This window comes from Granulicella sp. S190 (assembly GCF_009766095.1).
Classification (GTDB): domain Bacteria; phylum Acidobacteriota; class Terriglobia; order Terriglobales; family Acidobacteriaceae; genus Edaphobacter.
On record NZ_LMUD01000014.1, the window covers coordinates 428,296 to 481,940 of the forward strand.

Here is a 53,645-nt window from a genome sequence, read left to right on the forward strand (position 1 = left end):
GTTCCGTCCTTGCACATCCCCGTAGACCCTGCTGGCGGTGCTGCCTGGGCCACAGCCAACTGTGTTCCAACAAGCCCCGCCGCAACCGCCATCAAACAGATCGCAATCTTCATAAACGCTCCCGAATCATTGAATTTAGTAGGCCCGAATACCGCCAAATCCTACCCCATCCCGCTTGCACTGTCATCAAAATCCGCGATAAAACCCACCACTGCCAACAAAAAAAGCCTATATTTGTGACCCAAACGAGTTACAAACTACTGCATTCGAGGGATAGTAACTGGTTAATGCCCGCCATACTCTTGGCCGATAGGAGGTAGACCATGCAAACACCATCGTACGCAGACATCCACAACCGATACAGAGAACTAACCACCCGCACCGCTCGTCAAAACAATGCAGATGGCTTCCTCGAGACCCATCACATAGCCGATATTGCGCGCAGCCTGTTCCTCTCCTCCCTCCTGTGGATGGCGCTCGCAATCATCGTTTATACGGTCTATTCCATGGTCGCCGGCGCTCACTTATAGGGCCTCAGCTTCTCTGGATCCTGCAATCAGTTGCTCTGTCGAACCTCCCCCGACGAGTCTCCTGACCACTCCCACCCCCGCCCTGCAGAGCCCCAAATATCTATCCCATTCCACCCTGTAGCATCAAAGGGAGATGCTTGCCGCGACTCCCATCAGCCACTGGATAGGTTTTCACCTCTTCATCCTCATCCTGCTCGGGATCGAACTCCTCTACGTACGCCACCAGGGCCCCTCCAAGACAAGATCCACCTCCGTCGCCGCGACCATCCTCTGGGTCGCCGCCGCCCTCGCCTTTGCTCTCTTCCTCCTCCGCTCCATGGGCAGTCAGTCTGCCACCCAGTACCTCGCCGGCTACGCCATCGAAGAGTCGCTCTCCATCGACAATCTCTTCCTCTTTCTCCTTCTCTTCCGCGTCTTCAAAATCGAGCCTGCCCACCAGCCCAAAGCTCTCTTCTGGGGCGTGCTCGGCGCCATCCTTATGCGCGGAGCCTTCATCGCCGCTGGCCTCGGCCTCCTCGCCCGCTTTGAGTGGGTCAGTTACGTCTTCGCCGCCATCCTGCTCCTCGCTGCCATCCGCCTAGTACTTCCCAGCTCGAAGAAGGAGGAGATCCACACTCCTCGCTGGATTGCCTGGCTCTCTCGTCTACACCCCGTCAGCCTGCGCCAGGACAAGTTCTTCGTCATTGAAGAGGGCCAACGCATGATCACAGTCCTCTTCCTGGCTCTCATCGCCATCGAACTCACCGACGTCGTCTTCGCGCTCGACTCCATCCCCGCCGTCCTCTCCATCACCCGACAACCCTTCCTGGCCTATACCTCGAACATCATGGCCGTCATGGGCCTCCGTTCGCTCTACTTCCTTCTGGCTCACCTGCTGGCCAAGCTCCGCTTCCTCCACTACGGGCTCGCCGCGGTGCTCGCGTTCGCCGCCGTCAAGATGCTGGCCGCCCACTGGCTGGAGATTGGCCCATTACTCTCGCTTGGAACCATCATCGTTATCCTTGGCATCACCATCGCGCTCTCACTCCTGCTCAGTAACAAGGAAGCGACACCGGCGAACAGGTAACGATCCCCGCGAACAGCAGTAACCATCACCCTCTTTTGCAAAGACGCAGACGGAGAACATTTTCCGCCCGCTAGTGGAAAGTGTTTTCCTCTCTCTTCCTCCGCAAAAAAAACGTGCGCTCCCTCAGGCAAAAGTTGCAATCCAGTTTTGATATCACTTCGTCATGCGAAATCTTGAAGCTGACCGAAAACGTTACAGAAAACCTTATTTCTCGAAGAAATCCAACGAAAAGCGCTCTTTGGCCCGGCACTTGCATTACTCCTCGGCATAAGGAGTTCAACCTATGAAACTGCACGCTGCATTTCTCGCCCTGGTAACTCTCGCCCTTCTCCCATCTGCCTCACATGCCGACACTATCTCTGCCTCGATCGACACCGGATCCGGCGCTCAGATCATCACCCCGGTTCTCAAAGGAGGAGCAGAGGTCTTCAACTTCGACGCCTTCAGCACCGATCTCTTCAGCACCAGCCTCGAGACCTTCACCGCTACTTACACCAATCTCTCCGGCAGCCTCGGCGTCCTCAACGTCACCGAGTCCTGCGTCGCAGTCACCGTCGTATTCAAGATTGTCGCGCCCTGTAAAAGTCTCGCGTTCTCCTTTACCGATGCAAGCCTCGGCAATGTCAGCATCGAATCGATGCTTGGCCTCGGCGCAAGCGCGAAGGGCGATGTAGCTTCGATCAACTTTGACGGCAGCATTGGTGCGGGGTCCGCCTCCTTCGACTTCGCTCCCACCAACAGCCCAGTCCCAGAGCCAGGCACACTCAGCCTCATGGCCACCGGACTGCTTGGCGCAGCGGGTCTGCTCCGCCGCAGATTCGCCACAGCTTCCTAAGAAGGCTCAGACACGAAAGAGTCATCCTGTACTGCAAATTGTGGGTCGGCGCGAAGCCGCCGGCCCGCCCTTTTCCCCTTTGAATCAATCTACGACCAAACTTGTCCTAATTCGTTTTCTTCTGTAAAAAAGACCTAATGTCTTCTTCGCATACCTTTCTGAAGTACACCCGCCTGGTCCATCTCTATCTCGGCGTCTTCATCGCGCCAGCCTTGCTCTTCTTTGCCTTCACCGGAGCGCTCCAGACCTTCAGCCTGCACGAGACCACGCGAGGCAGCAGCTACAAGCCCCCTGCCTGGGCTGTCGTCCTCGGCCAGATCCACAAGAAACAGACCCCGATCGTCCCGGTCAGAAAAACCCCACCGCTCGACAAGCCAGCAGACAAATCTGGAAGATCTTCTGACAAGTCCGCTGACAAACCCCAGTCAGTCCCCTCGGACACGACACAAAATCCGTTGCCCAAACCAGCCGACGCCCAAGCGCCTAAACCTCACCACGCGCTGCCTCTGAAGATCTTCTTTCTGCTCGTCTCCATAGGGCTTTTCGTCTCGACCATCTCTGGCATCTACATGTCTTACAAATACATTCGCAACCGGATTCTCGTCACAGCGCTGCTTCTTGCCGGTGTCATTCTTCCCGTGGTGCTGACGATCGCGTAATCGGCGGTACGCAACTCATCGAGCCGAGCGCCGTCCTGTCACGGCTCTTGCTCGCGGCCGGTGTTGCTCTTTCCCCGTCGAAGAAGCAGCACCAGCAGCACCACCACTGCGACGATTCCGCCGCCAAACAGTCCCGCCATTGCGGCAGCCAGCGTTACAGGTCCGCCGTGGAAGGGACCATTCATCCTCACATCTGCGATCTTGTAGTAAATCCCTGTCGCCACAGCGAAGAAGCTGACAGCCGCTCCTGCCAGAGAGACAACGAAGCGCTGGGCGCCGCGATTAGAAGACACGACGAACCCCCTCAGGCCACAAACTCAAGCCTCCCGCGCTGCATCACCGAGTGCTTCGCAATCTCATTTCTGAGCGGAAAATCATTGCGAAAGTGTGCCCCCCGGCTCTCTTCCCGTCCCAGCGCCGAAGCCACGATCAGCTCTGCCACCACGTGCAGGTTGCGCGCCTCCACTGCTCTGCGGGTCAACCCCTTGGGCATCGCCGCTGCCAGAGCATCCAACCCCCGCTTCGCCAGGTTCAGGCCATCCGCATCCCGCAACAACCCGGCGTACTTCCACATCAGCTCCCGCAGCTCTTTGATCCACTTCTCTGTAGCCGCCTCCGAAGTTGGCCTCGCGCTCGCAACCGGAGCCACCACACACGCTCCAGCCTCATCCCTCCGAGCCTCTGCGATCATCGTCTCTGCCGCCATCGCCCCAAACACCAGCCCTTCCAGCAGCGAGTTGCTCGCCAGCCGGTTCGCGCCATGCACACCCGTACAGGCGGCCTCACCAGCCGCATATAGCCCCGGCAGCGAACTTCGCCCCTGCACGTCAGTCTTCACTCCACCCATCAGGTAGTGTGCCGCAGGACGAACCGGAATCAGATCCCGTCCCAGCTCCAGCCGGTACTTCGCGAGAAATCTCGAGATCCCCGGAAACCGCGCCTGCAGATCTTTCTTCACATGCCGCATATCGAGATACACCGGTCCATCCATCCCCTCGCGCGTAATCGCCCGCGCCACCACATCCCGAGGCGCCAACTCGAGCAGCGGATGATACCGCTCCATGAACCGCTCCCCCTTCTCATTTACCAGATATGCTCCCTCGCCGCGCAATGCCTCGCTCAACAAAAATCGCGGAGCCCCCACAGCAGAGAACGCCGTCGGATGAAACTGGTAGAACTCCATATCGCTCACCGCTGCGCCCGCTCGATAAGCCATCGCAATCCCATCCCCCGTAGCCACCGCCGGATTCGTCGTATCGCTGTAAACCTGCCCAGCCCCACCGCTGGCCAGCAGCACGGCTCCAGCCTGCACCACTCGCAGCCCGCCCTCGCCATCGAGCAGCGTAGCCCCCACGACGCGCCCATTCTCAACAATCAAATCCACACTCGTAGTCCACTCCATCAACTCGATTGCAGGAATCTCCCGCACATGACGCAGCAGCGACACAGCGATCTCCTTCCCCGTCGCATCTCCATTCGCATGCAGAATCCGCGACAGGCTATGCGCCCCTTCGCGCGTCCGCATCAGCCCGCCACCCTCGCCCGCAGGATACCGATCGAACGCCGTTCCCCACTCCAGCAACTCCGCCACGCGCCTCGGCCCTTCAGACACCAGCACCGCAGCCGCCTCACGGTTCACCAGCCCATCCCCGGCCGCTACCGTGTCCTCCAGATGTAGCGCCACGTCTTCGTCGCCACCCATCGCCACTGCGATCCCGCCCTGCGCGTAAGCCGTATTCGACTCCGCCAGCTCTTCCTTGGTCACTACCAATACCGTGCCTGTCTTCGCCAATCGAATCGCCGCACTCAGCCCTGCAATCCCTGCCCCAATCACCAGAAAATCAAACCGTTCCATACCTCGATGCTACTCCTCTGAAACCGTCGTAGAATGCCTGCGATACGATGGAGAGACCGTGCCTGTGATCCCTGTCAAAACGCCCTCGGCAAACTACGACGTCACCATCGCCTCAGGTCTCCTCCGTACCCTCTCGCCACGCCTTCGCAAGCTGAATCCCAACAGACCCTTTCGCCCCTTCGTAATCACCTCGCCCAACATCTGGGCGCTCTGGTCCAAGCCCTTCCTCGCGTCCTTCAAAGAGTCTCCAACCGTCCTCTTCCATCCCCCAGGCGAATCGCACAAACGTATGAGCAGCGTCGAAGCGCTCGCGCAGCAGCTCGCCACCGCCGGAGCCGACCGCGACTCGCTCCTCCTCGCCTTCGGCGGCGGTGTCATCGGCGACATCACCGGCTTCCTCGCCGCCATCTACATGCGTGGCATCCGCTACGTCCAGGTACCCACCACGCTCCTCGCCCAGGTCGACTCCTCCCTCGGCGGCAAGACCGGCGTCAACCTCGCCGCAGGCAAGAACCTCATCGGCAGCTTCTATCACCCGCAAGCCGTCTTCGCCGACACCGACCTCCTCCGCACCCTCCCCCCCGCCGAGCTCCGCGCCGGCCTCCAGGAGTCCATCAAGGCCGGCATCATCTACGACGCAAAACTCTTCCGCGCCATGGAGCAGAACGCCGAAGCCATCCTCAGCACCAAGCAAAACGCCGACCCGGCAGCCCTGACGCGCGCAGTAGCTGCCTCCGTCCACGTCAAAGCCGACGTCGTCAGCAAAGATGAAAAAGAGTCCGGCCTGCGCATGATCCTGAACTTCGGCCATACCATCGGCCACGCTATCGAGGCCGCCACCAACTACAAACAACTCCTCCACGGCGAAGCCGTTGCCTGGGGCTCCATCGCCGCCCTCAACGTAGCCATCGCACGCAAAACCATCAAGCCGAAGGAAGCCGAGCGCATCACAAAACTCATCCTCCGTTACGGCCCGCTGCCCGCCTTCAAAGCCACCGCCGAAAAACTTGTCGCCCTCACCGCCCGCGACAAGAAGAACCGCAGCGGCATCCGCTCCTTCGTCCTGCCCACAGCCATCGGCAAAGTAGAGATCGTCCGCAACGTCACCGAAGCCGAACTTCTCGCCGCCACCGAATCCATGCTCACCCTCATGCGCGAACACACGTCTACTCCGCTTGCAAAAAAGAGCAGTAAGCGGTGAACACACAGCCAACAAAACCCGAACACGAACGCTCCACCGGAGCCCGTCCCGCCGGCATCACCACCGAGCAGGCCGCCGCCGCGAACGTGCAGCAGATGTTCGACACCATCGCTCCCACCTACGACCGCGCCAACCACCTCCTCTCCGCCGGCATCGACCGCTACTGGTGGACCCGCACCGCGCGCCTCTTCCAGCCGATCCTGCAACACCCCGAAGCCGTCATCCTCGATCTCTGCTGCGGCACCGGCGACATGACCATGGCTCTCTACGAACACCGCCCTCACACGCCAGAAGCCGCACCCATCCTCGCCGTAGACTTCTCCCACCAGATGCTCTCCCGCGGCGCAGAAAAATTCGCCCCTTACAACATCACTCCCATCGAAGCTGACGCCCTTAACCTTCCCATCGCCGACGCCTCCGTCGATCTCGTCACCTCCGCGTTCGGCTTTCGCAACCTCGCCAACTACGAAGAAGGCCTTGCGGAGCTTTACCGCATCCTCCGCCCTGGCGGGCAGATCGGCATCCTCGACTGCAACCAGCCCGAGGGCTTCGTCGGCGCACTCTACAACCTCTACTTCAGAGCCATCCTCCCTAAACTCGGTGGCCTCATCTCCGGCAAGCCCGCAGCTTACAGCTACCTTCCCGCCTCGGTCGAACGCTTCCCTCGCTCTCCCCGCATGCTGCAACTCATCCGGGCCGCGGGCTTCACCAACGCCACCTGGACCAGCTACACCTTCGGCACCGCCGGCCTCTACCACGCCACCAAACCCTAGTGCCCTCTAGCGCGTAGCGACGCTCGAAGCAGGCGGAGCAGAAGGCACACGGGTACTATGCATAAACTCAACTCTCCAGACACCACCCCGCCTCTCAAGAAACCCCGACTCAAGCCACGTCTGGGCTACAGTCCCCGAAGCATCCGTCACACCGCCTTTATTCACATAGGCAATCCAAGCCGCGTCCCCAATAATGTGCACATCAGGCTCCGTCACATTCCACTCGTAGTTCCTCCCCTTCGCATGTTCCGCCTTGATCAACGTCATGATGGCGTCCCCATCAAATCGCGCCCCAGCGTCGTAGAGGTAAAACCCCGGCGCAACCACCGCATGAAACTTCGCAAGGTTGTCGTGAGCAGCCGCATCGAAGATGGCGCTCACTGCACTCACAACCTGAATCCCATCCGCACTTAGCACTTTCTGTTGACCCGTAGCAGGACGAACATTCGCAGCGATCAGAATCACCACCGCAGTCACTGCAATTGCAATACGAACTCTCCATGTCATAGAACACCTCCTCAAAAACGAGTTGCAGCGTCACAATCCGCCACTCCCTCACGAAGAATAACTCCTGCAAAGCAGGCGCTCAAAACTGCTGTTCCCCATCAAGCGTGAGTCTCTCAAAAAGATCGCACAAACACTAACGTTGCTCTTTGCCATCATCTCCTGACTCGCAGTCAAACCTCCTTCAATCCGAACCATGTACCATTCCTCAATGAGTACTACGGCCCAGCCCGAAGAAGCCGCGACCCAGCACAACGCCAAGCGTTCTGCCGCGCTCTTCTCCGTCCTCGCCGCATTCGCCGTCACTCTCCTCAAGCTCCTCACCGGCATCCTCACCGGCTCCCTCGGCATGCTCTCCGAAGCCGCGCACTCCGGCATCGATCTCATCGCCGCTGCTATCACCTTCTTCTCCGTCCAGGTCTCCGACCGCCCCGCCGACGACGACCACACCTACGGCCACGGCAAGATCGAAAGCCTCTCCGCAGGCATCGAGTCCGTCCTCATGCTCGGCTCCTGCATCTGGATCCTCACCGAGGCCATTCGCCGCATCGCTCATCGCGAACACCTCACCCTCAAATTCTCCATCTGGCCCTTCGCCGTTCTTCTCCTCTCCATCACGGTCGACTACACCCGCTCCCGCAAGCTCCGCCGCATCGCCTCCGAGACCAAGAGCGAAGCCCTTGAGGCCGACGCCATCCACTTCGGTACCGACATCTGGTCCTCCCTCGCAGTTCTATTCGGTCTCGCTGCAACCTACATAGGTCAGCGCTACAAAATACCGCAACTAGAGCTCGCCGACCCCATCGCCGCCATCATCGTCTCCGCCATCATCCTCAAGGTCACCTGGAGCCTGGCCCGCCGCACCATCGACGCCCTCACCGACGCCACTCCCATCGAAACCCGCGCCCAGGCCCGCAGCATGATGCGCGATGTCGCTGCGATCGATGGCGTCCTCTCCGTCGATCGCATCCGCACCCGCCGCGCCGGTCCCAACTACTTCGCCGATCTCACCCTCGGCCTTCCCCGCAACCTCACCTTCCAGCGCTCCGAGCAGATCACCATGGCCGCCACCGCCGCCATCCGCCGTCATCTCCCCGGTGCCGACGTCGTCGTTCACTCCATCCCCACTGCCTCCGTCGCCGAAAGCATTCACGACCGGATCCGCGCCGTCGCTGCCCGCTCCAACCTGGCCATCCACGACGTAGCCGTGCAGGAGTACAACCACACCCTCCACGTCGAACAGCACCTTGAGGTCGACGAGAAGATGTCCCTCAGCGCCGCCCACGCCCTCGTCACCCAGCTCGAGTCCGATATCTGCCGCGAGATTCCTGAGATCTCCACCATCCTCACCCACATCGAAAGCGAGCCCGCCACCATCGAGCGCCCCGCCTCCCTCGAACGAGACCGCCAACTCGAAGTCCGTCTGCGCCGCGCCGCCGCTGCCTTCCCCGAGATCCTCGACATCCACGAAGTCTTCGTCACCCGCGCCCACAACAACGGAGCCGATCGCATCCAGGTCAACTGCCACTGCACCCTGCCCGACGACCTGCCCATGTCGAAGGTTCACGAGATCATCACCGCGCTCGAAAACGCATTCAAGCTCGACTGCCCCGAGGTCTCACGTCTCCTCATCCACCCTGAGCCCGCGACCGACAACCGCCGCTGACCCACCTTCAACGACAGCTGTTACTTCTCCTCACTTATCGACAAGGGAAGCTCAGAGTTCCCCGCGTAGAAGACAACGAGCACCACTCCCGCCTCGCCCGTAACGCCTCGATGCGCACTGTCGACCATCTCCGCAACCGCCTCACCTGTTGCGAAGTGCTTTGATGTCCCGTCTCTCTTCTCAACCGTCAGGTCGCCGGAGAGAATATACGCGGCATTTGGAAAGGGATGCTCATGCCACTTCATCTTCGTCCGCGGAGGAATCGTAATCTTCAAAACGCTAAGCTTAGGTTGTCCCGCGGGATAGGCTTTGTAGGGTGTGCCGTCCCACGAAGACGTGGTTTGAAGCACCGTTTCAATCTGAATCTTCGAGGGCGAGTCTTGCGCGTGTGCAAAGCACGCAAGAACAAAGGGCAACAAAACAGTGGCAACTTTCAAATGTCTTCTCATCCTCTACAGGATAATCGTCCTTCGAAAGCCTGATCAAACTTCGACTCACGCTAAGAAGCCGATTGCAATCATGTCAGTTTGACAACCCTTCGATGCCACTCCGCTACAATAAAACCGTGCGACGCATAATCGGCATCACGCTACTGCTTCTCTTCAGCTCGCCGCTGATCTCGCCTCTGCTGGCTCTCACCGCCAGCGGCGCAGCGAATCTCCCGGCCTGTTGCAGACGGAACGGCGCACATCATTGCATGAGGAACATGCAGCAGGCAGAGTCCTCCAGCTCGGGTATCAACGTATCTACGATCCCGCAGACGTGCCCCTCGTATCCCGCGGCGGTCACCTCAATCCAGCATGGAGATCTGTCGCTCCACACTGCCTCGCTCATCTTTGCAGAGATCGTCAGCCATCCCTCCGTCAAGACCCAGACTCACGCCCGCGCCCGCGTGGCCCTCGATCGATCCCGCCAGAAGCGCGGCCCTCCCTCCTACTCCCTCTAAGCGACCCGACCAGCAACCGACGCCTCGACCCTGAAACCAGAGTCCGTCGATATGCCGTCCCGTACCGCAGCTCCAACTCCGTCAGCCCACTGACGAGGAAGATCCCATGCGCAAGCTTGCTCTACTCTGTCTCCTATCGTTCCTTTCTATCTTCGGCGCCATCACTGCCCGAGCCAGCATCTTCAGCCAGCTTCACGGCGTCGTCCACGACCCGCAGCATCGCCCCATCGCCAACGCGCATATCGAACTCCACGCAACAAACTCCGCCTTCAGCAAATCCACCACCACCGCACCTGATGGCTCCTTCACCATCCCCTCTCTGCCGCTGGGCGACTACATCCTCACCATCTCGCAGCCAGGCTTCGATACCGCAAAGCAATCCCTCACGCTAGCCTCCGACACCGCACCCGTCCTCCACATCGAGCTCCATCTCGGCACCGTCCAGCAGACCACCTCCGTCACCACCGACGCGAACACCTCCAACGTGAACACGGTCACCCCAACCACGCTCATCAGCCGCGAAGACATCGCGCAAACCCCAGGCGCCGACCGCACCAACTCCCTCGCCATGATCACCGACTACGTTCCCGGCGCCTACATCACCCACGACATGCTTCACATGCGCGGCGGCCACCAGGTCTCCTGGCTCCTCGACGGCGTTCAAATCCCCAACACCAACATCGCCAGCAACCTCGGCGCGCAGATCGACCCCAAGGACATCGACTACATCGAAACCCAGCGCGGCAGCTACACCTCCGACGTCGGCGACCGCACCTACGGCGTCTTCAACGTCGTCCCCCGCACCGGCTTCGAGCGCAACCGTCAGGCAGAGCTCATCCTCAGCGCAGGCAGCTTCCTCCAGACCAACTCGCAGATCAACTTCGGCGACCACACTGAAAAGTTCGCCTACTACGCCAGCCTCAACGGCAACCGCAGCGACTACGGCCTCTCCCCACCCACAGGAGTCGTCATCCACGACGCCAGCAACGGCTACGGCGGCTTCGCCTCCCTGCTCTACAACCGCACTCCTAAAGACCAGCTCCGTCTCATCACCCAGCTACGCGCCGACTACTTCCAAATCCCATTCGACCCTGATCCCAACAGCATCGGCAACCAGCAGTTTCAATCCAGCGGCCTTCGCGACGGTCAGCACGAACTCGATGGCACGGTCGCCTTCTCCTGGCTGCACACCTTCAACCCATCAACCGTCCTCCAGATCTCACCCTTCTTCCACTACAACCGCGCCGACTATGAATCCAACCCCAACGACACTCCCGTAGCCACCACCTCCGACCGCAGCTCCACCTACGCCGGCGCACAAGCCAACATTACCGCCGACCTCTTTCCGACTAAGCCCGGCCGCAACACCATCCAGGCCGGCTTCTACTCCTTCGGCCAGCACGACAACTACCTCTTCGGCGCAACATTCAACGACGGCAGCGGCACCGCCCCGTTCTCCACTCCAGATTCAGCCAGTGGCGGCGTCATCGAAGAGTACGTCTCCGACAACTACAAACCCACCTCCTGGCTCACTTTCATTGCAGGTCTGCGGCTCACGCACTTTCAAGGCTCGTTCACAGAAAACGAAGCCGATCCACGCTTTGGCACAGCCCTCCGCATTCCCAAACTCAACTGGGTCTTCCGCGGCTTCTACGGCCGTTTCTATCAACCGCCACCTCTGCTCACCTTCGGCTGTACCGCTGCAGCCATCGCCAACGGCACCTGCAGCATCCAGAACTTCGCCCTCAGCACCGGCACCAGCTTCGCCCCACTCCACGGCGAGCGCGATGAAGAGCATCAGTTCGGTGTTCAAATTCCCCTCCGCGGTTGGCTCCTAGACGCCGACACCTTCAAAACCCGCGTCAACAACTTCCTCGACCACTCCAACATCGGCGACTCCAGCATCTACTTCCCCGTCACCGTCGACGGCGCACTCATCCGCGCCTGGGAGCTGAGCCTCCGCAGCCCGCGCCTCTGGAACTTCGGCCAGGCTCATCTCGCCTACTCCAACCAGATCGCCGAGCAACGCGGAGCCATCACCGGCGGCCTCATCTGCTCTCCTCCCAACTCAGCCGAGTGCGACGTCGACCCTAACTACACCCCGGTCGATCACGATCAGCGCAACACCCTCAACATCGGCTTCAACGCAACCCTCCCCTGGCGCACCACCGCCTCCACAAACGTCTACTACGGCTCCGGCTTCACCAACGGCGGCTTCGATCCCGACGGGCCACCTGCCGACCCTCGCTATCCAAACCCCTACCTGCCGCAGCACACCACCTTCGATCTCTCCCTCGGCAAAACCTTCAGCGAAAAACTCACCGCATCCATCACCGCAACCAACGTAGCCAACCGCCGCGTCCTACTCGACAACAGCCTCACCTTCGGCGGCTTTCACTTCAACGACCCGCGCGAGATCTTCGGCGAACTGCGTTACCGCTTCAGGTACTGATGAACGACCCGCTAGGCGCGGAGCGGTCACTTCGTGACGTGTATACCTTGTGTCGACAGATCAGCAGCATGGGGCCTCGCGATGCTCGTCGCGAGCATCGCGAGCGCCAATGAATCACGATCCATTACGACCAGTACACAAGTCACGAAGTGACCGCACCACGCGGAGTGGGCCCGTCCGGCAGGACACCTCCGCTATACTCTGAAAACACATGAAGGTCCGCCTCTCAAGAAGCGTCTCTCGCGGCATCAACCGCATCAATCGCATCTTCAACATCGTCCTCGGTGCTCTTGCGATGCTTATCGTCGCGCTGGTCTCCGCCTTCATCACCATGCGCCTCGCCATCCACGGCCACGAGGTCAAAGTCCCCGACCTCACCAACCTCACGCTCTCCGAGGCCAGCAAAAAAACAACATCACTCGGCCTTAGCCTCAGCCTCGAAAACCGCTTCTACTCCCCCAACACGCAGCCCGGCCGCGTCCTCGCGCAATCACCCGCCCCCGGCCTCACCGTCCGTCGCGAGTGGCCCGTCCGCGTCACCGAAAGCCTCGGCGCACAACAAGTCGCCATCCCGGATCTCCTCGGCCAGACCGAGCGCACCGCCTCTATCAACATTCGCCGCCTCGGCCTCGAACTAGGCACCGTCTCCCACATCGCCTCTCCCGGCGAACCCGGCACCGTCATCGCGCAAACCCCCACCCCGAACGCCAGCGGAGTCGACCGCCCCCGCGTCAGCCTCCTGCTCAGCGATCCCGAAACCGGCAGCTCTCCCCAGGCCTTCGTCATGCCCTCGCTCGCCGGCCTTACCCTCACCGGAGCAGCAGCCCGCGCCGCATCCGCAGGCCTCCACATCGCCAGCGCTGAAGACCTCAACCTCAATGCAACATCAGCCACCGCTCCGCTCTCCGCACAATGGTCACCCGCTGCGACCACACCGTCCTACACCGAACCCATAGCGCGCACGGTCTCCTCCATCGGCACCGTCATCGCACAGACCCCACCCGCCGGCCACCGCGTCGTCAAAGGCGATGCCGTCCACATCACCCTCACTGATTGATCCTTCTGTATCAAACCTGCATCACATCTATGCCGTGCGACAAACCGGATGGAGCCGCCTGATGTCGAACTTCGCCACCTACCCCAGCCTGAAAGATCGCGTTGTACTCATCACCGGCGGCGGCTCTGGTATCGGCGCCTCTCTCGTCGAACACTTCGCGTCGCAACAAGCCAGGGTAGCCTTCCTCGACATCGCGGAGCAGCACTCCGTAGATCTTGTCGAGCGCATCGCACCCCTCAGCACGCATCGCCCACTCTTCCTGCGCTGCGACCTCACCGACATCGCCGCCCTGCAATCTGCAATCACGCAGATCTCCCGCGATCTCGGCACCCCTCAGGTCCTCGTCAACAATGCGGGAAGCGACGACCGGCACGACTTCGCCGACGTAACACCCGAGTATTGGGACCAGAGAATCGCGGTCAATCTTCGCCATCAGTTCTTCGCTTCACAAGCAGTGGCAGAAGGAATGAAGGCAACCGGAAGAGGCTCCATCATCAACATGAGTTCAATCTCGTGGATGATTCCTGCTCGCCGTCTTCCCGTCTACAACATGGCCAAGGCCGCTATCGTAGGCATGACGCGCTCTCTCGCGCACGAGCTGGGACCCGCGGGAATCCGCGTCAACTGCGTTCTTCCGGGAGCAATCTTAACCAAGCGCCAGCGCCGACTATGGCTGTCCAAAGAGTACGAGCAAGAAGTCCTCGGCTTGCAGTGCCTCAAGCGTCTTCTCCTTCCCGACGATGTGGCCCGGCTGGTCCTCTTCCTCGCAGCCGACGACAGCGAAGCGATCACCAATCAAAGTCACATCATCGACGGCGGCTGGATCTAGCTGGCATTTTTACGACACAGCTTCTACGCCCGCTCCAGAATCACAGCAAAAAAACCATCCCCATCATGCACCCCCGGCAGCGTTCTTAACGCCCCACCCCGCACTGCCGACCTCATCTCACCACTCAGAACCCCACTCTCCGCAAGCTCCGTCATCACTCCATCCACGGGCACACGCACGATACCGCCCCCGGCGACCACAGCATCCACCACGCCCTCACACTCTTCTGCCTCCAGCGAGCAAGTCGAATACACCAGCCTCCCGCCCGGAGTCAGCCGCTTCAACGCCCCCTTCAGAATCGCCCTCTGCCTCTCCGCCTGCCGCGCGAACTCCTCCACCTTCAGTCGATGCCGAATCTCCGGATTGCTCGCCATCGTGCCGGTCCCCGAGCAGGGCACATCGCACAAGATCAAATCGAACTCGCCCGCTACTCCTTTAGCATCCGCTGCATCAGCAACCGCAAACCCAACGCGCTCCGCATACGCGTATCGCCGCAGCCGCCCCTCGGTCTGCGCAAGCCGCTTCGCACTCACATCACTCGCAACTAACGATGCACCGCCCAGCCGCTTCGCCAACACCAAAGTCTTCCCCCCGGGAGCGGCACAACAATCCCAAACCCGTTTCGCCTCAGGCATCGCCGCAGCCGCAATCTCCGCCACCAGACGTGATCCATCATCCATCACCGGCCAATCGTCGCCGCGTTCCACAAACATCCCACCCTCAGCCGGCTCCTGCTGATCCGCCTCGCAGATCTTCAACGCCGCATCACGCCCATACGCCGCCACCCATCGCTCCACCAGCCATCGCGGATGGCCCAGCCGCTCCGCAAACGCAGCCACAGACTCATGAATCCGCACCCCCGGCTTCTGCGCCGCAGCCAGCTTCCGCAGCACCGCATTCACCATACCCGTAGCATGTGGCTCCCCCGCTGCTCGACACAACTCCACACTCTCACTCAACGCGGCATGCGCCGGAATCCTCTCCAGATGCAGCAACTGAAACGCCCCCATCCGCAGCGCAATCGCCACCGGCTCCGCCAGCCTCTGCTCCGGCCTCTGCAGCAACCCGCGAACCCGTGCATCCAGCGCAATCTGCCATCGCAGCACACCCATCACCAGAGCCGTCGTCAGGTTCCGGTCCTCCGGCGACAGAGCATCTACCCGCGCCGAGTGCAGCAGCTCATCGCTGTGCCCTTTGTTCTCTCCCACCAGCTTCAAAATCTCAAACGCAGCCAGCCGCGCCGAGGTTATCTTAGCTACCGCAGCCTCCACCGAAGCCGTAGGCCCGGCAGACACAGGCCTCTTTCGCGCCACTGTCCGCGTCCGCTCTACTCCCTGATCCCTGTTTCCTGCACCCTGCTTCTTCATATCCCCAACCGTTCGCCGCTCTTCACCTGGTACCCACGCAAAAACTCCGCCGCACTCATCCGCTTCTTCCCTTCCATCTGAACCTCAAGGAGCTCCGCCACCGTCCCACCCCCACAACCAACCAGCATCAACTCACCATCCACCAACAACTCGCCCGCAGCAATCGATGCACCTTTACAAATCTTCATCTTCGAAACAATCAACTTCTTTCCCCGCAACGTAGTATGTGCGCCCGGCCACGGCTGAAACCCTCTCCACCTGTCGTAGATCTGCTGAGCCGTCCGCGAAAAATCGACCAGCCCATCCTCGCGCTTCAAAATCGGAGCCAGCGTAGCCAGCGCATGATCCTGCACCTGCGCAAAGATCGTCCCTGCCTCCAAACCCTTCAGCGTATCCACCATCAAGTTCGCTCCCAACGGCGCCAGGCACCCGTATACATCCACCGCCGTCTCCTCCTGCCCCACCGGACACACCGCTGCCAGCAGCATGTCGCCCGTGTCCAGCCCGGCATCCAACCGCATCGTCGTCACGCCCGTCACCACCTCGCCGCAAGCCACCGCCCACTGAATCGGCGCGGCCCCGCGATACTTCGGCAGCAGCGACCCATGCAGATTGATATTCCCAAACCGCGGCAACTCCAGCATCCACTGCGGAATAATCCGCCCATACGCGACCACAAGAATCGCATCCGGCGCGATCGCTTCCAGCCTCTCCCGCAGCTCCAGATTGCTCTTGATCTTCTCCGGCTGCATCACCGGCAAGCCATGCTTCAGCGCCGCCTCCTTCACCGGAGGCACATGCACCTCCAGGCCGCGTCCCGCCGCACGATCCGGCTGCGTCACCACCAGCGCCACTTCATGCCCTGCCGCAATCACTGCTTCCAGCGTCGGCACAGCAAACTCCGGCGTCCCACAAAAAACCAGCTTCATCGTCTTACCTCATGTCCTGCCGGACGGGCTCCCTGCGCGGGAGGCGATCGCTTCGTGACCCGTATACCTTGTCTTGGGACGTGAACAACCAAGGCCCTCGCGATACTCGGGAAGAAAAATCTTACGCCGACCAACGGGAGGCCGCTACTCCACTCATCGCGCCGTAACAACACCGCGAGCGGTCGAGAACGGCACGAAGTGCCTACCACTCGCCGTTCTTAATCAGCTTCTTGATCTTCCGAATCACCAGGTCCCGCTTCAACCGGCTCAGCCGATCGATAAACAGAACCCCATCCAGATGATCGATCTCATGCTGCATCGCTCTTGCCAGCAGCTCATCACCTTCAATCTCAAACCACTCGCCCTTCACATCCTGCGCCCGCACCTTCACCCACTCCGCGCGCGAAACCTTCTCGCGAATCTCCGGTAGACTCAGGCACCCCTCCTCCTCCACCTGCTTGCCCTCGCGCTCAATGATCTCCGGATTGATCAACACAATCTTCTCCTCCGGATTCTTCTTGAAGCTCACATCGATCACCGTAATCCGCTGCGAGATCGCAATCTGCGGCGCCGCCAGCCCAATTCCCTGCGCCGCATACATGCTCTCGAACATCTCCTCGGTCAGCTTCTTCAGCTTCGCGTCAAACACCGTCACCGTCTCTCCGCGCTTTGCCAGCACCGGATCCGGCCACTTCACCACCTCATGAATCTTGCCCTTCACACTCGCCTTAATCGTCACTCAATACGCTCGTATCTGCTCACAATAGCCATTGAAATTTCGCTGCATCTCACGCAGCGAGTCACCGCCAAACTTCTCTATCACCAGCCGCGCCACCGTCAGCGCAACCATCGCCTCCGCCGCTACCCCAGCCGCCGGAACCACGCACACATCGCTCCGCTCATACGCAGCCTTCACCGGCTCCCGTGTCTCAAAGCTCACCGACCCCAGCGGCCTCCGCAACGTAGAGATCGGCTTCAGATACCCACGCACCACCACATCCTCGCCATTCGAGATGCCGCCCTCCACCCCACCGGCGTTATTCTGCTCGCGCGAGAACTTCGTGAAGTGACCATCCCCCTCATACCCAATCGCATCATGCACCGCCGACCCCACCGACTCAGCCGCCGTCACCCCGCGCCCCAGCTCCACCGCCTTCACCGCCTGCAGACTCATCACCGCCTGCGCCAACAGCCCATCCAACCGCTCATCCCAATTCGCATGCGTCCCCACACCCGGCGGCAGCCCATGCACCACCACCTCGAACACCCCGCCTACCGTATCGCCGGTCCGCAACACCGCATCCACCTCGGCCTTCATTGCAGCCTCAGCCTCTCCGTCCACACAGTTCAACAAAACCTCATCCTTCAACTGAAGCGCCGCAATCTCCTCCCACGTCGCCGCTCGTCCAAGCTGCGCCTTCCCCACGCGAATCACATGGCTCGCAACCTCCACGCCGACGGCCCTCAGCAGCAACTTCGCCACCGCACCAGCCGCCACCCGCGCCGCACTCTCACGCGCGCTCGCCCTCTCCAGCACATACCGCGCGTCCGGAAAGTCGTACTTCAAACTCCCCGCCAGATCCGCATGCCCCGGTCGCGGCGAAGCAACAGCCTTATGCTTCGTCGCATCGCCCGTCTCTACCGGAAGAATCTCCGTCCAGTTCTTCCAATCGTTATTCGCGATCACCATCGCAATCGGCGACCCGATCGTCTTCCCATGACGAACCCCGCTCAAAATATGCGCCGAGTCCCGCTCGATCCGCATCCGTCCGCCACGGCCATAGCCCTTCTGCCGCCGCCACATCTCGCGGTCGATAAACTCCTGCTCCACGGCCACACCTGCGGGCATCCCACTCACCATTGCCACCAGGCTCTCGCCATGGCTCTCTCCCGCCGTAGAAAATCGCAACATCGTGTATCAAGCCCTCAAGGAATCCGCGCCAAACCTAAATTGTAACAACCAGTTCCCGTCTGAACCACCGCAGCGAAAACGCTGCAACAAACCCAAGCCTGTACCTCATAAAGAGGACATAGACGAACCGCAAACATTAAGACTGCCGGCGAATGACATCACCGACGCGCGAATCGTTCAAGCTAAACGCACAAAAACCATGCGGAGCGACAACCCGCAAGCAACTTGGCTTTTGAGTCGCGAATCAAATAGATGCACTTCGGAGAACGACATGTCCCTATCCAAATCGCTTGTCTTCGCTGCTCTCGTCGCTGGTTCCGTGAGTAGTGTCTCAGTAGCTCCTGCCCAGATCTCAGTCAACATCGGGGCAGCTCCTGTATGCCCGTACGGATACTTCGACTACGCTCCCTACCCCTGCGCCCCCTATGGTTACTATGGGCCCGACTGGTTCACAGGCGGCCTCTTCATCGGAGCCGGTCCCTGGTATCACGGCCGCGGTGGCTTCTACGGTCACGTAGACAACCGTTACGATCCGCGTCATGGCTACGCCGGACCGATGCCCGAGCACGGTGAGCAGGCCTTCAACCACTTCCATGGCAACGAAGCACGTGACCCACAGGGCCACGTAGGCAACGCCGGCCACGGCCCCGAAGGCGAACACAGCGCCGGATTCCAGGGCGGCGGCCATCCCGGAGGCGGCGGTAGCCATGGCGGCGGCGGTCACCACTAGACCCACGATAAAAGGAAGACCAAGGGGCGTCACTCTTGCATTGAGAGTGGCGCCTTTCCTTTTGTAGCCGCAGAGCACATCAGGCAAATCAAAACACGTCAAACGAAAAGCGATTGCCGCAAAAAACGAGCAGGCTCACAAACTCTCATACAATCGATCTCAACCTCATGAGCCCCAGTCGACTCACTCTCCTCGCAACGCTGACTCTTCTCGTCTCCGCGCTACCTCCCGCCGCCCACGCCCAGTCAAGCAATACTTCGATCGATCCTTCGATTGCCGCGCAGATCGCGACCATCCCCGCCATCGACAATCACGCTCACCCCATGCTCTCGCCCCCGGCCTATGCTACCGACCGCAACTTCGACGCCCTTCCAGTCGACTCGATGGAACCATATACCGACCCCGTCGGCATGCGCCCCACGCTCTCAACCCTTCACGAGGCATGGCAGGCCCTCTTCAACTTCAACGGACAGCCTCCGCTCGACCCATCCGGCATCAGCCAGCTCGAAGCCGCGCGAGAAAAAGTCCGCCAGCAACAAGCAAGCAACTACTCCACCTACGTCCTCGACAAATCCAACATCGGCACCATGCTCGCCAACCGCGTTGCGATGGGCACTGGCGTCCAGCCGCCACGCTTCCGCTGGGTTCCCTACGTCGACGCTCTCCTCTTCCCGCTCGACAACTCCGCCCTCGCCGCCGCCACCCCCGACCGCAAACTGTTCTTCCCTCTCGAAGACAAGCTCCGCGCCCAATATCTGCAACAGGTAGGCCTGAAGGTTCTCCCACCCACGCTCGACGCCTACCTCAAGCAGCTCGTAACGCCCATCCTCGAGCAACAAAAAGCCAACGGAGCCGTAGCCGAAAAATTCGAGATTGCCTACCTTCGCTCCTTCGGCTTCGACGACGTCCCCCATGCCGAAGCAGCGCGCCTCTACGCCTCGCTCCTTCACACTCAGCACCCGAACGAGCTCCAGTACAAACGCCTTCAGGACTTCCTCTTTCGCTACATCGCCGCAGAGTGTGGTCGCCTCAACATGCCCGTTCACCTTCACACCATCTCAGGCGGAGGAGGCTACTTCTCCATAGCAGGCGACAACCCTCTCCTGCTCGAGCCTCTCTTCAACGATCTGCGCCTGCGCAAGACCAACTTCGTCCTCCTCCACGGTGGCTGGCCCTTCGTCCACGAGATCGGCGCGCTCCTGCAAAAACCAAACGTCTACCTCGACCTCTCGCAACAATCCCTCATGATCCCCCCGCGTACCATGTCCTCCTGGCTCCGCGAGTGGCTCGAGCTCTATCCCGAGAAGGTCCTCTACGCCACCGACGCCTACCCCTACTCCTCCTCGATGGGCTGGGAAGAGGCCGCCTACATCGCCAACCGGAACGTCCGCGAGTCTCTCGGCATAGCTCTCACCGGAATGCTCCGCGACAACGAGATCACGCCCACCCGCGCCACCGAACTAGCCAACATGGTCCTCCACAAAAACGCCCAGTCCCTCTACAAATTCTAAGACGACGAGCAATAGCGGCACCCTTGCCTTTGCTTGTTGCCGCTGCATTTGCGGTTGTTGTTGCACTTGCGGTTGTTGTTGCACTTGCCGTTGCCTGTCCCTTTGTTGTCATCCCGCAGGATCTGCTGTTGCATGCCCCTTGCTTGCACTTGTGCCACCCCGCAAGAATGCTTCACTTGCGAAGGCCATCCTCAAGCGAAAATAAATCCCAAAAACCATGTCACATTTTTCAACGCCGAAAAATCGACTGTTAAAACTCCACATCACACCAGCGAAAAACCACGATGCCACCACAGATTTACCATCACAAAAATGCCAAGACCCTGCAAAAACCCCATAAAAACGCTCTCCCACCACCCAAAATATTTAACGCCCAAAAAGCTACTCGTCCTTCAAATAACGCTCCGTATTAAGCAACGCCCGGTCCATGCTCCTCACCCACTCGGTCACCTCGTCGCCGCTCTTCCCGATCGCGACCGCCGCTGCAAACTCATTCCGCATCGCCTGCATCTTCGCCTCGAGATCATCCAACGCGCTCAAAAGAATAGCCTCCGGCGTCATCGGCAACTTCGGCGAACCGAACTCATACTTCCCGTGATGGCTCAAGATCATATGCTCCACCAGCACCCGCAGCTTCTCCGGAAACGGCGCCAACTCCCGCACTTTTTCCAGCAGCATCCCCTGCGCAATGCTGATATGCCCAATCATCTGGCCCTCCAGCGTGTAGCTGAAGCTCGAACCCCACGAAAGCTCCCGAATCTTCCCGATATCATGCAGAATCGCCCCTGTAACCAGTAGATCCGCATTCACCTCCGGGTAAAACGGAGCCGTCGCCACGCACACCCGCACCAGCGTCAGCACATGCTCCAGTAGCCCACCCAGCCACGCATGATGCAGCCTCTTCGCTGCAGGAGCAGCCTTGAAGGCAGGCCCTATCTGCTCATCGTCAAGGAACGCAAACACCAACCGCCGCAGCTCCGCATCCTTGAAGGCCGAGACATATCCACGCAATTCTGCCCACATCTCTTCCACATCGAACTTCGTCGAAGGCTGAAAGTCTTTCGGATCGATCTCCGACTCCGCCGCCATCCGCAGCTTCTTGAGAGTGATCTGAAACTTCCCCTGGTACTTGGAGATATCCCCCTGCACCTTCACGTAGCAGCCCTCAGAGCAGCTGGCGATCGCCTCGGTGACGTCGTCCCACATCCGCGCCTCAAGCGAGCCAGTCTTATCGCTTACTGTCAACGCAAGGAACTGCCCACCCTGCTTCTTCTCCCTCACCTGCATCGACGTCAGAACAAAGTAAGTCGTCACTGTCGCGTTATCGAACCGCGCCGCATCTTCAATAAAAAAGTCTTTCATCGCATCCAGAATACCGCGCACTACCCGCGAGCAACGCTCCCCGCAAACAGAAACGCGAGAACCGAAGCCCTCGCGCTGCGAAACACATCACCTACTGTTGTGGTGGTGGAGTTGGAATGGGAGCTCCCGGTGTAGCCGGAGGCTGACCTGCATCCGGAGGATTGCTGGCTGGAGGCGCACTAGCCGGAGGCAGCGTCGTCTTATCACTCGTCTTGGGTGCCGGTGTCCCGGTTCCATGAACCCCCTCAAGTGCAGTTCCACGGTCAGGAGCTTTTGATGGCGTCTCCTCCAGCGGAGCCTTGGGAACAGGAGTCTTCTCCTGCAGCCGCTCCTTCTTCGCCCCCTTCAGCTTCTTCTTCTTTTTCTTCTTTACTGTGTCGCCGTTCAGTCCCAGGGGTGCGGCCTGAGTCTGCTGTGTCGCCTTCTCTTCAGAATCGGCCGGAGCAGGCGCAGCTGCCGCCTTCTCCTTCACCTTCTTTACCTTCGCCGCCTTCTTGGTCGCGTTATAGGTCTTCGCGCGATCGCTGAAGCGGCTCTTCCCGGCCACTGGCGTCGCAGCAGCCAGTGGATTCTGTCCGGTATCAGAGCTCGATTGCTGCACAGATGCGTCGAGCGGCGCAATCGCAGTTCCAGGCGCAGAGGAGGCAGATCCTGCTCCAACCCCCACATCGCTCCCCGAAGCAGTCTCCTCCGGTCCCGCCGGCAAGGAGTTTTGTGGAGCCTGTCCAAACCGAACCTTCTCTCGCTTGATCTTCTTCGGTTTCGCAGGCTTCCCGTTCTTAGTCGTCGTAGACGCGACGGCCGGAACCGCAGCAGCCGCAGGCGTCGCAGAGGTCTTCGCAACGGTCGAGAACTTCGTGCCGCGATCAAATCTCTTCTTCTGATGGGCAGCCTTCTTCTTCACGGCCGGTGGTGCATACGCGGTAAACACTGGCTTGGTCTGCTTCGCGCTGGCTCCCGAATCCACATACCCGGCGCGAATATCGATGTACGCCTCTTCCCGCAGCTTCGTCAGGTAGGCGCGCAGCGCTGGCTGCATCTGATCCGTATAGATCGCCTCTTGAATCTGCGGCTCAATCTCTTTGATCGGCGGCACGCCAGCAGCTACATGGTCGGTTACCTTCAAAATCACAAACCCCTGCCGCGTTCGGATTGGTGCCGTCCACTCTCCCTTCTTCAGGTCGAACGTCTGGTCCTCCAGAACCTTTGCCAGTGCCCCGCGCTTGTAAAGTCCCAGGTCCCCACCCTTGTCCGCCGTCGGTCCACCAGAGTTGGCCTTCGCCAAATCCTCGAAGCTGCCACCGTCCTTCAGCTTCGCCTCAACTCCCTCCGCTTTGGCCTTCGCCTGGGCCACAGTCGCATCATCGGCATCGGCGGCGGTCGGGATCAGGATCTCGCTCAGTTTGATCTGCTCCGGCTGGGCAAACTCCTGCTTATGGGCCTCGTAGTACGCCTGTTCCTGGCCTTGCGTCATCTGCAACCGACGCCCTACCTCATCCCGCACTACCTGCTGGGTAATCACGTTATCGCGAATGCCGGCTTTGAAATCCTCAAAAGAGACGCCCTGTTGCCGCGCCGCCTTCTCCAGGTCCTCTAGCGTATCCATGTGGTTCTGCTTGCGAATCTCGTCCAGCCGGCGAATCACATCGGCGTCCGCGTTGATTCCAAGCTCTTTCCCTCGGGAAAGCAGCAGCTGCTTGTCGATCATGTCGCGCAGCAGATTCTTTTGTCTCTCTGCCGCATCCGCAGCGCTCGCCCCCGTCTGCCTGTTCTCCTCGACCAGCTGCTGTTCGGCCCGCTCGACGTCACTCCGGCTGATGATCTGGTCGTTCACATGTACGACCACATCCTCCACCACCGTTCCATTCGGAGTAATCGGCTGGGTGACAGGCAGCGTCAGCACCGGTTGCGGTGCATTCGGAACGCTCAAAGGGCTCTGGTACCGCGGCGCCTGTGCTTGCACCACTCCCGGCAGTGCCAGCAAACCTAGCCCGCACACCACCGCAAACTGCGAAATTCTCAAGGTCATCTTCACTCGTATCTTTATCAACATCCCCGGTAAACTCCGGGTCCGAACGTCATCGCCCAACACGCCTGCCCTGTGTTTTTTAGACTCAACCCAGGATGAGACGGTATCCGTACCCAATTCTAACTGCCACACCCGGAACAAGCGAATCCCTCTTTCGCTCGCAGCCCGGGCTCACCCTAGGATGCTATACTCCGTCCAAGATAGGACGTCTGTCCCAGCGCATCTTTAAGCGCCGTCTCCACCCTTTTTGAGGTAACCCAGCCCATGGCTCCCCGCACCCGCCGCGCACTCTTCTCCGCTACTGTTTTTCTCGCAACCTGTGCCGTCGTCGGCTCCTTCATCAACCAGAAGGTCGCCGCTCAGTCCGCTAGCGATGAGTCCACCCTGCGCGACTCGCTTCACTCGTTCACCAACGTCTACTCTCTGGTCGAACAGAACTACGCCGAGCCCCTCAACACCGACAAAACCGACAAAGCGATCTACGACGGCGCCATCCCCGGCATGCTTCACGTCCTCGATCCCCACTCCAACTTCTACGATCCCAAAGCCTACGCCCAGATGCGCGAGGATCAGCACGGTAAGTACTACGGCGTAGGTATGACGATCCAGCCCCAGCCCACCGCTTCTGGAAAGACCAAGATCGTCGTTCTCTATCCGTTCGAGGGGACGCCTTCCTTCAAAGCCGGCATCCGTCCCGGCGACGAGATCCTGACTGTCGATGGCAAGTCCACCGAGGGGATGGACTCCACCGCCGTAGCGACGCTCCTCAAGGGAGCACGTGGTACCCATGTCTCGGTCACTATGATCCGGGAAGGCTCCGCCCGTCCCCTGGTCTTTGACCTCGTCCGCGATGAGATCCCACGTCCTTCAGTCGACCTGGCCTTCCTCCTGAGCCCTGGCGTCGGCTATATCCACGTCTCCAGCTTCATCGAAACCACCAGTCATGAAGTGGGCGATGCCCTCGACAAGTTCGGCGACATCCACGGCCTCGTTCTTGATCTGCGCGGCAACCCCGGCGGCCTGCTCAACGAAGCCGTCAACATGTCCGACAAGTTCCTGCAAAAGGGTCAGATCGTCGTCTCTCAGCGCGGACGAGCCTTCCCCGATCAGGTCTACCGTGCCACTCGCGGCGAAGAAGGATCGAAGTTCCCCATCGTCGTTCTCGTAAACCGTAATACCGCATCTGCCGCAGAGATCGTCTCCGGCGCTCTTCAGGATCACGACCGCGCGCTCATCGTCGGCGAGACCACCTTCGGCAAGGGCCTCGTTCAGACCGTCTTTCAGATCACCGAGAACACCGGCCTTGCCCTCACCACCTATCACTACTACACGCCCTCGGGTCGCCTCATTCAGCGCAGCTATGACCACGTCTCGCTCTACGACTACTACTACGTCCGCAACGACGACGCCAAGGCGAAAGACAAGAGCAACCTCGAGGTCAAACTCACCGACTCTGGCCGCACCGTATACGGTGGGGGCGGCATCACTCCCGACGAGAAGATCGACAACCTGAAGTCCAACCACTTCCAGGACAGCCTTCTCATCCACTACGCCTTCTTCAACTTCAGCAAGCACTACCTCGCCAATCACACCGTCACCAAAGACTTCCAGGTCGACGATTCTGTCCTGCAGCAATTCAAAGCCTTTCTGAAAGACAACCAGATCGACTACACCGACGCTGACATCGCCGGGGTCAACGACTGGATCAGGGAGAGCATCAAGAGCGAGCTCTTCACCTCGCAGTTCGGTCAACTCGAAGGCCTCAAAGTCCGCGCCGAATGGGACCCGCAGATCGCCAAGGCAGTCACCTTCCTGCCCGAGGCCCAAACCCTCGAAGACCACTCCAAGCTGGCTCAGAAGAACACGGCAAGCCGCTAGTCTCGAACACCAGAAAACTAAAAGAAATATGGCGTTCAAGCTTTTGCTTGAGCGCCATATTTCTTGGCTCTGATTCTGGAGCGGGAGACCGGGATCGAACCGGCGACATTCAGCTTGGGAAGCTGACGTTCTGCCACTGAACTACTCCCGCCTTCGAATCTCATTATACGCAAAAAAGATACGCGCTCAGCCTGCCCAACCTTCCTACCCGTCCATGCATCGCTCGCACAATATACCGCCAAAACCTGAGGCCTATCATGGAGCTGGATCATGATTCGCAAAATCGTTCACGTCGATATGGATGCGTTCTACGCCTCGGTTGAGCAGCGCTACGATCCCGGGCTGCGCGGCAAACCTGTGGTCGTCGCATGGCGTGGCAACCGGTCGGTCGTCTGCGCAGCATCCTACGAGGCCAGGCGCTTCGGGGTACACTCCGCCATGCCTGCCGTACACGCAGAACGGCTGTGTCCCCACGCCATCTTCGTCCCTCCCGACTTCATCCGCTACCGCGCCGTCTCTCGCGCCGTGCGAGAGATCTTTCAAAGGCACACCGATTTGATCGAGCCGCTCTCGCTCGATGAAGCCTATCTCGATGTCACCGAAAACAAGACCGGACTCCCCACAGCAACCCGAGTCGCGATTGCCATTCGACATCAGATCTTCGACGAGTTACAGCTGACAGCCTCGGCAGGCGTTGCACAAAATAAATTCCTCGCCAAGATCGCCTCAGACTGGCGCAAACCGAATGGGATCTTCGTCATTCCACCTGACGAGGTACAAACCTTCCTGCCGCCTCTTCCTGTCGCACGCATCCCCGGCGTTGGTAAAGTCACCGAAGAGCGACTGAAGCAGATGGGAGTAATTACCGTCGCGAACCTGCAGGCGTTGGAGTTGAGCCTCCTCGAGCAGACCTTCGGCCGTTACGGAACACGCCTCCATCAGCTCGCCCGCGGCATCGATCATAATCCTGTCGTGCCCAACAGACCCACCAAATCCATCTCCGCCGAAGATACCTTCGCGCGCGATATTCCACTCTCCGAAACAGAAGAGCTGATCCGTCGCCTCGCAGAAAAAGTGTGGTCCGCCTCCCGTAAAGAGGAGCGCGTAGCCCGCACCGTCGTTCTAAAGCTGAAGACGAGCGAGTTCACCATTCTTACGCGCAGTTACACTCCCATTGCACCGCCCGGCTCCTGTGAAGAACTCACCGCGATTGCACTCTCTCTGCGCGAACGAATCACCCTCGAGCCCTCCCAGCGCTTTCGACTCGTTGGCGTAGGCCTTAGCAACTTCCGCGAAGAAGAAAGCCTTCAATCGCCCCTCTTCGAATAAAGCCTCTCTCGAAATAAATATGTTTCGCGTAAAAACTAAAGCGCCCGGCTAACTTTACCGCGCTCACACTTATCCTCATAACCAAATTCACCAAGCTTTAAATTGCAATCTACCAATCTTTTTTCTTGCCTCCCTTTACGCATCCTTTTCATCTAACGCGGTAAAGTCATACCAAGGCGAAAATTGTTTCGCAGGTTTATTCAACATTGACTGGATTGGGTTTAGCATCTTTTAAGACCCGTGGCTCCCATGCTCCTTCACTTGTTGTGCATTCGAGGTCATACCACCTTGTCTTTTTTTGCCAGATACACGCCAGCAGACACCGCCCGGACCAGGCCCGGGGCTGCGCGCATCCTGCGGAATGCAGTTTTTGGCACGAGCTTCGCTGCCGTTACCGCCTGTGCACAGTCTCCTACCAACATCTTTGATCCAGCAGGCACCCCTGCCCGCTCCGCCTTCGGGCTATCCATGCTGGTGCTCTCCATAACGCTGGTCATCTTTCTTATCGTTGCCGGCCTGTTGCTCTACGCATTGATCCGCTTCCGGCACAGGGAGACAGACTCCAATCGCGAACCCGCCCAGATCTACGGCAGCAACCAGATCGAGCTCTCCTGGACGGTCATCCCCATTCTGATCGTCGTCACGCTCTTCCTCACCACTACGCGCGTCATCCTTGTGACAGAAGCTATTCCCAAGCCCGCGAGCGCCATGGACGTCACCGTCATCGGCCATCAGTTCTGGTGGGAGTACAGTTACCCCAAACTCGGCGTCGTCACCGCCAACGAGCTCCACGTTCCCATCAGCGAGCCCGAATCGCCGACTCCAACCTACCTGACCATGTCCTCAGCCGATGTCTCCCACAGCTTCTGGGTGCCGCGTCTCGCAGGGAAGATGGACCTGATTCCAAACCGCGTCAACACCATGTGGATCGATCCCCATGAGACCGGCCTCTACCTCGGCCAGTGCGCCCAGTACTGCGGAACGCAACACGCAAAGATGCTCCTCCGAGTCTACGCTCAGTCCCCGCAGGACTTCGCCGCCTGGATCGAGCAGCAGAGCAAACCCGCCCAGCAAAACTTTCCCGGCAACCCCGCCGCCACCGAAGGCCAGGCAGTCTTTATGAAGAATGCCTGTATCAACTGTCACACCGTCAAAGGCAGCGTCGCTACTGGCCGCTTCGGCCCTGACCTCACCCATCTCGCTACCCGCGACACCATCGCCTCCGGCCCCGTCCCAAATACTCCCGAAAATCTAAGAAAGTGGATTGAGGATCCGAACTCCCTCAAACCCGGTTCCTTGATGCCGGCCATGCACCTGAACGATCACGATCTCGACGTCATCACGGCGTATCTCTCTCAGCTTCACTAACCCTTTACCGGAAAGAAGCGCAGCATGACTACAACTCCTGTATTGGAAGCCATCGACGAGACACTGGAGACTCAAGGCCAGCCACCGGTCAATGTCATCTACGAGTGGCTGACGACAGTCGATCATAAAAAAATCGGGCTGATGTACATCGTCTACGCCCTGCTCTTTCTCGTCGTCGGCGGCTTCGAAGCGATCCTGATGCGCATTCAGCTGGCCATCCCCAACAACCACTTCGTCTCGCCCCAGGTCTTCAATCAGCTCTTCACCATGCACGGCACCACCATGGTCTTCTTCATGGGAATGCCCATCCTCTTCGGCATGGGAAACTATCTCGTCCCGCTGATGATCGGCGCGCGAGACATGGCCTTCCCCCGTCTGAACGCCTTCAGCTTTTGGATCTCAGCCTTCGCCGGCATTCTCCTCTACTACAGCTACATCGGTGGCAGCGGCCTCTATGCCGCAGGCTCTGCGCCTGATGTCGGCTGGTTCGCCTACGCTCCGCTCACCTCAAAGGTCTTCTCGCCCGGACACAGCACCGACTACTGGACCCTCGCCGTCCTTCTCAGCGGCGTAGGCAGCATCGGCACCGCGCTCAACATCGTTACCACCATCCTCTGCATGCGATGCAAAGGCATGAAGATGAGCCGCATGCCTCTGCTCCCCTGGCTCTATCTCGTCATGTCCGGCCTTGTCTTTGTTGCTGTAAGCCCACTCACCGCAGCACAGGTCATGCTAACCCTCGACCGCTACCTCGGCTCGCACTTCTTCGATACGCAAGCCGGAGGCTCCGCGATTCTGTGGATGCACTTCTTCTGGATCTTCGGCCATCCGGAAGTCTACGTCCTGGTCCTCCCCGCCTTTGCCTTTGCGAACGAGATCATCCCCGTCTTCTCCCGCAAAGCCATGTTCGGCTATCCGGCGATGGTCGCGGCCTCAGTCTCCATCGGCTTCATCAGCCTCAGCGTGTGGGCCCACCACATGTTCACCGCGGGCCTTGGCCCGGCTGGCAACACCTTCTTCGTCTTCGCGACCATGGTCATCTCGGTGCCGACCGGCATCAAGATCTTTAACTGGCTAGCCACCATATGGGGCGGCAAGATCATCTTCGCTCCTCCCATGATGTTCATGGTCGCCTTCCTCTTCCAGTTCCTCATTGCTGGCCTTACCGGAATCATGCTGTCGGCTGCACCGTTCAACTGGCAGCTCAGCGCGTCTTACTTTGTCGTCGCTCACTTCCACTACGTCCTGGTCGGAGCCATCGTCTTCTCTCTCTTTGGCGCCTTCTACTACTGGTACCCCAAAGTCACTGGCAAGATGATGGATGAGACGCTCGCCAAGTGGCACTTCTGGCTCTTCCTCATCGGCTTCCACCTCACCTTCGACTTCATGCACGTCCCCGGCATCCTCGGCATGCCGCGACGTATCTACACTTACGAAGCCGGCCGTGGCTGGGACACCCTGAACTTCATCGTCGGGATCGGCGCCATCTTCCAGGCCGTAGGCACCCTCATCCTCGTCTACAACATGATCCACTCCTACTACAAAGGCAAAGAAGCCGGCCACGATCCGTGGGATGCCTGGACGCTCGAGTGGTCCGTACCCTCGCCGCCCCCGTCCTACAACTTCGCCATCGAGCCCACCGTGAACAGCCGTCGGCCCCTATGGGATCTGAAACACCCTGAAGATCCAGACTCGGACTACGAATAATGACAACCATCACAACTGCAAGCAGAATCCCCATCGATGGGCCGGTCGAAACTCCCTGGAAGCTGCCCTATCGCGGCACCATCGGCATGGCCTGTCTCATCATCGCCGAGTCTGCGATCTTCATCATCTTCGTTGTCGCCTACATCTACTACATCGGCAAGAGTCTCAGCGGGCCCACCCCCGCGCAGGTTCTCGAGCTTCCCATCTTCGGCACCATCTGTCTGCTCTCCAGCAGCATCTTCGTTCACTTCGCCGTCAGCTCTCTGCGCAAAGAGAACTATCGCGGCTGCACCCTCAACCTCGCGGCCACTGTTCTTCTGGGCACCATCTTTCTCGCTACCACCGCACGCGAGTGGTATCACCTCATCCACGACGAAGGCCTCACCATCAAGACCAACCTCTTCGGAACAACCTACTACTCGCTGGTTGGTCTGCATGCGACCCACGTAGTCGTTGGTCTCATCATGCTCTCTCTCGTTCTATGCTTCTCTCTAGCTGGCCTCGTCAAAGAAGAGCACTCCGAAAAACTCGAAGTCCTCTCGCTCTACTGGCACTTCGTCGACGCAGTCTGGGTCGTCGTATTTCTCGTCGTCTACGTTCTAGGCAGATAACTTCAGCAAAGGAGGAGCAGTATGCAGGAAGGTCAGTTCATGCCGGGCCACGAACACGAGCACCGGTCCCACACCATCATCCTCCCGGCCCCCACGCCGTGGCCCATGGTGCTCGCACTCGGCCTCTCGCTGTCAATCGCCGGCATGGTCACCCACTGGATCATCAGCGTACTGGGAGTTATTCTTGTGCTGCGATCCATGTTCGGTTGGTTCTTCGACATCTTCCCGCATGAGCTTCACATCGCCGTTCCGGTCCAGACCGGCGTCATGGAGATCTCGAGCACCCGCACCACCCGCGAACAGCTTCCTATCGGCGCCGATCACCGCCAGATGTTACCGGTCGAAACCTTCAGCGTCACCTCGGGCATCAAGGGCGGCATCGTCGGCGGCATCGCGATGATCGTACCCGCTGCAATCTTTGGCCTCCTCAAATATCACAGCATCTGGTATGCCGTGAACCTCCTCGCTGCTGGCGGCTTCATCAGCTGGGCCAGCGAGTCTACCGCCTTCCTCTGCCAGTTCCACCTCGAAGGCCTTCTCGCCGCTACTGGAATTCACGCCTTCACATCGATCCTCATCGGCCTTCTCTACGGAGCCATGCTGCCGATGTTCCCGCGCAAGCCGATCCTCACTGCCGGCTTCGTCGCTCCCCTGCTTTGGACCGGCCTCCTCTACTCGGCGCTCGGAATCATCAGCCCCGTCCTCAACGCCCGCATCAACTGGCTATGGTTCGTCGTCTCCCAGGTCGCCTTCGGCCTCGTCTGCGGCTTCATCGTCAACCTGCAGGTCAAGGTTCGCACTCCGCAGTTCCGTTCCCTGCCCTTCGCCGTTCGCGCTGGCATTCACAGCGATCTACCTCTCACGAAAGACGAAGAACTATGAGCCAACCCCAATGAGAACAGCCCCTCACAGACTCGCAGTGTTCGGCGCCCTCATGCTAATCGCCATCACCGGTTGCAGCCGCATCCACGGCCGCCCCGGACCGGGCCCCGAAGTCATACGTCCTGACGAGGTCCTTACCTTCGCTACTCTCTACAAAGAGAACTGCGCAGCCTGCCACGGAACGAACGGCAAGAACGGTGCAGCCCTCTCGCTTGCCAATCCCGTCTACCTGGCAGTAGCCGGAGAGCAGATCCTCCAACAGACCATCACCAAAGGCGTACCCGGTGGCCTCATGCCTGCCTTCGCCAAGAGCTCCGGAGGGACACTCACCGATCGCCAGGTCGCCATCCTCACTCAGGGCATTCTCCAGCAGTGGGGCTCACCAGCCGCGCTCGCAGGAGCGACTCCACTACCCTACCTCGCCACTCTTCCAGCTGATGCGGACCGCGGCCAGCAAGCCTACGCCACCGCCTGCGCGCGCTGCCACGGTGCGACAGGCGAAGGCTCCACGGATGCCACCAGTAAGACCGGCGCAGGCAAACTCGGCTCCATCGTCAACCCGTCCTATCTTGCACTCATCAGCAATCAGGACCTTCGCAGCATCGTCATCGCAGGCCGGCCCGACGAGGGTATGCCCGACTGGCGCTCCGACGCCGCACAACCTCTCACCGACCAGCAGATCACGGACATCGTCGCATGGCTTGCGTCCAAGCGAATCGCAGAACCAGGCCAGCCGTACCACTCTCACTAATCACGAAAGATACGCAGAATTGAAAGACGAACAGCATCGCAGGAGCAGGAAGCAATGACACCGAGTGAGCAGCTCCCACCACCCGATCAAACCTCAACCGAGCCGCAACCCGACTCAGTCAAAGACCCCAGCATCGCCGCGGGCCACTCGCGCCGCGTCTTTCTCTTCAAGCTCGCCCTGGCAGTCAACGGTGTCGTCGGTTTCGTCCTCGCCATCCCGATCATCGGTTATCTCCTCGGCCCCGCGCTCAAAAAAACCGCTGCCGACAACTCCTGGATCAACCTCGGCCCGCTCTCTGACTTTCCCGAAGGCGAGACCCGCCTCGTCAACTACCGCAACCCCATCACCACCGAGTGGGACGGTCAGACCGGCGACATCCCCTGCTGGGTCCGCCGCGTCTCCGGCGAAACCTTCCAGGTCTTTGCCATCAACTGCGCACACCTCGGCTGCCCAGTCCGTTGGTTCGCGCAGTCCAAACTCTTCCTCTGCCCTTGCCACGGCGGAGCCTACTACGCCGACGGAGCACGCGCCTCTGGCCCCCCAGAGCGCGGCCTCTTCGAGTACACCCACAAAATCTCAAGCGGCGCTCTCCTCATCAGCGCTGGCAGAATGCCGACCCTGGCGAATGAAGCCAAGAACGTAACGCCCCTCATCCAGATTGAAACTCGAATCGAAGGCAGCCCAGCAGCAAGGCTCTCCGCGACCGACCAACCCCAGCCGAGGTGCAGCTCATGCCAGACCTAAAACAACGCGGCCTCGAGGTCTACAACTGGTTCGAAGCTCGCCTCGGTCTCGGTGCCCCGCTCATCGAAGTAGCCGAACACGAGGTTCCCTCAAACACCGCAAGTTGGTGGTACGTCTTCGGCAGCGCCGCTACCGTCATCTTCGTTCTTCAGATCATGACCGGCATCCTGCTCGCGCTCGTCTACGCCCCCACCGCCAGCAATGCCTGGAACAGTCTCCAGTTCCTCGACCACAACGTCCGCCTCGGCTGGTTCTTGCGCGCCATGCATGGATGGGGCTCGGACTTCATGGTCGCCATCGTCCTCATCCACATGGTGCAGGTCTTCCTCTTCGGCGCCTACAAGTTCCCCCGTGAGCTTACCTGGATCATCGGTGTCTTTCTTCTCCTCCTCACCCTCGGCATGGCCTTCACCGGACAGGTCCTGCGCTTCGACCAGGACGCCTATTGGGGCCTCGGCATCGGCGCCTCCATCCTCAGCCGCGTTCCGCTCATCGGCGGCCCGCTCGTCGGCCTCATGCTCGGCGGGCCCATCATCGCCGGCAACACGCTCTCCCGCTTCTTCGCGCTGCACGTCTTCGTCATTCCGGGCACGCTCATCGCCATGGTCGGCATGCACGTCTGGATGGTCCTCCGTCTCGGCATCAACGACTATCCCATGCCAGGTCGCCTCGTAAAAAAATCAACCTACCAGCAGGAGTATCACGAGCTCGAAAAGAAGACCGGCATCCCCTTCGTCCCCGACGCCGCCTGGAAGGACGCCGCCTTCGCCGCCGCCATCATGCTCGCCGTCATCGGCTGCGCGCTTTGGTTCGGCCCCTTCGGCCCCTCCGGCCAGCCCGACCCCACCATCATCCAGACCGCGCCCAAGCCTGACTACTTCTTCCTCTGGCTCTATGCCGTCCTCGCCTATCTGCCACCCTCTCTCGAAACTCCGGTCCTCTTCATCATGCCGGTCATCGGCATCGCCGCTCTCATCCTCCTCCCGCTCCTCTCAGGAGAGGGTGAAAAGCACGTATCCCGCCGCCCCGCCGCCGTCCTCATCGTCACCGTCCTCGCTGTCTCCCTCGGCATCTTCACGCACCTCGGTACCTACACGCCGTGGAGCCCCATCATGAACGCCTGGACCAGCGATCCTATCCCCGTCTCCTACCTACACAACCGCACCCCACTCGAACGCGAAGGCGCGCTTGTCCTCCAGAACAAGCAATGCCGCAACTGCCACTCCATCGGCGGCGAAGGTGGTCTTCGCGGCCCCGCACTCGACGCCGTAGCTGGACACATGACCGAAGACCAGATCATCCGCCAGGTCCTGCAAGGCGGCGGCAACATGCCCGCGTACGGCAATGCGCTCAACCCCTCCGAGACTACCGCCCTCGTCAAGTTCCTCACCACCCTCCGCGGTAACGAACTCCAACCCGCCATCGACGCCTCACGCCACGTAGTTTCCGCCTCAGCTAACGCTCCCCAGCCAACCGATAGCCAGCAAACAAAGGAAACTCGATAACCAAAGCACCATCTGAATCAAGCGAACCCGTTTCGCCTTTGTCCTTAGATTTATCCTTCTTCTAATGCAGCCTGAATACAGGGCCATCTTCGACGACTGGTCCCCTCCGCTCTTCCTCACCACGGCGCTGCTCATCACCGCCGCACTCTACACGCGTGGCTGGTTTGCCATCCGCAAAACCAGACCCGCGCTCTTCCCCACCTGGCGCCTCGTCTCGTTCAACCTCGGCATCGTCACCATCTGGATCGCCATCGGCTCTCCCATGGACGGCTTCGCCGACGCGCTCCTCAGCGCCCACATGGTCGAGCATCTTCTTCTGATGTCCTTCGTCCCTCCGTTTCTTCTCCTCGGCTATCCCCAAGTCCCACTCCTCCGCGGCTTACCCCACGCCTTCACGGTGAGCATCCTCTCGCCCTTCTTGCGCATGCAGTGGCTCCGCACCCTCGGCCACTTCCTCACCAAACCCGTTATCGCGTGGCTAGCGATGAACCTAACCTTCCTCCTCTGGCACATTCCCGGGGCCTACGACTTCGCCCTCGAGCACGAGCACTGGCACGAGTTCGAGCACCTCTGCTTCCTCACCACGTCGATCCTCTTCTGGTGGCCGCTCATCCGACCCTGGCCCACCCTCGCCCACTACCCCGGCTGGATCATGCTGCCTTACCTGGTCATGGCAGACATCGTCAACACGGCACTCTCCGCGTTCCTCGCCTTCTGCGACCGCCCCGTCTACACCTACTACCTCGAGCACCCAAACCCATTCCACATCGACCCCATCGCCGACCAGCGCGCAGGAGCCGTCATCATGTGGGTCATCGGTTCGCTCGTCTTCCTCGTCCCGGTCATCTTCGTGACCATCCGCCTCCTCCAACAAGAGAAAACCCGCCACCTTTAGGATGGGCACTCAAACTCTACCTCCGACAAACGGGAGGACCACAAAGCTCATCCAGCCAAAACAAGGTATACAACTCACGAAGTGACCGCCCTCCGCGCAGGAGGCCCGTCTGGCAGGACATCTGCCTCTAAAGATAAAAGGTGTCTGGAGAAATCATTTCTATGGTGGAGCTGAGCGGGATCGAACCGCTGACCTCCTCGTTGCGAACGAGGCGCTCTCCCAACTGAGCTACAGCCCCCCACCAAACCCGCATCGCGCACCGCTTTCGCAGGCCCAACACAGTCGAAACAACATCTCCGAGTGTACCAGCAACCTCCTTGCCTTTCAACCGCAAGCGATGACGCAGTTCACTCCACCGAAACACCCACCTGCCCCGTCACCGCAGTCCCCGCACCCAGTGGCTTCTCCACCACATGCCACACCTCGCCGGCATCCATCACTACCTCAAGCACGGGCACCACCAGCCGCGCCCCACTCCGAGCCACCGCCTCCAACACCCCCACATCACCAGCCGCAAACTCCGTGCGATCCAGCAGCATCTGCCATCGCTGGCGCCCCGCCACGCGCGACTCCTCGCGAATATCAATCACCTCGGCAGTAAACTCACTCACTTGGCACGCACCGAAGCCCCCACCGGACTCAATGCCGCCACCAACGCCTCCATCTCCCGTTTACTCCCCACGCAAAACGGCGTCCGCTGATGAATCCCCTCCGGCTTGATATCCAGAATCCGCCCAGCACCATACGTCGCCATCCCTCCGGCCTGCTCCGCGATAAACGCCAGCGGATTCGCCTCATACAGCAGCCGCAGCTTCCCCTTCGGCTGCTTCAGCGTCGGCGGATACAGAAACACTCCCCCCTTCAGCAGTGTCCGATGAAAGTCCGCCACCAGGCTCCCGATATACCGCGAGCTGTATTCTTTTTGCAACCCACCCGTCCGCAGCATCTCCACATACCCGCGATACTCCTCCGGCCATCCCGCCGCATTCGCCTCGTTCACCGAGTAGTAGCTCCCCTGCTCCGGCATCGTCATCTTTTCATTGCTCAATACAAACGCTCCAATCGTCGGATCGAGCGTAAACCCATGAACCCCATTCCCCGTCGTATACACCAGAACCGTCGACGGCCCATACACCACATACCCCGCCGCCACCTGCCGAAACCCCGGCTGTAGAATCGACTCCTCCAGCGTCCCCAACTCCGCCGGCATCCTGCGTAGCACGCTGAAGATCGTCCCCACATTCACATTCACATCGATGTTGCTCGACCCATCCAACGGATCGAACACGATGATGTACTTCCCCGTCTCCGCATCCCGGTTGAACGTCACCGGCTCCTCATCCTCTTCACTCACCAGCGCAGCCACGCTATCCCGCAGCCCGAGGCAGTGCAGCAGCGCCTGATTCGCATAAACGTCCAGCTTCTGCTGCTGCTCTCCCTGCACATTCTCCGCGCCAAACGCCCCCAGCACATCGCTCAACCCCGCCGAGCGAATCTTCGCCTCCACCATCTTCGCGGCCAGCGTAATCCCACTCAGCAGCCAGCTGAACGTCCCCGTTGCCTCACGCCCCGTCGACTTCAGCATCTCCTGCTGCTGTTGCAAAATGTGCTGCTGCACCGTCGTAATCATCGCCATTTCCACTCTCCATCCGATCCATTAATCATATCCCTTGCCCAGCAGGATTCATTCGCTGACCTCCATTGCCTCTACTTTTTTGCTGCTGCCTGTTTTGCTGTTGCCTGTTTTTTGTTGTCATCCCGTAGGGATCTGCTTCTTCTTTGCAGTTGTTCTTTTCTCAGTCAAGTCCAAGCCCCTCATGCTTAGCATGAAAACCACATACCCGGAGGGTTTATCTCTGAACCCACATCACGCCAAGTTACAATCATCCCACTCATGCCGACACGCCGACGCTTTCTCCTCTCCTCTGCCGCCGCCGCAGCCGCCGCTCCCGCACTTTCGCTCTCCGCACAATCAGCGCAGCAGGAAAAACTCCCACCCGCCATCGCCGCGCTCTCCAATCGCCGCTCCCAAGCCGTCCCCATCACCCTCGCCGAACGCGAGCAGCGTCTCGACCGCGCCCGCGCCCTCATGCACCAGAACAAGATCGATGCCATCGTCATCACTACCGGCACGTCCCTGACCTACTTCACAGGCCTCCGCTGGGGCCAGTCCGAGCGCTTCTTCGCATGGACCCTTCCCGCCACCGGCGCGCCCTTCATCGTCTGCCCCGTCTTCGAAGAGGGCCGCGTGCGCGAGCGCATGGAAGCCAAACCCACCACGCTTCCCTCAGCCTCCACCACACGCGTCTATACCTGGAACGAAGACGAAGATCCCTACCAGCTCCTCGCCAAAGCACACAAAGAATCCGGCATGGCCACAGGAAGAATCGGCATCGAAGAGCGCACCCAGTTCGTCTTCGCCGACGGCATCTCAAACGCCAGCCCAGCCCTCACCACCACCAGCGCCACTCCCATCACCTTCGGCTGCCGCGGCATCAAGACCGCCGCCGAACTCGCCCTCATGCAGCTCGCCAACAACATCACCCTCTCCGTCTACAAGGCTTGCTACGAATCCGCGAAACCCGGGATGACCAACCGCCAGTTTTCGCAACTAGTCGACCTTGCCTATACCCACTGTGGAGTCACCGGCGATGCCAGCTGTCAGGTAGGCGAGTACTCCGCCCTTCCCCACGGCTCCCTCCAACCGCAGACTATCCGCGAGGGAGAGATCATCCTCATCGACGACGGCTGCACCGTCGAAGGCTACCAGTCCGACATCTCCCGCACCTTCGTCCTCGGCGATCCCTCCATCCCCAAACTCGACAAAGCCCGAAAGGTCTTCGACATCGTTCTCAAAGCGCAATCCGCCGCGCTCGCCGCCGCTCATCCCGGCGCTCCCTGCCACACCATCGACGCCGCCGCCCGCGATCTCATCACCGCGGCAGGATACGGCCCAGACTACAAACACTTCACCCATCGCGTAGGCCACGGCATCGGCATGGACGGACACGAGTGGCCTTATCTCGTCCGCGGCAACACAACACCACTCGCCGCAGGCATGTGCTTCTCCGACGAACCCGGCATCTACCTCCCCGGCGAGTTCGGCATCCGCCTCGAAGACGATTGGCACGTCACCGAAGACGGCGGCAAGATGTTCACCCCCCAGAGCCCCAGCCTCGAACATCCCTTCGCTGACAAGTAAGCGATAATTAAACGGTCGGCCCGTACCTAACCACCGACCGGAGCTTCTCGTACGATGATCAGTTTCACCCGCAGCATCCTCCCCCTTGTCCTCTGCTCAGTCACACTGTCACTCCCCGCACAGTCACCCGACACCGGCATCTCTATCTCCAATATGGATCCCGCCGTCCGTCCCGGCGACAACTTCTATCTCTACGCTAACGGCGGATTCATCAACCGCACTCAACTCACAGCCGATCGCTCTTCCGTCTCCGTCTACAGCGACCTCATAGACCATAGCTTTCAGCAGGTAGCAGACATTATCCGGGACGCCGAAAAATCCAACGCCCCCGCCGGTTCCGATCAGCGAAAGATCGCCGACCTCTACCACTCCTACATGGATGAGTCCGCCATCGAAACCCATGGACTCGCCGCTCTCAAGCCACACCTCGACGACATCGCCGCCATTCGCAACAGTCGCCAGCTCGCCCACGCCCTCGGCCTCACCCTCCGTGCCGACGTCGATGCGATCAACAACACCAACTTCCACACAGACAACCTCTTCGGCCTCTGGGTCGCCCCCGGCTTCAACGATCCCGACCACTATGCGCCCTACCTCCTTCAAGGCGGCCTCCAGCTCCCCAACCGCGACTACTACCTCGACAACTCCGACAACATGAAGAACATCCGCGCGAAATATCAGACCCACATCGCCGCCATGTTCCGGCTCGTCGGCCTCTCGGATCCGGATACCCGCGCCACTCGCGTCCTTGCCCTGGAGACCGCCATCGCGCAGAAGCAGATCTCCCTCGCCGACAGCGCAGACATCCACAACGCCAACAATCCCTGGCATCTCGCCGACTTCATCGCCAAAGCCCCCGGACTCGACTGGCCCGAGTACCTTCGCGCCGCCGGACTCGACACACGGGACACCTTCATCGTCTGGCAGCCCATCGCCTTCACCGGCGAAGCCTCTCTCGTAGCCTCCCAGCCTCTCGACGCATGGAAGGATCTCCTCGCCTACCACCTCCTCGAGCAGTATGCTGACGCTAGCTCCAAGGCCCTCGCCGACGAGAGCTTCGCCTTCTCAGGCCCCACCCTCTCCGGAGCCACGGAGCAGCGTCCCCGTGACTTCCGCGGTGACAACTTCGTCTCCGCCACCCTCGGCGATGCTGTCGGTCAGATCTACGTCCAGCGCTTCTTCTCTCCCCAGGCCAAGGCCCAGGCCGAAGCAATCGTCGCCAACCTGCTCGCAACCTATCACTCTCGCCTCGAAGGCATCACCTGGATGGCCCCCGCCACCAAGCAGGAGGCCCTCGCCAAACTCAAGACCCTTCAAATCGGCATCGGCTACCCCGAACACTGGCGCAGCTACACCGCCTTGAACATCTCGCCCGACAACCTCTTCGCCAACACCTGGAACGCAAACCTCTTCGACTACCACTACTCCCTCAGCCGCATCGGCAAGCCAGTCGATCGCAAGGAGTGGTGCACGACCCCGCAGACCGTCAACGCCTTCAACCTTCCCTTGGACAATGGCCTCAACTTTCCCGCCGCCATCCTCCAGCCGCCCCTCTTTGACCCCAACGCCCCCGCGGCCCACAACTACGGCTCCATCGGAACTATCATCGGCCACGAGATAAGCCATACCTTCGACTCCCAGGGTGCCGCCTTCGACTCCAAAGGTCAGGTCCGCAACTGGTGGACCGCCGAAGATCTCGCTCACTTCGACGCCGTCACAAAAAAACTCGCCGACCAGTACGACACCTATGCGCCCTTTCCCGACCTCCAAGTCAACGGACGCCTGACCTTGGCGGAAAACATAGCCGACGACGCAGGTGTCGCCGCCGCCTACGCTGCCTTCCACGCCTCCCTCCACGGCGCCGAAACTCCAAAAGTCGCCACCTTCACCGGCGATCAGCAGTTCTTCATCGCCTATGCGCAGAACTGGGGAGGCGTCACCCGCGACGCAGAACTCCGCGAAGAGATGCTCTCCGACGGCCACTCACCAGGCCAATACCGTGCCTTCACCGTTCGCAATCAGGACAGCTGGTACACCACCTTCGACATCAAACCAACCGACAAGCTCTACCTCGCCCCACAGGACCGCATCCGCATCTGGTAGCTCTCATCCAAAAAACTCCCCTTGCAAGGTTCATCTTGCAAGGGGAGTTCTCTCTTCTGTCACAGAAAGCTGAGCAACCGCTCAGTGCTGCGGCACAACCAGAACCTCCACTCCACTCGCTGCGCCGGCACTCCGGTAAACACTCTCCGTAGCCTTTACAAACTGCTCCGGCTTCGCGAACGGTATATCCACGAACGTCTGCGGATTCCTATCCACCAGCGGGAACCAAGAGCTCTGCACCTGCACCATAATCTTGTGGCCGGTCCGGAACGTGTGGTTGATATCGGGCATCTCCGCATCCACCTCCACCATCTTCCCCGGCGTCAACGGACTCGGCTTCTCCCAGCTATCGCGAAACTTCGCCCGCATCGGCTCGCCGCGCACCAGCTGCTCATAGCCGCCCATCAAAATCGGCGCAGCGCCTAACACCCGCTTCCCTACCGCATCGCTCGGAGGATCAGGAAAATCGTTCGGATAGACATCGATCAGCTTCACCACAAAGTCCGCATCGGTCCCGGTCGAAGCCACCTTCAACTTCGGCTTCACCGGCCCCGCAATCGTCACGTCCTCCGTCAGCGTCTCGGTCTCATACGTCAACACATCCGGCCGCCGCGAAGCAAACCGCTGATCGTCATCCATATACCGCTGCGGCACCGTATCCGTCGTGTAGTTTACGAACGGCACCGGATGCGCCGGGTCGCTCACATACTCATCCACACCGGCCTTCTCTGCTGGCGCATCGAAGCTCAGCCTCCCACCCTCACGAAAGTAAAGTGTCTTGGCAGCTGCCGACTTCGGAGGCCAGGCATCATACTTCTTCCAAACATTGCTACCGGTCTCGAACACATACGCCTTCGGCAACACACCACCATCGTGCCCCTTCAGATAGTGCTCGAAGAACGGAAACTGAATCTCCGAACGAAAGAAGACCCCGGTCTTCGAGCCGAAGTTAACATCCCCCAGCTTGTCTCCATCCCATATCGACCAGCCACCATGCGTCCACGGCCCAACCACCAGCGTATTCACGGCACCGGGGTTGAACTCATCGATCGCATGAAACGTCTTGAACGGTCCCGACAGATCCTCCGCGTCAAACCATCCGCCCACCGTCATCACCGCCGCATGAACATTTTTCATATGCAGAGACAGATCGCGCTTCTTCCAGTACTCGTCATAGGTCGTATGCACCAGCTGGTCATGAAACAAAAAGTTTGACCCGTGGAAGTCTTTATCCAGGTTCTCCGTCGGCCCCGCCTTCAAATAAAATTTGTAACTATCAGGGGTACCAAAGTCGAACGGCTCATGCTTCTCCGGCAGCGTGGGATTCTTCAGCGGCTTGAAGAATACATAGAACCCGTAGTTAGCCGACAGCATAAACGCGCCGCCATGATACCCATCGTCATTGAAGAACAGGTTCGTCATCGGAGCCTGTGGACTCGCAGCCTTGATCGCCGGATGCGAATCGATAATGCTTGCCGACGTATAGAAACCAGGATAGCTGATCCCCGTAATCCCCACCTTGCCGTTATTGTTCTCCACATGCTTCAGCAGAAACTCCACGGTGTCGTACATATCCGTCGACTCGTCCACATCCTTGTTCGACTTTTTATCCTCGATATGCGGGCTCATCTCCTGAAACACGCCCTCGCTCTCGTACCGTCCGCGAGCATCGCCGCACACAAAGATGTAGCCCGACTCCAGCAGCTCCTGGCTCACTCCCAGCCGCGTCGGCATCTTGTCCTCGCCATACGGCCCGCAGCTATAGGGCGTCCGCGTCATCAGAAACGGATACGGCCCCGCGTCCTTGAAGGCCCCCGCCTGCGGTGTATACACCGACACAAACAGCTTCGCCCCATCCCGCATCGGAATCCGATACTCAAACTTCGCATAGTGCGTCTTGATGAACTCTTCCTGGCTCGCCGCTGGAGCCTGCGCCAGCAACCCTCGACCAAATCCCATCAGCAAACACACCATCACCGCGATCTTGCTTTTCATCGAACCCTCGAAGGAGAAATAGATTAGTCGCAGTCTATCGCGTGCGGGCAAGTCCTGACATACGATATTTCACGCAGCTAGTTAAAATCGGATCGAAAGCCACGACGAAAGCCGCAGCTTAGCCTGCCAAATCACTGCATCTTGTTCGCCGCCGCCAGCGCCTGAATCGGCGTCCCGCCAGCGATCGTCGCCGCAGCATCACTATCAGCCGACTTGCTCGCAGCCACAGCCGCCGTCTTGCGAAAGATCGTCGTCTCGGCCTCCGACTTGAACCACCTCGCGCCGCCGAAACCCACAATAATCGCCGTGCTCAACTCCGACAGCCTTAACGTGACCGACGGCGACGGCACCATATTTCCGCTCAGCGCCGAAGTCTGCGTCGCAAGCCACGCCCCCATCGCCGCAACCAGCCCGACAAACACCACGCCGATGTATCCCGGGCGAAAGACGCCCTGTTCGATCGTGGGCAGATGAAGTCCGGAGTCCCCAATGAATACGTTCACGAAGCCACCCAGCCCTCCGCAAACCCCAACAGCGATAAGATCCACGACAAGATCGTGCATAGCTCACCTCGCAGGTCATCATAGACCAACAGGCCCCCCCGAACTTACAACTCAGCGCGCCACTGGCACTCCATCTAAACTAAGCAACCGCCCCACCGGATACTGCCCCACCCGGTTCGCCGCATACCACGGAGTCCGTTCATAAAAAAACTCCAGCCGCGCATACGAGTTCCCCGCGAACGCCGGATCGCTCGCCACCTTCTTCTCAAACTCCGCCTTCAGCTTCGGGTCCTTCGCCATCATCTCCCGCGCCAGCGACTCCAGCACATACGCCTCGCCATACTCCTTCTGTTCAAAGATCGAATCGAAGAATCCCCACTGCAGCGCCGAGTCAGGCGCCGCAGGCTCCAGCCACTCCAGCGCTACCTTCGACAGCCGCTGATTCAGCCGCACCACCGCCGACCCCGCAGGAAAACTCATCTTCTCCTTCACCAGCACGCAGCTCCCAAACTTTCCGGGATCGTGCATCGCCTCTCCGTTGAACGTCGGATGCCGCCCCTCAAACGGTGGCCCCTGCCACGTCATCCCACCACACTGATACGTCTCCACCTCTCCCGTCCACGCAGCCGTCGTCCGTTCCATCTCCACCTGGTGCGCCGCCAGTACATCGATCACCTTCGTCCACTGCGCCGGAACAATATAAGCAGCCGGCACCTTCGTCTCCGCCTTCACCTTGAACCCGGTCTGAAACGGCAGCGACACATTCCACGGTTCATGCGAGTACTCCACCCGCATCGCCCCCGAAATCGCGCTCAGCTCCCGCGTGTACTTGTACCCACGAAACAAAAAGGGTGTCGTCTCCCCGCTCCAGCCCAGCGCCAGCGGATACATTACGTTCCCCAGCGGATGCGCCCCCAACTCCTCCGCCTCTTTATCCGCAGCAGCATTCAGCGCGATCACCTTCTCTGCATCACGATTCATCAGCTCCATCAATCCTGCAAGAATCTCGTAGTTCCCCGTCACGCGAGTCTTATAGTCCTTCAGCATATGCAGCTCGACCAGCATTCCCGGCCGGCCTTCGAGAATCACATACCCCGTCGAAAACCGCGGCGGATCGTCATTGAACCCAAGCCCCTCCGCCGGATCGTTGTCATTCACAAAGTTGATATAGGTAGGCGAAGCCAGGTGCCCATGCGCATCCACATACTTCTCAAGCGTTGGCGTCGCCACCTCGTCCACCCACTTCGCCGTGGCTCTCGGAACATTCGGCCCATCGTCGATCGTAAACGTCACGTCGTACTGATAGTCCGCGCCATCGGTCACATGGTCATCCACAAAAAAATCCGGCAGCCACCGGTGAAACATCGTATTGAACGCCCGAGCCTCAGGCGTATCCAGCTTCAAATAGTCGCGGTTCAAATTCAGATTCGTCCCGTTACCACGCCACCCCATCTCTGCCGGGCCATCCTGGTTGATGCGGTTATACGCACTCCGCCGCTCATGCCCATCCGCGTTGTAGATCGGGATAAACACGAACACCGCCCGCTCCAGCAGGTTCGCCTTCGTCTTCGAGATCACCATATCCCGCAGCAGCGCCAGGCAGGCATCCTTCCCATCCATCTCTCCCGCATGAATCGAGTTCTGCACTAGGACAATCGGCCTCTTCGCCGCATGGATCGCCGCCGGATCGAATACTCCATCCCGCGAAACGATCACGACATCGAGATCTCGCCCCTCACCCGTCTTCCCAAACTGCTCAATCTTCACCTGCCCAGGTGCAGCGCTCTGCACTCGCGCAAGATAAGATATCGTCTCAGCGTAGTCCGGAGTCGTCGCATAACAACTCTTCTCCGCCGGCGTCAGCCAGCTCGCATCGCCACCCGGAACACAAGGGGCACTACTCGCCGCACGTGGTTGCAAACTAGCCTCACTAACCGTCTGGGCCGAAGCCACGCTCAACCCACCCAACCCAAGTACTACAAGCAGAAGACCACCATTCATACACACCGTCCCTTGAACCTATTGAATGAGACTTGTCATCTCGACTGTAATGAGATTTACCATCTCGACTAAATGAATCTGCCATCTCGACCGTAATTAGATTTGAATCTGACTCTAATAAGATTTGTCATCTCGACCGGAGCTACTCACAGCTTCATCGTGAGTAGCGCAGTGGAGAGACCCCCGCATTTCGCTTTTGCGATTGTCCTTAAATCGCCTTGGCATTTGTCTCTAATCCGCGTCTGTCCGTGAAAATCCGTGGTCGACCGCCTTACAGTCTCTTCAATCAACAAGAGTGACGGAACTAAACTCCCGTCACTCTTATCAGCCTTTATCTTTGCTATCACCGTTACGCCTTCTACGATCAACCAATCGCAGGCTAAGTCAGATCATCCGTATCGAACGGCGTCACCTTCCGCCCCAGCGCCGACACATCCCGCGAATCTCCCACCAGCGTCTTCACCACCACATCGATCTCATCATCGACATCCGCCGAAGCCACCATCGCACCAACCGGCTCCGGAATCCCCAGGCTCTCAAGCAGCACCGTCGCATGCGCCACCGCGACATGGTCCTGGTTCAAACCCTCCGGCGTCTTTGCCTTGATCCCCACCTCGCCCGGCTTCACGCCCAGCAACGCAGCCACGCTCTCGCGCAGCTCTCCGGCAATCGGCACAATCTTCGGCTTCGCCATCACCAGTACCGTGTCGATATTCACGATCTTGTATCCCGCCGTCGCCACCTCTTCGAGCGCCGTCTGCAAAAACAGGCTCGAAGCCGCGCCCTTCCATCTCGGATCGCTCGGCGGAAAGAACGTCCCTATATCCCCCGCGCTCACCGCGCCCAGCAGCGCATCCGTAATTGCATGCAGCAACACATCCCCATCCGAGTGCCCAGCCAGCCCCTCGGAGTGCTCAATCGCAAGTCCGCCAATCACCAGCGGCACACCCGCCTTGAACGCATGCGAGTCAAACCCGTAACCAATCCTCATACCCATCAAAAGTTCCTCAGAAGCTCGACCACGGATTCACGTGGAATCACGCGGATCTTTTTCTTCTCTGCTTCCAGTATGAACCGTCTGAACTGCGGTCTCGGACCAAAGTTCAAAAGAAGTCCCACTTCAAATCGTGTCGCTCGAAGATAGTGTAAAACCTGCCCATCATGCGAGTTGGCAAACGCCGCCACAGCCTTCAACTCAACCAACACACAATCATCGACCACGATATCTGCTCGAAAGTTACCAACCACATGCCCACGAAACGAAACTGGCACAGGCACCTCCACTGCCACGCGATGCCCAGCCTGCACAAGAGCAATCTTCATCGTCTCTCGATAAACGCTCTCCAGAAACCCGCCACCAAGCTCGTTGTAAACCTCGAAGAAGACCCTAAGCACACCTTCGGTGACCTCTGAGTGCAAACCACGAAACTTATCCCGAGATACCGGCTTCTGTCTTTCATCCGTCTTTTGTCTTTCATCCGTCTTTTGCCTTTCATCCGCGTTCATCCGCGAGAATCCGCGGTCGCCTTACCCAGATAGAACTCCGCCAGCTCAATATCTCCCGGCTGCGTAATCTTGAAGTTCCTGGCCGATCCCTGCACCACAGCCACCTCCACCCCGGCCCGCTCCAGCAGACTAGCCTCATCGGTCCCTGAAAAACCATCCGCCTCAGCCTCCACAAACGCCCGTCGCATCAATCCGAACCGCGCTCCCTGCGGTGTCTGCGCATGCACAATCCGCTCCCGCGGAATCGTAGCCGTCACAATTGCTCCATCCGCCGTCCGCTCCACCTGTTTGATGGTATCCACCGCCGGCAACCCAACGATCGCCGCGCCATGCTTCACCACCGCATCAATCGTCCGCTCAATCGTCGCCGGATCGATCAGCGGCCGAACCGCATCATGCACCAGCACCACATCGTCCGCATCGCACTCCAGCGCCGCCAGTGCATTACCCACCGAGTGCTGCCGGTCGTCTCCGCCCTCCACCATGTGCACCCGCGGCCCCAGCTTGTACTCAAGCATCTGAGCCTCCACCCGCTCCCTCTCATGCGCCCTCACCGCCACGCACACCGCGTCCACTCGCGGCACTGCAAGAAACGCCCGCACCGACCGCACCAGCACAGGAACCCCGCCAATCGCAAGAAACTGTTTCGGCGCCGGCGTCGACGCACCCCCCGCGGCCATCCGCGTCCCTATACCTGCTGCTGGAAGAATCACAAATACTCGCATAACCTGCGAAGTATACAAGATGCTCGCGAACTTCTACGCCTCCTGCTCCAGCCGCAGCATCATCTCCGTCGACTGCTCAAATCCATTCCGCTCATAGATCGGTCTACCGAACTTCGAAGCGTGCAGCGAGACCACCTTCACCCCGCGCCCACTAGCCTCCGCCACCGACAGCTTCAGCAGCCGATAAGCCACCCCATGCCCACGAAACGCCGGGTCGACATAAAAGTTCAGCAGGTAAGCCCGCAGCGGCTGCGCGTCCATCCAGTGCGGAGGAAAATCCATCATCCACATCCCGGCCCCGCCCACCACCCGGCCATCCACCTCCACGATCCACCCAACATAACTTCCATCGGCCAGCCGCGGCCGAACCCACGCAATAAAGTTCTCCATCATCGGCTGCAGCGCCGCGTCCTCGGCCTGCCCCGCATCCACAAACATCTGCCGCCGATGCCGAGCAATCAACTCCGCATCCCCCACCGTCGCCAATCTCGTCTCAAACATCCAAGCAGTATATAAAGCCCATCCCTTCCGACCGAAGGGAGGACCACATCTCTTAGCCGGCCCCCTCAAATAACAGAAGTCACGAAGTGACCGCCCCACGCGCAGTGGGCCCGTCCGGCAGGACATGATTCTTCAAGCCAACTAACATAGACAAGATGCCCGCCCCAACCCTCCCCTTCGACCGCACCCAAATCCAACCCGGCGACCGCCTCTGCGTAGCCCTCTCCGGTGGAGCGGACTCCGTAGCCCTCCTCCTGACCATCCACTCCCAACGAGAATCCATAGGCGTAGGCCTCTCCGCAGTCCACGTCCATCACGGCCTTCGCGGAGCCGAAGCCGACGCCGACCAGCGCTTCGTCGAAGATCTCTGCATCGCCCACGACATCCCCATCCATCTCCACCACGCCAGCGTGCCCAACCGCGTAGCCCAAACCCGCGCCGCCGGCGAAGCCGAGACCATCGAAGAAGCCGCCCGCAATCTCCGCTACGAGATCTTCACTAACCTCCTCGCCTCAGGCCACGCCGACACAGTCCTCACCGCCCACACCCTCGACGACCAGGCCGAGACAGTCCTCATGAAGATCCTCCGCGGAGCCTGGACCGAAGGCCTCAGCGCCATCCATCCCACCCTCACCCTGCAAAAAGGAAAGATCCTCCGCCCCTTCTTGCAAACCCGCCGCTCCGGCATCGAAGCCTATCTCACCCACCTCAACCAGCCCTGGCGCACCGACTCCACCAACGCCGACACCGCCTACACCCGCAACAAAATCCGCCACGAGCTCCTCCCTCAACTCCGCACCTACAACCCCAGCCTCGATCAGGCCCTTGCCAATATGGCCGAGCTCGCCCGCGAAGAAGAGGCCCGCTGGCAGACCGAGCTCAACCGTCTCCTCCCCCAGCTCCTCCTCCCCGGCAAGCCCGTCCGCGGAGGAGGCCGCGCCGTCAGCACCACCCCAGGCCAATCCGCCGTCTCCATCGAACTCGACCGCCTCCGCGCTCTCGATCCAGCCCTCCGCCGCCGCGTCCTCCGCGCCGCAGCCCGCCAGCTCGGCGCTCGCCTCACCTTCGACGAGACCGCTCGCCTCCTCGCCCTCTGCGGCTTTCGTCACGACCCCACCGTGGCCGCCCGCACCGGCTCCATCCTCCACCTCCCCAGCGGCCTCCGCGCCGACCGCTCCCCCCGCGAGCTCCGCCTCTATCGCCATGACTAGCAGTCACATCCCGTTGCCCTCTCCCGGAATAAGCCACAGCCACCTCCCGTTGTCGTCTACCGGTATGAGAACCTGTGAGAAACGCTATCAAGGCGTCATCTCAGCATTGACAAGGCGTCATCTGAACATTGACACGGCGTCATCTCGACCGAAGGCGCGCAGCCTTATCGCGCGACGTAGTGGAGAGACCCCCGCATTTAGCTTTTGCAGTTGCTTGTTTTTACGCCTTTGCCGTTGGACTTCTCTTTGGCGTTGTCATCATTTGGCCTCCAGGTACCCCAGGGCTTTAGCCTTGGGTCTCTCTAGTTATCACAGAAAAAGGGCTTTAACCCCAGGGGTATGCGTTTTGCCCTCCACAGGGTCGGGTTAGCCTACATTCAGCCACAACCACCATCACCCTAAAGTCCCATCAATATTTCACTCCTCAAACCCCCGAATCCTCAGACCAAGAGTAGAATCTAACTACTTGACTGAGGCAGGGCTTTTGCTGACAATCAGGACTACCCCACAGCACAGACCTTACCTCACCTCCGACGTCTAAACGTAGTACGTCTTCGCATGCGAAGACTGGGTCTGACAAGCGCCAGTGGAATAACGAGGCCGCTGCAGACTAGAAAAATGAGGAAATTCGCTTGAACTCGACCGTCAAACAAATTCTGATCTGGGTCTTTATGATCACCTGCTTAGTCTTCCTCTGGCAGGTCGTCGTCAAAACGACTGGGGGCACTCAGGAGAAGAACATCAGCCTCACCCAGTTGCTCAACGACGCCGACCAGGGCAAGATCCAGGACGTCGTGGTCAACGGCGCTGAAGTCACCGGCCACTACCGTGACGACAAGAACCAGTTCCACACGACCATCCCGGGCAACTATCCCGACATGTACAAGACGCTCCGCGATCACGGCGTCAACATCACCATCAAGGATCAGAGCCCCAACCAATGGCTCAGCCTGTTGATCTCCATCGCGCCGTTCGCTCTGCTCCTCGGCCTCTGGTTCTTCCTCCTCCGCCAGATGCAGTCCGGTGGAAATAAGGCCATGAGCTTCGGCAAGTCGCGCGCCCGTCTGCTCTCCATGCAGCAGAAGAAGATCACCTTCAAGGATGTCGCTGGTGTCGATGAAGCCAAGGAAGAGCTCAAGGAGATCATTGAGTTCCTCCGCGAAGCGCAGAAGTTCCAGCGCCTCGGTGGCCGCATCCCCAAGGGCGTTCTCCTCGTCGGACCTCCTGGAACCGGCAAGACCCTCCTCGCCCGCGCAGTAGCTGGTGAAGCCAACGTCCCCTTCTTCTCCATCTCCGGCTCGGACTTCGTTGAGATGTTCGTCGGCGTCGGCGCATCCCGCGTCCGCGACCTCTTCGAGCAGGGCAAAAAGAACGCTCCCTGCATCATCTTCATCGACGAAATCGACGCAGTCGGTCGTCATCGCGGCGCAGGCCTCGGCGGCGGACACGATGAGCGCGAACAGACCCTCAACCAGCTCCTCGTCGAGATGGACGGCTTCGAGTCTAACGACGGTGTCATCCTCGTCGCCGCGACCAACCGCCCCGATGTTCTCGACCCCGCTCTTCTCCGTCCCGGCCGCTTTGATCGTCGCGTCATCGTCGATCGTCCCGACATCCGTGGCCGCGAGGAAGTCCTCAAGGTCCACTCCAAGAAGGTCCCCATGGCCGAAGATGTGAACCTCAACATCCTCGCTCGTGGAACCCCGGGCTTCTCCGGCGCCGACCTTGCCAACATGGTCAACGAGGCCGCTCTCACCGCAGCTCGCTTCAACCGCAAGGCCGTCCACATGTACGACTTTGAAGTCGCCAAGGACAAGGTCATGATGGGCGCGGAGCGCAAATCAATGCTCCTCACCGATGACGAGAAGCGCGTCACCGCCTACCACGAGGCTGGTCACACCCTCGTCTCAGCGCTGCGCGAGCACTCGGATCCCCTCCACAAGGTCACCATCATCCCTCGCGGCATGGCTCTCGGCGTCACCGTCTACCTCCCAGAGGAAGATCAGCACACCGTCACCAAGGACTATCTCGAAACCCGCATGGCCACCCTCATGGGCGGACGCTGCGCCGAAGAGATCTTCCTCAAGCAGATGACCACCGGTGCCGGTAATGACATCGAGCGCGCCACCGACCTCGCCCGCAAGATGGTCTGCGAGTTCGGCATGTCGAAGCTCGGTCCTATGACCTTCGGCAAGAAAGAGCAGGAGGTCTTCCTCGGCCGCGAGATCGGCCAGTCCCGCGACTTCTCCGACGACACCGCAAAGCAGATCGACGCTGAGGTTCGCAGCTTCGTGGACGCTGGCTACAAATCGGCCTACACCATCCTCGAGTCCAATCAGGACATCATGCATCGCATGGCAGCAGCCCTGTTGGAGCGCGAGACCCTGGACGCCGCCGAGATCAAGCTGATCATCGAAGGCAAGGAGCTCCCCGCAGCCAAGTCCGCGCTCTCCGGCGTAGACCCAGGCCCCGGCGGAGAAACTCAGAAGATCCTCAAACCCGAAGGCGGCCGCAAGCCCGGCTTCGGCGAAGGCCAACCAAGCCCCGCGTAACCAACAAGCAATCAAGCAGCAAAGAGATGGCAGCCGCAAAGGCTGCCATTTTCTTTGCCACAAGCATTGGAGAAAAAGGCGCCAAAGGCGCGTCAGCCTCGATGGCAGATCGCGCCGTGCGCGCAGCACGCCGTTGCGGTTGCTTTTCTAGCTGTCGACCCAGAAGGGGATCTGCGGTTCCCTTTCTTGCCGACTCCTTCGAACATCTCCCCAGGAACAACGTATAAAAATCACATGCTCACACGTCCTGCCGTCCTGCTTCGCTCGGAAGAGGCCGCACTCCTGGCCACCATCGTAGTCATCTACCAGCACCTGCACTACAGCTGGCTCCTCTTCGCCATCCTCTTCTTCATCCCCGACCTCTTCATGCTCGGCTACGCTCTCAACGTCCGCCTCGGCGCTGCAATGTACAACCTCGTCCACACTCTCACCCTTCCCTTCGTCCTCCTTCTCGCCAGTTATCTAAAGGACTGGCCTCTCTCATCAGAGATCGCCCTCGTCTGGACAGCCCACATCGCAGCCGACCGCCTCCTCGGATACGGCCTCAAATACCCGACCTTCTTCAAAGACACCCACCTCCAGCACATCCCGGAAAATAAAGTTGAAAGCCTTGTCACATAGTTCGACCTTCACAATTCACCATCCCCAGCACCACACTCACCACGCATCCCACCACGTTCGCACCATCAAAACACCGCGCCCAAACACCGCTATCTTCACAAAACCCCCAATAAAAACGAGCTTTTCCACCGCCCCACTTTTTTCCTCAGAAAACCCTCGCCCACCCGCCAATGCGACAATAGAAGACAGACGCATGCGCCGACTCCTCACGATCCTTCTCCTTACGCTCACAGGCTGCGGCTACCACCAGGCCGGCTCCGCGACCAACATCCCCGCCAGCGTCCGCACCCTCGCCGTTCCTGTCTTCGCCACCAACGCCCAGGCCTTCCACACCGAGATGGCCTTCACCCAAGCCACCATCCGCGAGCTCAACACCCGCACCAAGTACCGCATCCTCACCTCCGACTCCGACTCTGCCGACGCCACCCTCCACGGCACCATCCTCGCCCAGACCGTAGCCCCGCTCACCTACGACGGCTCCACCGGCCAGTCCTCCAGCTATCTCATCACCATCACCGCCAAAGTCCTCCTCATCGCCCACGACGGCCACGTCCTCTACCGCAACGATGCCTTCGTTTATCACGAGCAGTACCAGTCCACCCAGGACCTCAGCGGCTTCATCCAGGAAGATAACCACGCCGTCAACCGCGTCGCAAAAGACTTCGCCCAGGCCGTCGTAAGCGATATGCTGGAGTCCTTCTAATGGCCTCTCTCAAGTCCTTCGCCAGCGTCGACCGCTTCGTCACAGAGATCGCCTCCCCAGCCACCCTCCGCCCCGCCTACGTCCTCCTCGGCGACGAGGTCTTCCTCTACGACCGCTGCCGCAAGGCCGTCCTCGCCAC

At 59.9% G+C, this 53,645-nt stretch carries 48 protein-coding genes and 2 tRNA genes; 29 read left to right on the forward strand and 21 right to left on the reverse strand.

Translation table 11 applies throughout. The features are described from left to right. The first annotated feature begins 323 nt into the window (after positions 1-323). From GSQ94_RS08270 to GSQ94_RS08285, 4 genes are all read left to right on the forward strand, one after another. On the forward strand, positions 324-530 hold the full coding sequence (locus GSQ94_RS08270) for a hypothetical protein (protein WP_158943082.1): 207 nt from the start codon (positions 324-326) through the stop codon (positions 528-530). 133 nt (positions 531-663) lie between these two features. Further along, positions 664-1,596, forward strand: coding sequence for a TerC/Alx family metal homeostasis membrane protein (locus tag GSQ94_RS08275; RefSeq protein ID WP_158943083.1), 933 nt, complete (start codon positions 664-666; stop codon positions 1,594-1,596). Between the two features lie 283 nt (positions 1,597-1,879). Next, entirely contained in the window at positions 1,880-2,431 is a 552-nt protein-coding gene (locus GSQ94_RS08280; protein WP_158943084.1) for a PEP-CTERM sorting domain-containing protein, read from the forward strand. Positions 2,432-2,568: 137 nt separating this feature from the next. Next, on the forward strand, positions 2,569-3,090 hold the full coding sequence (locus GSQ94_RS08285; RefSeq protein WP_158943085.1) for a PepSY domain-containing protein: 522 nt from the start codon (positions 2,569-2,571) through the stop codon (positions 3,088-3,090). Between the two features lie 38 nt (positions 3,091-3,128). Here GSQ94_RS08285 and GSQ94_RS08290 read toward each other — a convergent pair whose 3' ends face one another. Beyond that, positions 3,129-3,383 carry a hypothetical protein gene (locus tag GSQ94_RS08290; RefSeq protein WP_158943086.1) on the reverse strand — a complete coding sequence of 85 codons (255 nt, stop codon included), beginning with the start codon at positions 3,381-3,383 and terminating at the stop codon, positions 3,129-3,131. Positions 3,384-3,394: 11 nt separating this feature from the next. Continuing rightward, positions 3,395-4,945, reverse strand: a complete 1,551-nt coding sequence (gene nadB / locus GSQ94_RS08295) for an L-aspartate oxidase (protein ID WP_158943087.1) — start codon at positions 4,943-4,945, stop codon at positions 3,395-3,397. Between the two features lie 58 nt (positions 4,946-5,003). On the opposite strand from nadB, the gene aroB reads away from it, so the two are divergent. Together aroB and ubiE are read left to right on the forward strand one after the other, a co-directional pair. Next, on the forward strand, positions 5,004-6,146 hold the full coding sequence (gene aroB, locus GSQ94_RS08300) for a 3-dehydroquinate synthase (protein ID WP_158943088.1): 1,143 nt from the start codon (positions 5,004-5,006) through the stop codon (positions 6,144-6,146). Continuing rightward, positions 6,143-6,919 (forward strand): bifunctional demethylmenaquinone methyltransferase/2-methoxy-6-polyprenyl-1,4-benzoquinol methylase UbiE, encoded by a 777-nt coding sequence (gene ubiE, locus GSQ94_RS08305; protein ID WP_158943089.1) that lies wholly within the window; start codon positions 6,143-6,145, stop codon positions 6,917-6,919. The genes aroB and ubiE overlap by 4 nt, the downstream gene beginning before the upstream one ends. 6 nt (positions 6,920-6,925) lie before the next feature. On the opposite strand, the gene GSQ94_RS08310 is transcribed toward ubiE, so the two are convergent. Next, on the reverse strand, positions 6,926-7,426 hold the full coding sequence (locus GSQ94_RS08310; RefSeq protein ID WP_158943090.1) for a nuclear transport factor 2 family protein: 501 nt from the start codon (positions 7,424-7,426) through the stop codon (positions 6,926-6,928). A gap of 208 nt (positions 7,427-7,634) precedes the next feature. Between GSQ94_RS08310 and GSQ94_RS08315 the strand changes: the two genes are divergently transcribed. After that, entirely contained in the window at positions 7,635-9,089 is a 1,455-nt protein-coding gene (locus GSQ94_RS08315) for a cation diffusion facilitator family transporter (protein WP_158943091.1), read from the forward strand. Positions 9,090-9,109: 20 nt separating this feature from the next. Here GSQ94_RS08315 and GSQ94_RS08320 read toward each other — a convergent pair whose 3' ends face one another. Next, entirely contained in the window at positions 9,110-9,526 is a 417-nt protein-coding gene (locus tag GSQ94_RS08320) for a cupin domain-containing protein (RefSeq protein ID WP_216843048.1), read from the reverse strand. Positions 9,527-9,654: 128 nt separating this feature from the next. Between GSQ94_RS08320 and GSQ94_RS08325 the strand changes: the two genes are divergently transcribed. From GSQ94_RS08325 to GSQ94_RS08340, 4 genes are all read left to right on the forward strand, one after another. Beyond that, entirely contained in the window at positions 9,655-10,035 is a 381-nt protein-coding gene (locus tag GSQ94_RS08325; RefSeq protein WP_158943093.1) for a hypothetical protein, read from the forward strand. Positions 10,036-10,141: 106 nt separating this feature from the next. After that, positions 10,142-12,487, forward strand: a complete 2,346-nt coding sequence (locus GSQ94_RS08330) for a TonB-dependent receptor (protein WP_158943094.1) — start codon at positions 10,142-10,144, stop codon at positions 12,485-12,487. A 211-nt stretch (positions 12,488-12,698) separates the two neighbouring features. Beyond that, positions 12,699-13,544, forward strand: a complete 846-nt coding sequence (locus GSQ94_RS08335; RefSeq protein ID WP_158943095.1) for a PASTA domain-containing protein — start codon at positions 12,699-12,701, stop codon at positions 13,542-13,544. Between the two features lie 61 nt (positions 13,545-13,605). Next, on the forward strand, positions 13,606-14,373 hold the full coding sequence (locus GSQ94_RS08340; protein ID WP_158943096.1) for an SDR family NAD(P)-dependent oxidoreductase: 768 nt from the start codon (positions 13,606-13,608) through the stop codon (positions 14,371-14,373). Between the two features lie 23 nt (positions 14,374-14,396). Here the strand turns inward: GSQ94_RS08340 and GSQ94_RS08345 are convergent, their stop codons facing one another. The 4 genes from GSQ94_RS08345 to aroC all read right to left on the reverse strand — a co-directional run bounded on the left by GSQ94_RS08345 (position 14,397) and on the right by aroC (position 18,581). Next, positions 14,397-15,740, reverse strand: a complete 1,344-nt coding sequence (locus GSQ94_RS08345; RefSeq protein WP_158943097.1) for an RsmB/NOP family class I SAM-dependent RNA methyltransferase — start codon at positions 15,738-15,740, stop codon at positions 14,397-14,399. After that, positions 15,737-16,669 carry a methionyl-tRNA formyltransferase gene (fmt, locus tag GSQ94_RS08350; RefSeq protein ID WP_158943098.1) on the reverse strand — a complete coding sequence of 311 codons (933 nt, stop codon included), beginning with the start codon at positions 16,667-16,669 and terminating at the stop codon, positions 15,737-15,739. Before fmt ends, GSQ94_RS08345 begins: the two co-directional genes overlap by 4 nt. Positions 16,670-16,871: 202 nt before the next feature. Continuing rightward, positions 16,872-17,408: a peptide deformylase gene (gene def / locus GSQ94_RS08355; RefSeq protein ID WP_254063741.1), complete on the reverse strand. Its 537-nt coding sequence runs from the start codon at positions 17,406-17,408 to the stop codon at positions 16,872-16,874. Next, the gene (gene aroC / locus GSQ94_RS08360; protein WP_158943099.1) at positions 17,409-18,581 is read right to left on the reverse strand and encodes a chorismate synthase; all 1,173 of its coding nucleotides are present in this window, start codon (positions 18,579-18,581) and stop codon (positions 17,409-17,411) included. Positions 18,582-18,852: 271 nt separating this feature from the next. Between aroC and GSQ94_RS08365 the strand changes: the two genes are divergently transcribed. Both GSQ94_RS08365 and GSQ94_RS08370 read left to right on the forward strand, forming a co-directional pair. After that, on the forward strand, positions 18,853-19,311 hold the full coding sequence (locus GSQ94_RS08365; RefSeq protein WP_158943100.1) for a hypothetical protein: 459 nt from the start codon (positions 18,853-18,855) through the stop codon (positions 19,309-19,311). 167 nt (positions 19,312-19,478) lie between these two features. Next, positions 19,479-20,822, forward strand: coding sequence for an amidohydrolase family protein (locus tag GSQ94_RS08370; RefSeq protein WP_158943101.1), 1,344 nt, complete (start codon positions 19,479-19,481; stop codon positions 20,820-20,822). 381 nt (positions 20,823-21,203) lie between these two features. Here GSQ94_RS08370 and GSQ94_RS08375 read toward each other — a convergent pair whose 3' ends face one another. Both GSQ94_RS08375 and GSQ94_RS08380 read right to left on the reverse strand, forming a co-directional pair. Further along, positions 21,204-22,184, reverse strand: a complete 981-nt coding sequence (locus tag GSQ94_RS08375) for a 3'-5' exoribonuclease YhaM family protein (RefSeq protein WP_158943102.1) — start codon at positions 22,182-22,184, stop codon at positions 21,204-21,206. Between the two features lie 91 nt (positions 22,185-22,275). Beyond that, positions 22,276-24,213 (reverse strand): peptidylprolyl isomerase, encoded by a 1,938-nt coding sequence (locus GSQ94_RS08380; protein WP_158943103.1) that lies wholly within the window; start codon positions 24,211-24,213, stop codon positions 22,276-22,278. Positions 24,214-24,477: 264 nt separating this feature from the next. On the opposite strand from GSQ94_RS08380, the gene GSQ94_RS08385 reads away from it, so the two are divergent. Beyond that, entirely contained in the window at positions 24,478-26,091 is a 1,614-nt protein-coding gene (locus tag GSQ94_RS08385) for a S41 family peptidase (protein ID WP_158943104.1), read from the forward strand. A gap of 76 nt (positions 26,092-26,167) precedes the next feature. On the opposite strand, the gene GSQ94_RS08390 is transcribed toward GSQ94_RS08385, so the two are convergent. Beyond that, positions 26,168-26,242: transfer RNA gene (locus tag GSQ94_RS08390), tRNA-Gly, on the reverse strand. 119 nt (positions 26,243-26,361) lie between these two features. Here GSQ94_RS08390 and dinB point away from each other — a divergent pair. The 9 genes from dinB (at position 26,362) to GSQ94_RS08435 (ending at position 35,883) form a co-directional block, all read left to right on the forward strand. After that, complete coding sequence (gene dinB, locus GSQ94_RS08395; RefSeq protein ID WP_158943105.1) at positions 26,362-27,420, forward strand: DNA polymerase IV; 1,059 nt, start codon at positions 26,362-26,364, stop codon at positions 27,418-27,420. A gap of 288 nt (positions 27,421-27,708) precedes the next feature. After that, on the forward strand, positions 27,709-28,788 hold the full coding sequence (coxB, locus tag GSQ94_RS08400) for a cytochrome c oxidase subunit II (protein WP_371417473.1): 1,080 nt from the start codon (positions 27,709-27,711) through the stop codon (positions 28,786-28,788). A gap of 24 nt (positions 28,789-28,812) precedes the next feature. Next, entirely contained in the window at positions 28,813-30,495 is a 1,683-nt protein-coding gene (ctaD, locus tag GSQ94_RS08405) for a cytochrome c oxidase subunit I (protein WP_158943106.1), read from the forward strand. Beyond that, entirely contained in the window at positions 30,495-31,106 is a 612-nt protein-coding gene (locus GSQ94_RS08410) for a heme-copper oxidase subunit III (RefSeq protein ID WP_158943107.1), read from the forward strand. The genes ctaD and GSQ94_RS08410 overlap by 1 nt, the downstream gene beginning before the upstream one ends. A gap of 21 nt (positions 31,107-31,127) precedes the next feature. Then, positions 31,128-31,988 carry a hypothetical protein gene (locus GSQ94_RS08415; protein WP_158943108.1) on the forward strand — a complete coding sequence of 287 codons (861 nt, stop codon included), beginning with the start codon at positions 31,128-31,130 and terminating at the stop codon, positions 31,986-31,988. Positions 31,989-31,998: 10 nt separating this feature from the next. Then, positions 31,999-32,739 carry a c-type cytochrome gene (locus tag GSQ94_RS08420; protein ID WP_158943109.1) on the forward strand — a complete coding sequence of 247 codons (741 nt, stop codon included), beginning with the start codon at positions 31,999-32,001 and terminating at the stop codon, positions 32,737-32,739. Positions 32,740-32,793: 54 nt separating this feature from the next. Then, the gene (locus GSQ94_RS08425) at positions 32,794-33,483 is read left to right on the forward strand and encodes a ubiquinol-cytochrome c reductase iron-sulfur subunit (protein ID WP_158943110.1); all 690 of its coding nucleotides are present in this window, start codon (positions 32,794-32,796) and stop codon (positions 33,481-33,483) included. Then, positions 33,471-34,988 carry a cytochrome b N-terminal domain-containing protein gene (locus GSQ94_RS08430; protein WP_158943111.1) on the forward strand — a complete coding sequence of 506 codons (1,518 nt, stop codon included), beginning with the start codon at positions 33,471-33,473 and terminating at the stop codon, positions 34,986-34,988. Before GSQ94_RS08425 ends, GSQ94_RS08430 begins: the two co-directional genes overlap by 13 nt. 64 nt (positions 34,989-35,052) lie before the next feature. Then, entirely contained in the window at positions 35,053-35,883 is an 831-nt protein-coding gene (locus GSQ94_RS08435; protein ID WP_158943112.1) for a cytochrome c oxidase assembly protein, read from the forward strand. 162 nt (positions 35,884-36,045) lie between these two features. On the opposite strand, the gene GSQ94_RS08440 is transcribed toward GSQ94_RS08435, so the two are convergent. From GSQ94_RS08440 to fbp, 3 genes are all read right to left on the reverse strand, one after another. Next, positions 36,046-36,121 (reverse strand) — tRNA-Ala (locus tag GSQ94_RS08440). Positions 36,122-36,230: 109 nt separating this feature from the next. Next, on the reverse strand, positions 36,231-36,494 hold the full coding sequence (locus GSQ94_RS08445) for a hypothetical protein (protein ID WP_158943113.1): 264 nt from the start codon (positions 36,492-36,494) through the stop codon (positions 36,231-36,233). Further along, positions 36,491-37,519, reverse strand: coding sequence for a class 1 fructose-bisphosphatase (gene fbp / locus GSQ94_RS08450; RefSeq protein ID WP_158943114.1), 1,029 nt, complete (start codon positions 37,517-37,519; stop codon positions 36,491-36,493). Before fbp ends, GSQ94_RS08445 begins: the two co-directional genes overlap by 4 nt. A gap of 258 nt (positions 37,520-37,777) precedes the next feature. Between fbp and GSQ94_RS08455 the strand changes: the two genes are divergently transcribed. Continuing rightward, a complete protein-coding gene (locus GSQ94_RS08455; protein ID WP_158943115.1) occupies positions 37,778-39,085 on the forward strand; it encodes a Xaa-Pro peptidase family protein in 1,308 nt (435 codons plus the stop codon). A gap of 54 nt (positions 39,086-39,139) precedes the next feature. Beyond that, on the forward strand, positions 39,140-41,188 hold the full coding sequence (locus tag GSQ94_RS08460) for a M13 family metallopeptidase (protein ID WP_158943116.1): 2,049 nt from the start codon (positions 39,140-39,142) through the stop codon (positions 41,186-41,188). Between the two features lie 81 nt (positions 41,189-41,269). On the opposite strand, the gene GSQ94_RS08465 is transcribed toward GSQ94_RS08460, so the two are convergent. The 7 genes from GSQ94_RS08465 to GSQ94_RS08495 form a co-directional block, all read right to left on the reverse strand. Beyond that, the gene (locus GSQ94_RS08465) at positions 41,270-43,183 is read right to left on the reverse strand and encodes a CocE/NonD family hydrolase (protein WP_158943117.1); all 1,914 of its coding nucleotides are present in this window, start codon (positions 43,181-43,183) and stop codon (positions 41,270-41,272) included. 131 nt (positions 43,184-43,314) lie between these two features. Beyond that, positions 43,315-43,746, reverse strand: a complete 432-nt coding sequence (locus GSQ94_RS08470) for a hypothetical protein (RefSeq protein ID WP_158943118.1) — start codon at positions 43,744-43,746, stop codon at positions 43,315-43,317. A 51-nt stretch (positions 43,747-43,797) separates the two neighbouring features. Further along, a complete protein-coding gene (locus GSQ94_RS08475) occupies positions 43,798-45,687 on the reverse strand; it encodes a M14 family metallopeptidase (protein WP_158943119.1) in 1,890 nt (629 codons plus the stop codon). A gap of 379 nt (positions 45,688-46,066) precedes the next feature. Continuing rightward, complete coding sequence (gene ispF / locus GSQ94_RS08480; RefSeq protein WP_158943120.1) at positions 46,067-46,684, reverse strand: 2-C-methyl-D-erythritol 2,4-cyclodiphosphate synthase; 618 nt, start codon at positions 46,682-46,684, stop codon at positions 46,067-46,069. After that, the gene (locus tag GSQ94_RS08485; RefSeq protein WP_216843049.1) at positions 46,684-47,106 is read right to left on the reverse strand and encodes a GxxExxY protein; all 423 of its coding nucleotides are present in this window, start codon (positions 47,104-47,106) and stop codon (positions 46,684-46,686) included. The genes ispF and GSQ94_RS08485 overlap by 1 nt, the downstream gene beginning before the upstream one ends. A gap of 83 nt (positions 47,107-47,189) precedes the next feature. Then, positions 47,190-47,918 (reverse strand): 2-C-methyl-D-erythritol 4-phosphate cytidylyltransferase, encoded by a 729-nt coding sequence (ispD, locus tag GSQ94_RS08490; RefSeq protein ID WP_158943122.1) that lies wholly within the window; start codon positions 47,916-47,918, stop codon positions 47,190-47,192. A gap of 33 nt (positions 47,919-47,951) precedes the next feature. Beyond that, positions 47,952-48,419, reverse strand: a complete 468-nt coding sequence (locus tag GSQ94_RS08495; protein ID WP_158943123.1) for a GNAT family N-acetyltransferase — start codon at positions 48,417-48,419, stop codon at positions 47,952-47,954. Between the two features lie 155 nt (positions 48,420-48,574). Here GSQ94_RS08495 and tilS point away from each other — a divergent pair, with 155 nt between their 5' ends. The 4 genes from tilS to lptE all read left to right on the forward strand — a co-directional run bounded on the left by tilS (position 48,575) and on the right by lptE (position 53,506). Further along, positions 48,575-49,630 (forward strand): tRNA lysidine(34) synthetase TilS, encoded by a 1,056-nt coding sequence (gene tilS, locus GSQ94_RS08500; RefSeq protein ID WP_158943124.1) that lies wholly within the window; start codon positions 48,575-48,577, stop codon positions 49,628-49,630. A gap of 632 nt (positions 49,631-50,262) precedes the next feature. Further along, positions 50,263-52,182 (forward strand): ATP-dependent zinc metalloprotease FtsH, encoded by a 1,920-nt coding sequence (gene ftsH, locus GSQ94_RS08505; RefSeq protein ID WP_158943125.1) that lies wholly within the window; start codon positions 50,263-50,265, stop codon positions 52,180-52,182. A gap of 234 nt (positions 52,183-52,416) precedes the next feature. Then, complete coding sequence (locus GSQ94_RS08510) at positions 52,417-52,803, forward strand: DUF4260 domain-containing protein (RefSeq protein ID WP_158943126.1); 387 nt, start codon at positions 52,417-52,419, stop codon at positions 52,801-52,803. 193 nt (positions 52,804-52,996) lie between these two features. Continuing rightward, entirely contained in the window at positions 52,997-53,506 is a 510-nt protein-coding gene (lptE, locus tag GSQ94_RS08515) for an LPS assembly lipoprotein LptE (protein ID WP_158943127.1), read from the forward strand. The last annotated feature ends 139 nt before the right edge of the window (positions 53,507-53,645 follow it).

What these genes read in the sequence shown, in the direction of transcription:
- GSQ94_RS08270 (WP_158943082.1), top strand. Translation starts at nt 324, where the DNA reads ATGCAAACACCATCGTACGCAGACATCCACAACCGATACAGAGAACTA.
- GSQ94_RS08275 (WP_158943083.1), top strand. Translation starts at nt 664, where the DNA reads ATGCTTGCCGCGACTCCCATCAGCCACTGGATAGGTTTTCACCTCTTC.
- GSQ94_RS08280 (WP_158943084.1), top strand. Translation starts at nt 1,880, where the DNA reads ATGAAACTGCACGCTGCATTTCTCGCCCTGGTAACTCTCGCCCTTCTC.
- GSQ94_RS08285 (WP_158943085.1), top strand. Translation starts at nt 2,569, where the DNA reads ATGTCTTCTTCGCATACCTTTCTGAAGTACACCCGCCTGGTCCATCTC.
- nadB (WP_158943087.1), bottom strand. Translation starts at nt 4,945, where the DNA reads ATGGAACGGTTTGATTTTCTGGTGATTGGGGCAGGGATTGCAGGGCTG.
- GSQ94_RS08310 (WP_158943090.1), bottom strand. Translation starts at nt 7,426, where the DNA reads ATGACATGGAGAGTTCGTATTGCAATTGCAGTGACTGCGGTGGTGATT.
- GSQ94_RS08315 (WP_158943091.1), top strand. Translation starts at nt 7,635, where the DNA reads ATGAGTACTACGGCCCAGCCCGAAGAAGCCGCGACCCAGCACAACGCC.
- GSQ94_RS08330 (WP_158943094.1), top strand. Translation starts at nt 10,142, where the DNA reads ATGCGCAAGCTTGCTCTACTCTGTCTCCTATCGTTCCTTTCTATCTTC.
- GSQ94_RS08335 (WP_158943095.1), top strand. Translation starts at nt 12,699, where the DNA reads ATGAAGGTCCGCCTCTCAAGAAGCGTCTCTCGCGGCATCAACCGCATC.
- GSQ94_RS08340 (WP_158943096.1), top strand. Translation starts at nt 13,606, where the DNA reads ATGTCGAACTTCGCCACCTACCCCAGCCTGAAAGATCGCGTTGTACTC.
- GSQ94_RS08345 (WP_158943097.1), bottom strand. Translation starts at nt 15,740, where the DNA reads ATGAAGAAGCAGGGTGCAGGAAACAGGGATCAGGGAGTAGAGCGGACG.
- fmt (WP_158943098.1), bottom strand. Translation starts at nt 16,669, where the DNA reads ATGAAGCTGGTTTTTTGTGGGACGCCGGAGTTTGCTGTGCCGACGCTG.
- aroC (WP_158943099.1), bottom strand. Translation starts at nt 18,581, where the DNA reads ATGTTGCGATTTTCTACGGCGGGAGAGAGCCATGGCGAGAGCCTGGTG.
- GSQ94_RS08365 (WP_158943100.1), top strand. Translation starts at nt 18,853, where the DNA reads ATGTCCCTATCCAAATCGCTTGTCTTCGCTGCTCTCGTCGCTGGTTCC.
- GSQ94_RS08370 (WP_158943101.1), top strand. Translation starts at nt 19,479, where the DNA reads ATGAGCCCCAGTCGACTCACTCTCCTCGCAACGCTGACTCTTCTCGTC.
- GSQ94_RS08375 (WP_158943102.1), bottom strand. Translation starts at nt 22,184, where the DNA reads ATGAAAGACTTTTTTATTGAAGATGCGGCGCGGTTCGATAACGCGACA.
- GSQ94_RS08380 (WP_158943103.1), bottom strand. Translation starts at nt 24,213, where the DNA reads ATGACCTTGAGAATTTCGCAGTTTGCGGTGGTGTGCGGGCTAGGTTTG.
- GSQ94_RS08385 (WP_158943104.1), top strand. Translation starts at nt 24,478, where the DNA reads ATGGCTCCCCGCACCCGCCGCGCACTCTTCTCCGCTACTGTTTTTCTC.
- dinB (WP_158943105.1), top strand. Translation starts at nt 26,362, where the DNA reads ATGATTCGCAAAATCGTTCACGTCGATATGGATGCGTTCTACGCCTCG.
- ctaD (WP_158943106.1), top strand. Translation starts at nt 28,813, where the DNA reads ATGACTACAACTCCTGTATTGGAAGCCATCGACGAGACACTGGAGACT.
- GSQ94_RS08410 (WP_158943107.1), top strand. Translation starts at nt 30,495, where the DNA reads ATGACAACCATCACAACTGCAAGCAGAATCCCCATCGATGGGCCGGTC.
- GSQ94_RS08415 (WP_158943108.1), top strand. Translation starts at nt 31,128, where the DNA reads ATGCAGGAAGGTCAGTTCATGCCGGGCCACGAACACGAGCACCGGTCC.
- GSQ94_RS08420 (WP_158943109.1), top strand. Translation starts at nt 31,999, where the DNA reads ATGAGAACAGCCCCTCACAGACTCGCAGTGTTCGGCGCCCTCATGCTA.
- GSQ94_RS08425 (WP_158943110.1), top strand. Translation starts at nt 32,794, where the DNA reads ATGACACCGAGTGAGCAGCTCCCACCACCCGATCAAACCTCAACCGAG.
- GSQ94_RS08430 (WP_158943111.1), top strand. Translation starts at nt 33,471, where the DNA reads ATGCCAGACCTAAAACAACGCGGCCTCGAGGTCTACAACTGGTTCGAA.
- GSQ94_RS08435 (WP_158943112.1), top strand. Translation starts at nt 35,053, where the DNA reads ATGCAGCCTGAATACAGGGCCATCTTCGACGACTGGTCCCCTCCGCTC.
- fbp (WP_158943114.1), bottom strand. Translation starts at nt 37,519, where the DNA reads ATGGCGATGATTACGACGGTGCAGCAGCACATTTTGCAACAGCAGCAG.
- GSQ94_RS08455 (WP_158943115.1), top strand. Translation starts at nt 37,778, where the DNA reads ATGCCGACACGCCGACGCTTTCTCCTCTCCTCTGCCGCCGCCGCAGCC.
- GSQ94_RS08460 (WP_158943116.1), top strand. Translation starts at nt 39,140, where the DNA reads ATGATCAGTTTCACCCGCAGCATCCTCCCCCTTGTCCTCTGCTCAGTC.
- GSQ94_RS08465 (WP_158943117.1), bottom strand. Translation starts at nt 43,183, where the DNA reads ATGAAAAGCAAGATCGCGGTGATGGTGTGTTTGCTGATGGGATTTGGT.
- GSQ94_RS08470 (WP_158943118.1), bottom strand. Translation starts at nt 43,746, where the DNA reads ATGCACGATCTTGTCGTGGATCTTATCGCTGTTGGGGTTTGCGGAGGG.
- GSQ94_RS08475 (WP_158943119.1), bottom strand. Translation starts at nt 45,687, where the DNA reads ATGAATGGTGGTCTTCTGCTTGTAGTACTTGGGTTGGGTGGGTTGAGC.
- ispF (WP_158943120.1), bottom strand. Translation starts at nt 46,684, where the DNA reads ATGGGTATGAGGATTGGTTACGGGTTTGACTCGCATGCGTTCAAGGCG.
- ispD (WP_158943122.1), bottom strand. Translation starts at nt 47,918, where the DNA reads ATGCGAGTATTTGTGATTCTTCCAGCAGCAGGTATAGGGACGCGGATG.
- GSQ94_RS08495 (WP_158943123.1), bottom strand. Translation starts at nt 48,419, where the DNA reads ATGTTTGAGACGAGATTGGCGACGGTGGGGGATGCGGAGTTGATTGCT.
- tilS (WP_158943124.1), top strand. Translation starts at nt 48,575, where the DNA reads ATGCCCGCCCCAACCCTCCCCTTCGACCGCACCCAAATCCAACCCGGC.
- GSQ94_RS08510 (WP_158943126.1), top strand. Translation starts at nt 52,417, where the DNA reads ATGCTCACACGTCCTGCCGTCCTGCTTCGCTCGGAAGAGGCCGCACTC.
- lptE (WP_158943127.1), top strand. Translation starts at nt 52,997, where the DNA reads ATGCGCCGACTCCTCACGATCCTTCTCCTTACGCTCACAGGCTGCGGC.